The organism is Gelidibacter salicanalis (assembly GCF_007997285.1).
Lineage (GTDB): Bacteria > Bacteroidota > Bacteroidia > Flavobacteriales > Flavobacteriaceae > Gelidibacter > Gelidibacter salicanalis.
Genome location: NZ_VORX01000003.1, coordinates 403,701 through 461,371, shown reverse-complemented (window position 1 = coordinate 461,371; position 57,671 = coordinate 403,701). Strand labels below are relative to the sequence as shown.

Here is a 57,671-nt window from a genome sequence, read left to right as displayed (position 1 = left end):
TGTTATACGGAATGGGGTAATATTTTTGACCGTAGTAATATGAAGCAACCATCATACTCGCATAAGCCACCAAGGTCGCTATGGCTGAACCCCGATACTCCATAGTAGGAATTAACCAAAAGTTGAGCGCCAAGGTGATGAGGGCTCCAAACACTGAAATATAGGCTCCAAACTTTGTTCTATCCGTAACTTTATACCACACCGAAAGATTGTGGTAAATTCCCAAACACAAATTCGCGATTAAGATTAAGGGCACAATCCACATGGCTTCCCAATATTCTTCACTTCTGACAATATAAGGCTTTAACACATCCGCAAATACGACAATGCTCAACAACATCACGGACCCAAAAGCCACAAAAAACTCCAAGATTAAAGCATAATTTTTTTGGGGATTTTTTGTGTTGGCGTGACTGAAAAAATAGGGTTCAATACCCAAACGGTAAGCCGTAGCGAACAAGGTCATAAATACCGCTATTTTATAACAGGCGGAATACATGCCGATTTTTGTATCCGCAATGTCTTCGGGAAGTAAATAGTCTAATAAAATACGATCGAAGGTTTCATTTACTGAAAAAGCAATTCCAGCAATCAATACAGGCATTGCGTAGCGCATCATTCTTTTAAATAGCGGACTGTCAAAACGGTACTGAATATTAAAATAAAAACTCATCATTAACACCAAGGTCACAGCACTCGCCACTAAATTGGAGATAAAAATGTAGTTGATTTCGAAATTCGGAAGGTACATCGATTCAAAGAAGGCACTGTGATCTGCCCATTTCTTGAGATATAATAAAAAGAAAATATTCAATCCTAAATTAACGGCAACACTGGCAATTTTTAACACAGCAAACTTCATCGATTGACCTTTGGCGCGTAACCAGGCAAAAGGTATAATCACCAAAGCATCCAATAGTAAAATCCAAATGACTAAGGAAATATATTCCTGTTTGATATCCGTCAAGGCGGAAATTTGCGACTTGAAGACATATGCCAGAGCAAAGAAGCCTAACGAGGAAACGATTAATGAAATTGCTGAAGTGCCAACCACCTTATCTTGATCCTTTTCCTTATTAAAGAATCTGAAGAAAGCAGTTTCCATGCCGTAGGAAAGGATGACATTAAAAATAACAAACCAAGAAAATATAATGGAAACCTTCCCATATTCGCCAACAGATGGAAGTACTCCTTTGGTAGTGTATAAGGGCACCAACAGAAAACTCAACATCCTTGGTAACACTGTGGCTAACCCATAAATGAAGGTCTGTTTAAAAAGAGATTTGAATCCGCTCAAGGTGGTTTTATATTATTGGATAAAAGTAGGGATTCTAGCAGCGCTAAACAATTATAAGCGGAAAGTGTCCTCTTGAAATTTGTCGTTCACCATCTTATAGCCTGTAATTAATGACCTTGATTAGTTGTCAATAGTCCTATCCTGAATATTTTCTATCTTAAAATAGCGGATATCGCCTTTATATTTATAACTCACAATACCTTCCGATGCCTCTAACTCAAAAGGGATTCTCTTGGAAATATTTGGGGGTGTATTGGCCATTTCATCCATAGGATTACTGCTCATTATAATATCATTATTTGATTTTTGATGAGTTCTAAATTCTCCAGTATATAAGGTATTCGAACCTTCTGTGGTTCTATCCAATTTAACGGTCTGGTTTCTAAAATATACGGAGTCGAGCAGGATGTCCTTGGTTTCTTGAGAGTGCATCGGAATGTATAGTTTGTAACCAGTGTGACCCGAATTATCTTCCGAGGTATAAGATTCTACATAAACGTCACCAAGAATTGCCGGTGCTTTTTTATCCATCTTTTTGGCATCCGAGCATTTTGATGCAGTTAAGGACATAACTATAAGTGTTGAGAACATATATAAGAGTTTCATATGGCAGTGGTATTTATTACTGTAAGATAACAAATAACATTCCATAAAAATAATATAGCCACAAACGTAAGGTAACAGAAACCAAAAAGCCTGACTTTCAAGAAGTAAGGCTTTTTTATTTTTATGACCCTTCGACTGCGCTCAGGGTGACATTTATACTTAAATTATTCTAAACTCTCACTTATATGCAGAATTTGATTCATTCCGTTTCGCCTAATTATTTAGTGCTTCTGGCCCTAATTAATTTGGCTCGCTCTGCTTCGCCTAATTATTTAGTGCTTCCGACGCTAGCTAATTTGGCTCACTCCGTTTCGCCTAATTATTTAGTGCTTCCGCCGCTAATTAATTTGGCTCGCTCTGCTTCGCCTAATTATTTAGTGCTTCCGCCGCTAATTAATTTGGCTCGCTCTGCTTCGCCTAATTATTTAGTGCTTCCGCACCACCAACAATTTCTAAAATTTCGTTGGTAATAGATGCTTGACGGGCTTTGTTATAAGTTAATTTCAATTGATCTCTTAATTCTGTAGCGTTATCTGTAGCTTTATGCATCGCAGTCATACGTGCGCCATGTTCAGAAGCGAAAGAATCTCTAAGAGCTTTAAAAAGCTGTGTCTTTAAAGATTTTGGGATCAATTGTTTAACGATTTCTTCTTTTGAAGGCTCGAAAATATAATCTAAATCAGCATCCGCATCTTTTTCCATTGGAACAATTGGTAAAAATTGCTCGGTCATGATTTCTTGTGTCGCAGCGTTTTTAAACTTATTGTAAACCAATACAATTTTATCGGCTTCTTCATTAATGAATTTCTCCATTAATAACTCGGCAACTGCAGAAACATTATCAAAGGTTAAATCGTCATAGATCTCACTTTTGTTGGCGATAACACGATTCCCTTTCTTAAAGGCATCATTGGTCTTTTTTCCAATGGCCACTATGGAAACCTCTTTACCAGCATAATCTTGATTAATCAATCGGTTAGTCGCTTTGATGATGTTAGAGTTAAAAGCTCCTGCCAAACCTCTATTAGAGGTAATTGACACTAACAATACTTTATTGACATCACGTTGCTCGGCAAATTTACTTCCAGAATCAGCATCTAAAGTTGCACTTAAGCTTTGTAACAATTCCGTTAATTTATCAGAATACGGACGCAATGCAGTAATCGCATCTTGTGCCTTCTTCAGTTTTGCAGCCGATACCATTTTCATGGCACTGGTAATCTGCATAGTGGAAGATACCGATGTAATTCTGTTACGTATTTCTTTTAAGTTTGCCATTTTTTGTTAGTATTAAGTATTAAGATATCAGTATTAAGACTGAACAAAAAACACTTTTCAATATTTTGACTTTAAAATAACATTTTGAAAGCTTCCTCTCAATCTTAGTACTTTGTACTTAATACTCTGTACTTGATACTATTTTCTATATTTCGACGATAATTCCTTAGCCACTGCAGCTAGAGTATCCGTCGCTTCATCAGTAAGTTTTCCTGCTTTTAGAGAAGCAAGGACATCACTGTGTTTCGCTTTTAAGAATTCTAGGTAATCACGCTCAAATTCTTTTACTTTCTCTACAGGAACGTCTCTCAACAAGTTTTTAGAACCCGCATATATAATTGCCACTTGATCTTCAACTCTAAATGGATCGTTTTGAGCTTGTTTCAAGATTTCCACGTTACGCTTTCCTTTATTGATGACGTTTAAGGTAACTGCATCCAAATCAGATCCAAACTTAGCAAACGCCTCTAACTCACGGTATTGTGCTTGATCTAATTTTAAAGTACCAGATACTTTTTTCATTGATTTGATCTGAGCGTTACCACCAACACGAGATACAGAAATACCTACGTTAATTGCTGGACGAACACCAGAGTTAAACAAGTCACCATCCAAGAAAATCTGACCATCAGTAATAGAAATTACGTTGGTTGGAATATATGCAGAAACGTCTCCTGCTTGCGTTTCAATGATTGGTAATGCGGTTAATGAGCCGCCACCTTTTACGATTGGTTTCAAAACATCTGGCAAATCGTTCATTTCTCTTGCAATAGCATCATTATTGATGATTTTTGCAGAACGCTCCAATAATCTGGAGTGAAGGTAGAAAACGTCACCTGGATACGCCTCACGTCCTGGTGGACGACGTAACAATAACGAAATCTCCCGGTAGGCTACTGCTTGCTTTGATAAATCGTCAAAAACGATTAATGCAGGACGGCCAGTATCTCTAAAATACTCGCCAATTGCAGCACCAGCAAACGGTGCGTACACTTGCATTGCAGCAGGATCAGAGGCATTGGCCGCAACAATTGTTGTGTAAGCCATGGCGCCTTTTTCTTCTAATGTTTTTGCGATTAAAGCTACTGTTGAGGCTTTTTGCCCAATAGCGACATATATACAATATACAGGCTCACCTGCATCATAAAATTCTTTTTGATTGATAATGGTATCGATACAAACTGCTGTTTTACCAGTTTGACGGTCACCAATTACCAACTCACGCTGACCACGACCTACTGGAATCATTGCATCGATTGCTTTGATACCCGTTTGTAACGGTTCAGTTACTGGCTGACGGTAGATCACTCCCGGAGCTTTACGTTCTAATGGCATTTCATAAAGCGTTCCTTCAATTGGACCTTTACCGTCAATTGGAGTACCTAAAGTATCTACCACACGTCCAACGATGCCTTCACCCACTTTCAGGGAAGCAATACGTTTTGTACGTTTAACGATAGAGCCTTCGCTAACACCTACTGAAGGTCCTAACAATACAACACCTACGTTATCTTCTTCAAGATTTAGTACGATGCCTTCAAGCCCATCTGCAAATTCAACTAACTCACCGTATTGAACGTTGGCTAGGCCATACACACGTGCAATACCATCTCCAACTGTCAAAACCGTTCCTACTTCGTCTAATGAAGCGCTAGCTTCAAATCCTGACAATTGTTGCTTTAAGATTGCTGAAATTTCAGCTGGTTTTACTTCTGCCATTTTTATTAGATATTATTTCTATTGACTTTAAGGACTCACTTTGACTGTGCTCAGTGTGACCGATCAATAAAACTTTTAGTTTAATGTAAATTCTTTTTTTAATTGATTCAATTTGTTTGCAATACTTGCATCATATTGCATATCTCCTACGCGTAAGATGAAACCACCTAAAATAGATTCGTCAACCACGCTTAGAATCTCAGCCTCTTTACCCGTCAATTCTTTAACTTTGGCTAAAACTTTAGCATTGAGCTCATCCGTTAGTGAAACCGCAGTGGTTACCGTAGCAACTTGCTTTCCTTCACCTTCATTATACAACTCATTATATTGTTCAGCAACAGTTCCTAATATAGCGATACGTTTGTTGGTTATTAACGTGTCTATTAAGTTGATGCTTAGCGTATCCAAACCAGTAAAAACTGCTAATAAAGCCGATTTTTTTGTTGCAGAAGGCACAACAGCACTTAAAAGTATGTCTTTAAGATCCGTACTTGCTGCGACAGCATTTGCAATTGACTTCATATCAGCGTGTACAACCTCTGCCGTGTTTTGATCTTTTGCAAGATCTAAAACTGCTTTTGCGTAACGTATTGCTGTTCTTGTTTGTGCCATAGTAATGCCCACGTAGGTGGGGATCTCTTTTAATTATTCAACTTTACTATTGTCATGCTGAACGTACTTCGACTGCGCTCAGTGTGACAGTCCAATTAATTTAATTTCGCGTCACTCAACATAGACTCGACCAATTCTAATTGTCTGTCTTTGTTTCCTAATTCCTGACGCACTACTTTCTCCGCTATTTCAATTGATAAGCTTGCAACATGATTTTTAAGTTCAGCCATGGCTGATCTCTTTTCATGCTCGATAGCCTCTTGAGCTTGAGCAATGATTTTAGTGGCTTGCTCTTGCGCTTCTTCCTTAGCATCGCTCACCATTTTAGTTTTGATGTCACGTGCGTCTTTCAACATCGCTTCACGCTCAGCACGCGCTTCATTAAGGATACGCTCATTGTCTGCTTTAAGGTTTTCCATTTCCTTACGCGCTTTGTCCGCCGCTTCTAAAGCATTTTTAATGCCGCTTTCGCGCTCATCAACAGCTCCTAAAATTGGTTTCCATGCGAATTTTTTCAAGACTACAAGTAGAATGAAAAATGTGATGAGTGACCAAAAAACAAGTCCTAAGCCTGGTGTAATTAAATCCATTTATAATAGGTTTTAGTTTTTATAATTTAAATTTTGTGTCTCCGACTCTACAGCTTCGAAGTGTAATAAAGACACAGAAATAACCAACCGTTACTTCTGTGTCCGTCTTAAATGATTACTTAACGATGATAGCCGCAACAACACCAAAAAGTGCTACTGCCTCTACGAAAGCCGCTAAGATAAGCGCTGAAGTTTGTAATTTTCCTTGGATTTCCGGTTGACGAGCCATAGCGTTCATAGCTGACTCACCGATTTTACCAATTCCAATTGCTGCTCCAATAACTGCCATTCCAGCTCCTAATGCTGCGATTCCTGTAATAGTCATAATAATAAAATTTAAATTAATTAATGATGATCGTCTTCTGCGGTAGCCATACCAATATATAAGGCAGATAACACAGTAAATATATATGCTTGAATTGCAACTACTACAATTTCTATGATTAAAATGAATAATGAAAATCCGACAGAAACCGGTGCAATAGCAACGCTCTGGAAGGTAAAGATTAGAGACATTAACGACAGGATAATAATGTGTCCTGCAGTAATATTAGCAAACAAACGAATGGTTAATGAAAATGGTTTCACAAACATTCCGATAATCTCAATAGGCATCAGAAATATTTTCATTGGTACCGGAACGCCTGGCATCCAAAAAATATGCTTCCAGTAATTTTTATTTCCACTGAACATGACTATAAAGAATGTGAACAATGCTAAAGACAAAGTGAACGCAATGTTTCCACTCACGTTAGCGCCGTTTAAAATAGGAATTAATCCAAAAATATTGTTGATCCAGATAAAGAAAAACACCGTCAATAAGAAAGGCATATATTTTTTATACTTCTTTTCCCCAATCATAGGAATCGCAACCTCATCTCTAATAAAAACGATTAAAGGCTCAACATAAGAAGCGACACCTCTTGGAATATTATTGTTTGATTTGCTGTATTTACGCGCTGCAGAAATAAAGATGATGAATAATAAGATGACCGTTACCCACATCATAAAGACGTTTTTGGTAATGGAGAAGTCTAAAGGAGTGGTTGCATTGTTAGGATGTAATTCTTCATCAAAAGTCAGGCTGTTTACACCAGGAGCTAATTGATAGATTTTTTCGTGGTATTTTACAAAGCGCTCACCATTTTTTTCCACAATATGTGTTCCTGAATCATCATGATGAAATTCGCTAGACATGAAGGTCGTGAGACCGTTATCTGTAAAAAGAATGATTGGCAAAGCAATGCTGATAGGCTTGTTATCCCAATCAACAATATGAAACTCATGGGCATCTTTAACGTGATGCATGATCATCTCTGTGGCATTGAACCCTTTGTCTTGGTCTTCGTTATCTTGTGAAGCAAACCCTAAATTGGTGAATGCTACAGAAAAAACTAAAAATAATACGGCTCTTAAAGTGTTTAATGTCATTATGAATAGCTTAAAAATACCTTGCTCTAAATTCCGTGCAAATGTACACACATTAGTTTAATTGTCAAACACTTTTTTATCAATATTAAAGGCACACCAATTACGGGGTTTTCTCAAGGAACCTTGTGATGGTATACACTTCAAATGCCAAGTATAAAAAATAAGGAATAAAAAAGTTAAATATATCGGGTTGTTTATTATCAAAATCTGATAAAATCAGCGGTAACAAAAATAAAATAGCTAAGAGCATCTTTACAATTGTACCGCCCATAAAGAGCATCAAAACATCTGTTTTTCCCGTTGAAAATTTATAATTTACAATGGTGAATAACAATGTGGTGACCCCAAAAAGAAAGGCATAAATATGCCACACTGGAAAATACAAATTTAACTCCGTGCCAAAGTAAGAAAGCACGTAACTATGAATGCCGAAAAGCACCACCGTGAAAATAGTTATGAGGAGTAAAAAGTTAAGTTGTCTTTTCTTGAAGTCTGCAGTCATTAAAAATTTAAGTTATCTGTCTATTTATTTTGCTAAAACCCTTGTAAAGCGAGTCCTAATCTGGAAATTATTCGCCTTTTTTTAATCGGTAAAAACCACAGGATTTTAAAAATGTTGCACGTATTTTAATTTTCGTCTTTTGAATCTGCAATAATACGTCTTATTACAAAAACTATGGCAATAATTGTTGAGGTCAGCGCTAAGATAATGGTCCACCAGTTGCCATCGCCGCCGTTGTTCTCATCAAGTTTGACGCCTATAAAACTTCCTATGCCGATAATGGCAAACATCTGGATGCCTATTCCTGAATATTTTGCGTAGCTATTAAGCGAGCTGTCCCTTTTTGATTTCTTTGCCATCTAGTGCTTTTATACTATTATTGGTGTTCCGTTCTGTAATATTGCTTTTCATAACACAGGTAGCATTAAAAGTAGTTCCAGGTTCCACCGCAAATTTACCAACTTCTACTTCACCTTCTACTACTGCCGTTGCTCTTAAGGATAAAGTATCTGTCAGCATCAATTTTCCTGAGAATTTGCCTTCAATATCCGCATTGGCTGCCTTAACTGTGCCGTTAATGATACCTGTTTTTCCCAAGACTATTTTCCCTGGGGTTTTAATATTTCCTTGAACGTTACCTTCTATTCTAAAGTCGCTGTCACTTATAATGTCTCCGGTAATGGTGGTGCCTTTCGCAATGGTGTTTTGTTGGTTAAATGATTCTGAAGTGTTTCTGCTCTTCTTGTTTTCTGCAAACATCGTTCTGGTGGTTTATTGTAATTTGAGGTATTCGTTTAAATTTTTATGGCGTTGCACAATTTCATAGTTAGGTGATGAAATGGCAATGTAAGGTCGGGTGATATTTGCTTTGCGTTCTTCCAATAAATCTGCAAATCCGCTTGCGCCGTTGATGCTATTTAGACCATGGACCACGACAAATACGGTGTTTTTATCGTAAATATCTTTAGAAACACTCAAATCGTAATATCTGATTTGAGTAATTTCCTCATTCAATTTCTTTAAAAATTCCTCCACCTCTTCAGCGGTAGCATTTTCAAACTGGTAGATGACGTTGAATTTTTTGGTCAGCGCATTATCTTGAAATTCCTTCTGGGACAACACCGGGATAACATCCTTCATGATTTCTTGAGCCCGCTTGCCTTCATCAGAATTGCCATAGTTTAAAGCAATAAAATTGATGCTTTCCTTATACGCTTCAAAACCATAGAGTCGTCCTCTTGCCGACGCTTTTAAGATTTCAAATTTCGGCACAATGGGATCGCCTTCAAATTCTTCAATGTACACATCACTCTGGTCAATGACTTCTTGAAATTTCTGAGCTTCGTAACTGGCGTAAATGCGCTCATATACGCTTTCAGGACTATTTTCATCCCTAGACATCTCCGACTTCGGATTGAGCAAAATGGAAGCGTATCGCGATTCTGGACTATTGGTGATAATGTCATTTTTGAGGCGCTCTGCGGCAAGGTTATCTTCCAAAAGCACGTAAGTTTTATACAAATTGTATTTTGCTGGCAATACCAAGCGTTCTTCTGGCGCATTGCTCAACAAAGCTTCCAGCTTTTCCTTTGCCAAACCGTGTTCATTAAACTTCTCTTTATAAATAACGCCTAATTGATAATAAGCGTAATTACGATCTTTGATCAGACTGTCAATTACATTTTCATCGGTCGGGATTTTAGAGACGTAAAACTCAGGGTCATAAAGTTCTTCTTCGGTTGCCTCAGCAATCAGATCATTACTTTGTACTGAAAGTTCATTACTACGCGTATTTGAAAGTCGCCAATTGTCCTTTAAGGACCTATCGCCCCAATTTTTTAGAAACTCATTTTTACCGTATGCTACCGTAGTGGGGTTATAAAAATAAAATCCCTGTCCGCCACTTCCAGGCTGATCAATACCTACACCTCTATTGCCCGTTGCTGTATTCACGGCAATATTTGGGTTGACGATATTTGCATTAGCTTTGCGCAACGCCGCTTCCTCTTGCGCGTTTAGAAGTTCTGCCTTAGCTTTCAGTTGATCGATAAAGCCGGTAAAAAATGCGACGCGATCTGTATCAGACAAGTTGACCAACTTTAAGATGCTATCGTTTACTTGGGCAACATCTTCATAATAGATGACGTCCTGTAAATTCTCCCGCTTTCGCTTTATAATTCTAAAGGGTTTTGAATCGACTTCCATATTGGTCAAGGTGCTGTCGTAATAAGCTCCGGCCATTTTATACTCTGAGTTATCAAAACTCATATCGCCAAGCGTATTATAATCATATGCTCTTAATTGTCTGTCGGTTGAAGACGCTCTTAAAGATTTATTATAATACACAACAGCTAAAGAATCGCGATTAGCAGTCTTATGGAACTCCGCAATCCGGTAGTAAATTTTGTCTAAAAACGGACGATTCTCACGATCTTGTTCAAGCTCGGCCAGATAGTTTTCAAAGAGTATCACATCTCCTATGCTCATGTCAAAATTGGCCGCTTTGGCCAAATGAGCATTGATAAAATAAGCCCTAGGCACTTTACGATGCAAGTCCATAACTTTTTGAAAAGCTATGTTTGCACTATCTTTATGTCCAAATTCATTATAAAGTTGCCCTCTTATATAATTGTAACGGGCTTTTTCATTATTTTTCTTGGTCAATTCCGCCGCAGTCGCCAACTGAATTAAGGCGCTGTCTTTAGCCTTTATGTTGATATACGCTTGTGCCAATGTAGCACTAGCGTCCGCCAAATCTTGATCTTTTAGAGTTTCCTGACGCAACAAACGTTTCAGGTTTTTGATGGCGAGCTCATTGTTTTCAAGTCGCATATTGGTTTTTTCGCGCCAAATTTTCGCCTCGTTAATTTTATCGCTGGCGGGGTATTTATAAAGAATATAGTTAAACGCTTCTACTGCAGGAATTAAGCGTTGGTCAAAATAACGGGCTTTCCCAAGCAACAGATAGGCTTCATCAATTTGCGGATTGTGTTCTTTGCCTTTTATATTCATCCCATGTTTTTGAACTGCCTTGATCGCTTTTTCTTCAGCACGTTCAAAATCGGAATTTTTAGACTGACCAGGCAGCATAAAATCGTCCATATTTTCCATGCGCTCTACTGGAAGCAATTCCCAGTAATTATCTGTAAAGGCATCATCAACAGCCTCCCTTCCATTTTCTAAGGCAATAGTTCCATTGTACAGAATGTTATACTTTGTACCCATGGCGTGGAAATTCCTGTTGATGAACGTATCATTTTTACGCGAGCAACTGGTCACGATACACGCCGTAAGAAACAGCAAAAAGATGGATTTTAAAAGAGTACGCACGTGGGTTTGGTTTGAGTATCAGATAACTTGAAAAATGCTGTAAATATTATGCAACGCGGTAAAAATAAGCATCTTTTTGAATTTTCGAGATAAAAGAGAAGGACTTTTCCGGTGGAGAATTTGCGTTGGAACCGCTACAAACCTTTACCTCTTTATATTAAGAAGATCTTTCAGGTTTTATGAACGTGAAAAGTCTTCTGAGATTTGTAGGTGATCTGAATATTTTACTCTTATAAAAATTTTAATATTTACAATACCTCAGTACCGGCAAAATGCACTTCCAATTCTTTAAGTGTTGCAGCGCTTGTAGCTAAATCTTTAATCACCTGACCTTTCTCTAACACTACAATCCGTTCACACACTTCAGTAACGTGCATTAAATCATGACTCGATACCAACACCGTGACGCCTTGCTGTTCCGCCAAATTTTTAATGATCTGCTTAAGTCTGATTTGGGTGGTGGGATCTAAATTGGCAAAAGGCTCATCTAATATGATGATTTCCGGGTTTCCGATAAGCGCCGCTACAATGCCTACTTTCTTTTGATTACCCTTACTTAAATCGCGCAAATACTTTTTCTGATTGAGAATTTCACCATGGAAAAAATCAGAGAATTGGAGTAAAAGTGCATCGACATCCGCTTTATTGCGTCCGCGCAACTCGCCGATAAAATAGAAGTATTCCTCTGGGGTTAAATAACCTATTAAAAACGACTCGTCAATATAAGCTGACGTGTAGGGCTTCCAGTCTTCACTTTCATTGACTTGTATATCCTTGCTTTTGATATATCCTGTAGTGGGTTGAATCAAATCGAGCAACAAACTAAAAAAGGTTGTTTTTCCGGCGCCGTTATTGCCCACGAGTCCAAAACTTTGACCTTTCGATATGTCTAGAGATTCGATATTTAAAACCGGATCAGCGTTGTATTTTTTTGAGAGATTGGATACTGTTATCATGACTAATTGTTTTGTTTGTAAGCGGCTAATGTTTTATATTTTTCTGATTTATAGATTTTTTCTATAAGAGAAAATACTTTGTTTTTAAATAATAATCCGGCCAATCCGAAAATAGCGACCAAGGCAAAACCAAATCCTTCTCCTAAGGTGAAATGTCCGGCAGCGTAGATCCCCATTGGTAACAGCAACTTTGGAATGGTCAATAGCATGGTTTTTGCATTAAAGGCCTGCTTGTCTCCGAAGGCTTTTTTACTTGTGGTTAAATCGATTGGTGTTTTTATATAGGCGCCTCCCAAAAGCACCAAATGACTGTTGACGCCAATATTATAAGCAGCGCCTACCACAACAGCGGCATACGCCTGCCAGCCCCAATACAGATAAAATACAGCCACCACAGTTGAGATGAGCGTGGCAAAAACCATCAAATACCATTTGGACTCCAAGTATGCCTTATAGCGAATGTTCTGACTCATCATTAAAGGGTAGTACGCGCTATCCCAGCTCGGCACAAATTGTCCGAAGGTGAATAGAAATCCGCCAGAAACAAAAATACCCGCAAATATGCGCCAGAATGGTCCGTCATAAGCTTCCACCGCATTAGTAAAGAATAGTAAGCCGTAAAAAATGAAAACCACACTCATAAACATGGTCATTTTAGAACGTTTGTTACGTTTTAACAATTTGATATCGTTTTTGAGAAATGTTGATAAACTGCCAAATCTATCCAACCAAGAATAATCTTCTGTAGCGGCAGTATCATGTTTGGAAGAAAGTCCCGCATCTAAATACAAGTTCTTTTTGAAATAGGTAAAGGCCAGTTTATAGAATACAACAGCTAAAATAATGGGGATGATGGCGAGATACGGAATGGCATAAAAGGCTTTAAATACTGGTGCGGTATAAGATGTGAGATCAAAAACACCAAAATATTGCAAGCCTATCAGCACCACAACGACTCCTACCACCGCATAAAATACCGTGTCTTTATTATTGATGAAAATGTTAATGAAATTGTTGCAGAACACCAACCCTAAAATGGCCAAATACCAAGCGATCACTTGGATGGCCGGAAACCCTTGCATTATGAGTACGATGGAAAACGGTATAAAGAAAAAGGCATGAAGCAGGTTAAAAAATGAAATCATAGTTTTCCCAATAGCAAAATTCACGATGGCATTTCTTTTAATGGGTAGATACATCAATGGTTTAATATTCATAACCGGCATTTTTTGTAGAAAATACCGAAACGCCGAATCAAAAACTATATAATAAAGCAGGGCCTTATTAACCACTTCAAAAGGCTCCATTTTTAAATGCTCTTCAATTATAAAATACGCACCAAACCCGAGTAACAGGAAGGAACCAATAAGCCATAGCGCTCCTATGACCATCATGATTTTTAAAAATAGATTGGTCTTAAAAGACGCCGATCTGATAAAGGATTTCCACTCGAGGCTAATAAAATATTTGAGCATACACTTTAAGTTGTGGTTTAAATATTGGTAATAGTACTACACTTTTTGTTACAAATAAATGTGAAAAACTGAAAATATTTGATGCAAAGTCCTTTTTATAGGCGCTTTCATTTCTTATTATTTTGTTACAGAAGTGGCATTTATTATAAGCATTCGTTACTTTTGAAAAAAATTTAGAACATGGCAGAATTTCATACACTCACCATAAAAAATATTGAGCAAATTACTTCAAAGGCGATTACCATTAGCTTTGAAGTTCCAGACCAATTAAAGGAAACTTACACCTTTAAGGCAGGGCAATACATCACTTTAAAAACCAAGCTTGATGGCGTAGAAGTAAGACGCGATTATTCGTTGTGTTCTTCCCCTAAAAGTGGCGAACTAAAAATTGCCGTAAAAGAAGTCGTAGGCGGCACATTTTCGGCCTTTGCCAACACCCAGTTAAAAGTTGGAGATCCTATGGAAGTGGCACCTCCAAGAGGGCATTTCACTTTTCAACCTAATGATGCCATGGTAAAACACATTGCGTTGTTTGCTGCAGGAAGTGGAATCACGCCAATTTTAAGCATTATTAAATGCGCTTTGGAAGAGGAAGTATTGAGTAATGTTGTGTTGGTCTATGGTAACAAAACTACGGACGATACCATGTTTTTAAAGGAATTGCTAGAACTGCAACACCAATACAGCAAACGCTTATCCATTCAATTTGTGTTTAGTCAAGCGCAAGAAGGGGATTCTATTTTTGGACGGATTGAAAAAAGCACGGTCAACCTCATCTTAAAGAATAAGCATAAAGATTTGACTATTGATGCCTTCTATTTATGCGGCCCTGAAGCCATGATCCATACGGTTAAAGACGTCCTTGCAGAGCACCATACCCCAAGAGAGCGTGTTTATTTTGAATTGTTTAAAGCCGCTAAACCTACAGAACGCGACACCGCAACTCTTCCGGAAGGTCAGACGAAAATCACGGTGGTGTTAGATGATGAAACCACGACTTTTGAGATGTCTCAAAAACAAACTATTCTTGAAGCTGCTTTAGATAAAGACTTAGATGCTCCTTATTCATGCCAAGGTGGTATTTGTAGTAGTTGTTTAGCTAGAGTCACTGAAGGTGAAGTTAAAATGCGTCAAAATAATATTTTAACCGATGGTGAAGTGGCTGATGGCTTAATCCTGACCTGTCAAGCCCATCCATTGACCCCTAACGTCAGTATTGATTATGATGATATTTAAATCTAGACCGCTGCGCTTCTAGTCCCGATAGCTATCGAGAATCAAGACTTGCTAGCCACTAACGGATAAACAACGATCATTTTAATTGAAATCACCCATATAATCTCGGTTATTAAAAAACTGTTTGAAAGCCAGGTATGAGATCGAGAATCTCATATTGACTTTCGCTTTAAATGGATTTGTCTATTTCCAGTTTAGATTTTATGATCATCAAAAAATTATTTTGAAATCGAGAAAGAACAGAACCCTTTAACCCTGAAAAATTTTAATTCGTCGAAAAATTAAAATTATTTTCATTTGAGCACCGAATAATTGCTATAAACTGATATTTTTATAAACGATTTAAATGTTGCTATAAGGATATCTATTAATAAGGCATTAAAATCAGCCCTACTTTTTTAGTAGGGTTTTTTTATGACTTGTTTTACCTTCTCTACAACTTCTTCAGGACGAATGCTGGCCATAGAATTTTCGTACCCTTCAGGAAATTTATTACCGTAAACGGACGTGGGAATCTTAGGAAATTTTGATCGATCTGCCAATAATGCAAAATCAAGATCTTGATGAAAAGGATAAAAACCGGCATACGGATGTGTAACGCCCCAGAGCGTCACCACTTTAATGCCCATCATGGCCGCCATGTGCGCATTTCCTGAATCCATGGAGAGCATAACGTCTAAATTAGAGATGACGTCTAATTCTGCATCTAAACTTAATTTTCCGGCAATGACATGCACCTGTGATCCTTGTAGGGTATTTAAATACTCAGCATCCTCTTTACCTCCAAATAACAGCACGGTGTACTCGTGGGAAAGCGCTTTCACAACTTCCGCCATTAAAGGCAAGGGATACATTTTACTTTTATGGGCGGCAAATGGCGCAATGCCAATCCATTTTTTAATATCGCTGCCAACCATATCGCGTATGTTGCTGCTCAATATAGAGCGCTTCGGAAACTGGGGTTGTGCCTCTATAATCGGGACGCCCAACTTTTCAAACACTTCCATATAACGTTGGTGCGTGGTTTTTAGCTGTTCAAAAATTTCACCTTTCACCAAAGCTTTCTTTTCAGAACGACCCTTGTCTATTTGGATGGGTTTTAAATCTAGGAGAAAAACTTTAAGGATTTTAGTTCTGAGTACATTGTGCAAATCGGCTACGGCATCAATGCCTAAAAGGCGCAGTTCTTTTGACAGATCCAAGAGTCCGAAAAAACCGCTGTGTTTGTTCTTCAAATCCGCCTCAAAGACATTCACATTCTCCAAATCACGAAAAAAAGGTTTGTAAAACCCTCTGGTCAAAACGGTGATTTTTATCTCCGGGTATAGTGCCCTAAAAGCTCTTAAAACAGGAACGGTCATCGCCACGTCTCCCATAGCTGAGAGTCGGATGACGAGGATGTGTTTTGGTGGTTGTGACATAATGTTGCCCTTCAGACTGACATCGAAATTCAGCGTGCCTATAATAATTAAAAATGACCTTTAAATGAACCTTATTTCTGACCTCTTAAGACTGGGTTGAGTTCATCATCATTGTACATTTTCATTTGCTTGTACACCTTCATGTATTTAGCGCCTTGTTTAATATCTACCAATAAATCATCAATAGCTTGACTCAAATCTTTACGTTGCTCAAGAAGCACGTTTAGTTTTGTTTCACAGTTGAGTTTATGTGACGAAGAAGCGTCACGGCGCTCAACTTCTTCATTCATGTGGTAAATTTTTAAGGCCAAAATAGACAGTCTATCAATGGCCCATGCAGGGCTTTCAGTATTAATTGTGGCATCAGATTTTGGTTGAACCTCGCTGTAGGTATTCAAAAAATAACTGTCAATATATTCTACCATATCCGTTCTATCCTGATTGGAAGCGTCAATTTGGCGTTTCAATTTTAAGGCAGCAACCGGATCAATATTCGGATCTCTGATAATGTCTTCATAATGCCATTGCACCGTATCAATCCAACATTTTCTGAATAATAAATGCTCTATTAACTGTTTATCTTCTTCATAAATATTTTCAAAAGGCTGATCTACCGTGTTTTTTAAGTGATAGGTGTCGATGACTTTTTGGAAAATTTCATTGGCTTTTGCAGTAAACATAGTCTGATAATTTTAAGACGTAAATATACTTCTATTTTAGTTAACTTTACGACTCAAAATACAGTTTAAGCCTTATGCACATTCACAACTTAACAGAAAGCAATTCGATTTTAAACACGTTTATTTCAGAAATGAGAGACGTCACCGTTCAAAAAGACAGCATGCGCTTTAGACGAAATATTGAACGGATTGGGGAAATTTTAGGCTATGAAATCAGTAAGGTTTTAAATTATAAACCTTCGCAAATACAAACACCTTTAGGCATGTGCGAAATGAACGTCATGGATAATGAAATTGTGCTGTGCTCCATTTTAAGGGCTGGCGTTCCTTTGCATAACGGATTATTGACTTATTTTGACAATGCCCAAAATGCCTTTATTTCTGCCTACAGACAACATCAAAAAAAGCCCGATAGTTTTGAAATCATCGTAGAATATCTAGCCTGTCCTAATTTAGAAAATAAAACCCTGATTTTAGCCGATCCTATGTTGGCCACCGGACAGTCTTTAGTAGCCACTTTTGAGGCCTTAAAGCCTTTTGGCAAGCCTAAAGATGTTCATTTAGCCTGTGTGATTGGTGCTCAGGAAGGCATCGCATACATCAGTAAGCATTTTGACCAGGACACGCATTTATGGATAGCAACTATAGATCCTAATCTGAATGAAAAAGGCTATATCATGCCAGGGTTGGGTGATGCTGGCGATTTGGCCTTTGGTGAAAAATTACAACATTAAATTCACGATTGACACCACTATTAAACCCATAATCAAGCTTTCCTTGAACCAACGTTCTGGAATGATTTCAAGATAATTGGACATAATAATGGCGAGTGGCGCAAATAAGAAGATAAATTCACTTCCGTCCTTAAATGGCGACACCAAGATGATTAACAAAGCAATCAGCGAGGAGATAATGACGATGATAAACGATGGTCGGTTACTTTTTAATTGGTATTTTAAATTCCTCAAATAGTAAAATGACGCCCAAGCACCATAGGACAATAAAAGCGTTGCCGCAATAATTATCCGTTTGGAATTTAATGGTGTAAAATCAAAACTAAAGTCAAAAAACCCGTTGAGAGAAGCTTCAAAATCGTTGTCCATAACTATCATATAGGACGCTGCGATAATTGAGATACACAGAATCCCCATGATTGGAATGATCCAATTTTTTACGTCAATTATAGAAAAAAGCAGCAAGGCCATCAAAATCAGAATATAGAATAAAGAGGCCCAAAAAAACAAAAGCGTGGCTATACTGATCCAAAATGCGCCATCAAAAAGTTTCTTCTTTATTTCTTTCCGCGTTCTAATACTTAACAAGCGCCTCAATGCTAATAAAATAAATAAGTTGGCGAGCAGCAATTTGGAGTTGAGCAAAGTTTCTGGCAGCACTGCCACGAATAGCCCAAACATTAAAATTTTATAACTGTTCTTTTTAGTCAAATTGTTTTTGCTGACAAAAAAATCGAGTACAAAAAGTGAGGCCAGAGACACTCCAAATAGAAACGTTTGCTTAAAAATAAGCTCTAGAGATAGAGGCTGACTGAGGGCTGAGAATTTGGCAATGGTAAATACAACCAGAAGCAGTGCGCTCACTACAAGCAAATGAATAGGTTTTGCTTTGCTAAAAAAACTTGAAATCATTTTGAGCTCTGTTCTGGGTTCATTGCTGGATCTTAAACTTGAATGAAAATAAAATTCGTCAGGAATTTATGAATCTTTTCAAATAAAAAAAGTGTAATTTTGTGGGGTAAATATAATATTTATTATCATGAAAGATTTTTTTAATGGCATTGGAGACTTGTTTGTAAACGTTCTTTTTTTGCCTTTTGATGCTTTAAGAGAATTAGAGCTTAGCAGTTGGTGGTTGGCCAACATCTTTTCTTGGCTATTTATCATTATAGGCATTGTGGCATTTGTATATTGGATGTTGCAATTAAAAGGCTACAATGACAATAACGAAGAGGACAAGAGCATCTCATCACATTCGTATTTATAAATCAAAACCGATATCCTTACGGTAATACATCTTATCAAAATGTAGTTTTTCTATATTTTGATAAGATTTTTTTATGGCCTCTTGGTACGTATTTCCAAAGGAAGTAATCGCCATGACGCGACCACCAAAAGTCACGATCTTGCCTTCTTGTATCACAGCGCCAGCATGAAAAGGGATCACGTCAGTTAAGTGCTCTAAACCAGTAATTTCCATGCCTTTTTCATAGGCTTCAGGGTAACCTCCAGAAACTAACATGACCGTGGTAGCCGCGCGCTCATCAATATCTATAGTGATAGTATCTAAAGTTTGGTTGGCAATGGCCTGAAATATTTCAACAAGATCATTTTTAAGTCGCGGCAAGACCACTTCCGTCTCCGGGTCTCCCATCCGCACATTATATTCAATCACTTTTGGGTCATCCCCCACTTTGATAATTCCGATAAAAATAAATCCTTTATAATCCAATCCATCCTTTTGAAGTCCCGCAACCGTTGGTTTTACAACCTGTTCTTCAATTTTATTTAAAAACGATGCCGTGGCAAAAGGCACAGGCGACACAGCTCCCATTCCTCCTGTATTTAAACCGGTATCACCTTCGCCAATACGTTTGTAATCTTTTGCCGTTGGTAATATTTGATAGTTTTTTCCATCCGTCAACACAAAACAGCTCAACTCTATGCCGTCTAAAAATTCTTCCACCACCACTTTGGTACTCGCGGCACCAAATTTGGCATCTACCAACATACTTTTAAGTTCCGCTTTAGCCTCATCAAGATTATTTAATATCAATACGCCTTTTCCGGCCGCTAACCCGTCGGCTTTTAAAACATACGGGGGATTTAACGTTTCCAAAAAGGCGTATCCAGCTTCTAATGAGCCGGCATCAAAACTTTGGTATGCAGCGGTTGGTATGTTATGACGAAACAAGAATTCTTTGGCGAACTCTTTACTGCCTTCCAATTGTGCAGCAGCTTTTTGAGGGCCAATCACCGAAACATGTTTAAGTTCGGGATCGTTTAAAAAGAAATCGTGCATACCTAAAACTAATGGATCTTCTGGTCCAACAACCACCATATCGATTTGCTTTTCTAAAACCAAGGATTTAATCCCAGCAAAATCAGTCACGTTAAGGTTGATATTTTCAGCGATTTCCGCCGTTCCAGAGTTTCCTGGAGCTACGTATAATTTTTGACATAATGGACTTTGGACAAGTTTCCAAGCAAAGGTATGTTCCCTTCCACCGGAACCGAGAATTAAAATGGTCATGTTCGTGTTGTTTGCTGCAAAAATATAGTTTATGCCATGAAAACTATAATTTTTCAAGTATAAAATATAGATGCTTCTGAAAAGTATAAAGCACTCGAGGATCTTCAAAAAATTTAAAATCACCTCGGGCAACTACACGCATCAAATTAGAAACCCAAAAATTGTTGTAAACGAAATGTCAGGCAGAGTGTAATTATTTTCTTTACTTTACAGGTGAGCAATACGCACAGCAAGGTGAAAATATTTGATCTTTCCTTAAAAATGAATGGGTTTCCACTAAAGGAAGCGCAAGACGTGTTGTTGACTATCCAAGGTCTCGATGAACTGGCGTATCAAAAGTATTTGGAGCAACAACGAGAACAGATTGTTACCTATCATCTTAAGTATAATCCGTATTATAAAACTATTTTTAAGCAAGACCACTATCGAGCGTGGGATGCGGTTCCAATCATGACCAAAACCGATTTGCAACAGCCTTTGGTCAACAGATTATCAACCGGGTTCATTGAAAAAAATGTTTACGTCAACAATACATCAGGTTCTTCTGGAGATCCTTTTGTGTTTGCTAAAGATAAGTTTTGCCATGCTCTGACCTGGAGCGTGATTCAAGACCGATTTGGGTGGCATGAGCTCGATTTTAACACCTCAATTCAAGCGCGTTTTTACGGGATTCCTCTAGACACCAAAGGATATTACAAAGAACGCTTTAAGGATGTGTTGAGCAAAAGACACCGATTTTCAGTTTTTGATTTAAGCGACACTGCATTCGCAAAGCATTTGGAAAAATTTAAAACCACGGCTTTTGATTATATCAATGGCTATACCAGTGCCATTGTTCAATTTGCAAAATTCCTCCGCCAAAAAAACATCATTTTAACTAACTACTGCCCTACTCTAAAAGCTTGTGTGGTAACTTCGGAAATGCTGTTTGCAGAAGATCAACGCTTGATGGAATACCAATTTGGTGTGCCGATCATCAATGAGTACGGCGCATCGGAATTGGATGTGATTGCTTTCCAAAATAAAAAGAAAGAATGGATTGTGAATAGCGAAACCCTTTATGTGGAAATTGTTGACCCTCAGGGGCAGGTGTTGCCCTATGGTGAAGAAGGTCGAATAGTGATTACCTCACTATACAATAAGGCGCATCCCTTTGTCCGCTACGATATTGGAGATATTGGGGTGTTATCTAAAGAAAGCACACTAAAAACACCTCAACTTCAAAAATTAATCGGGCGTTCTAATGATCTTGCTATATTACCAAGCGGAAAAAAAGCCGCGGGACTCACTTTTTATTATATTACCAAGAGTATCATTGAAGATGACGGCCATGTTAAGGAATTTATTATTGAACAATTAGACTTGCAAACCTTTAAGATTATTTATGTTAGCAGGGAAACACTATCAAACCAACACATTAATCTGATCACAAAAGAAATGGAACATTATCTTGAAAAAGGTTTACGGCTTCTTTTTGAACGTCAAGATCAGTTGAAAAGGTCAACATCAGGAAAATTGAAACAATTTTCGTCTTTATTACAACACACATGATTATAACTATCGTCGCCGGTGCAAGGCCAAATTTCATGAAGATAGCGCCCATTATTGAGGCTATTCAAAAGAAACAATTAGCGGGTGTAAATCTCCACTACCAATTGGTACATACGGGTCAGCATTATGATCAAAATTTAAGCGCTACGTTTTTTGAAGACTTAAACATTCCGTTACCAGATATCAATCTAAACGTCAAAAGCGGCACCCAAGCGGAGCAAACGGCCGCCATAATGATTGGGTTTGAAAAGGTTTTAGCTGAGCACCCGACAGATTTGGTTATGGTTGTGGGCGATGTCACCTCAACAATGGCTTGCAGCATCGTGGCTAAGAAAGCGGGTATTAAAGTTGCCCATGTTGAAGCGGGCATTCGCTCAGGAGACCTTACAATGCCTGAAGAAATCAATCGCATCGTGACCGACAGTTTAACCGACTATTTTTTTACCACATCACGCCAAGCCTCAAAAACATTAGAACATCTTGGCGCGTCAACAGCTCAGATCTTTTTTGTTGGGAATGTGATGATTGATACGCTTCTAAAACATGAGGACCGATTTAAGCAACCCGAAATTTGGAAAACGCTTCAATTAAAACCTCAAAAATACATGGTGATGACCTTGCACCGGCCCAGTAATGTGGATGAGGAAGATCAACTCAAGGCTTTACTTACTCAAATTTCTGAATTAGCTACCACCTATCCCATCATTTTCCCGGTACACCCGAGAACTAAAAAAATGTTGGAAGCGCTCCATTTAAAATTTGAGAATCTGCACTATGTAACGCCTTTAGGATATCTGGAATTTAATTATTTGATCAAAAACGCGTTTGCAGTCCTCACCGATTCTGGAGGCATTACCGAAGAAACAACGGTGATGCACGTGCCTTGTATCACCTTCAGAGCGAACACGGAACGCCCTGAAACCTGTACTATTGGCACCAATGTTTTAGTTGGAAATGATCCTGAGAAAATAACCGCTGCTTTTCAAAAATTAGCATCCGGCGCTTGGCAAGAAGGTACAATCCCTGAATTATGGGACGGACAAGCTGCAGCACGTATAATCGATCATCTGATGGAAATTTATAGGGTGCGATGAAGGATATTCTGATTATTACAAGTTATTATCCCCCTGAAACTGGCGCGGCATCCAACCGGATTTACCATTTGGCGGAAGGCTTACGCGACCGTCAATTCAAGGTCTCGGTCGTCACGCCGCTTCCCAATTACCCTACTGGTAAAATTTTTAAATCCTATCGCGGCAAATTTAAGGAAACCACCGACGAAGGTGGGGTTAAGGTGCATCGACTTTGGATTTACGCTTCCAACTCAACAAATAAATTTCTACGGTTATTGGCGATGCTATCTTATAGTTTGAGTCTCATTTGGTATTTCTTGTTCAACGACATTTCTAAAACGGTTATCGTGCAATCGCCCCCACTGTTGGTAGCATTTACCTGTTGCACATTTCTTCGCTCCAAAAAACGACGTCTCATTTTAAATGTTAGCGATTTATGGCCTTCAGCGGGTCTGGAATTAGGAGCGTTAAAAAAGAATTTTAGTTACTCGCTTTTAGAACGTATGGAGCAGGCAAATTATAAGAAGGCCGATGTCTTTTTAGGGCAAAGCGAGGAAATATTAACTCATGTCTCATTCATAGTCCCCAACAAACCCAAGTTTCTATATAGAAACTTTCCGGATTTTGATGCTCCAAAATCCAATTCAATCACTGCACCCTCTACTAAAATCAGAATGGTTTATGCGGGATTGCTTGGGGTAGCTCAGGGCGTTTTAAAACTTTGTCAGGAATTGGACTATAAAACGGTCGAATTTCATATTTACGGTGCCGGTGCAGAACGCGGACAGATTGAAGCTTACCTCAAAGCCCATCCTAAACTCCCCGTTACCTATCACGGCGAACTGTCACGTGATGCTTTACACAACGCGCTTTTAAACTACGATTTAGGCGTCATTCCGCTCCTAAATCGTATTTACGGGTCAGTGCCCTCCAAACTGTTTGAATACGCAAAATTGGGGCTTCCTATGCTTTATTTTGGAGGTGGCGAAGGTGAAACCCTTATGACAGACCACCAACTGGGCTGGGTGGCGCGTGCAGGAGATTACAATCATCTCAATTCGATACTTTCGGAATTAGCTCCGTCAGATTTGGACGCAAGCTTGAAAGCAAAAATTCAAGAGACGGCAACACTCCATTTTGATTTTAATACACAATTAGACGTCCTAGCACCTCAACTTTAATAAGCCTTGTCTTCACCCTTAACGGCATTCAGCAAGGTTTTAATGATGATTTTTAGATCTAATAGTAAAGACCAATTTTCAATGTAGAAGATGTCGTATTTCACACGGCCTATGATATCTTTATCCGTTTCTATTTCACCTCTAAAGCCGCTGATTTGCGCTAATCCCGTAATTCCGGGCTTTACAAAATGACGGACCATAAATTTGTCAATGCGCTTTGCGAATGCACTGGTATGGCTGACCATGTGCGGACGCGGACCAACCACGGACATGTCTCCAAACAGTACATTAAAAAACTGAGGCAATTCGTCAATACTGGTTTTTCTTAAAAAACTTCCAATTTTCGTGATGCGAAGATCACCTTTGGTGGCCTGATTGGAATGCGCATCAGAATTTGGCATCATAGATCTGAATTTATAACAGTCAAATTCTTTATAATTAAAGCCGTTACGTGGTTGTTTGAAAAACACTGGACCTTTGGATTCTAACTTGATTAAAATCGCCAAGATTGGCGTTAGCCAAGAGAGGATAAATACAATTATAAATACTGAAAATAGAATATCAAACAAGCGTTTCAGAAATGTATTGATCGGTTCTTTTAAAGGGATGGATCGTATGGACAGAATGGGCGTATAATCGTAATATTCGTATTTTAATTTTTTAGAAAAAACGTCTCTATTATCGGGAATAAATTTTAGCTCTCTTAAGTTATTGTCAGCAAAATCTATCAATAGATTAATTTGATGGTTGGACAATTCGGCTACCGAAAAATAGATTTCATCAATATCATTATCAATGACGTAAGCAAAGCATTTCTCGAGGGTAAAATCAGGATCTGAAACATTGAATTGTGCTTTTAAACGGTATCCAAAATCTAAATTGGCTTTAAAGGTATTGACCAATTGTCTTGTTTTATAGTTCATTCCTATAATGATGACCTGTCTCGTGTTACCACTTAAAATAGAGCGGTATTTTTTTAATAAGTAAAAATTAAGGATTTTAAAGATTAAAATTAGGAGAGAAACCGTTAGGAAATACTGCCCTAAGGCCAACCTGCTTACAATGGGCTGTTTAAAGAATCCGATAAAAGCGTAGAGCACAAAGGCAAAAAGGATAATTTGCCTGAATACTAGAGGTATGATTTGTATGAGTTTAGAGTGCCTCTGAACTTCATAAAAATTATTTTTAAGAGATAAGATGATCCAGAGTATCGAAATATAGATGCCAAAGAAATAGGTATTGGTAATGTTTGTGGAGAAAAATGCAACCGTAACATTGAGCAAAATTAAATCGACCAACACAAATAAGGGCCTAATTAAACCTGAATATCTTCCTTTTTTATAGTTCAATGTTAGTATGCATAAGGTTTAACTAAAGTAATGGTATGCCAATCTATACCGCGTAATTTGGTTCAATTATAATACATCAATTGAGCTTTACATCCCGAAAGTAATAGATTTTTTACAAAGAGTCGTCCGATTATAACATAATAGCACTACCACAAATCAGCTAAAAATCTACTTGGCTCGTGCTAAACGTGTAAAATTTAAAATTATCTCATCAAAATTATCATCATGAGCTAACTTATAAGCGATCTTCCTTAAAATTTGCATATTTAGTTAAAATGAAATCCTTTATTTCCGTCTCAAACCGTTCTTTTGAAAATCTGAGGGCATTTTGTCGGATTGCGCCGTGGTTAAAGGTCATTTTTTCAAATTCATCAACCGCCGCAATTATAGCTTCTGGCACTTGCTTATAAAAAAATACACCCGTTTCATTTTTAATAACGGTTTCTAAAATTCCACCCCGCCCAAAAGCTATCACAGGCGTGCCACACGCTTGAGCCTCTACGGGAATAATGCCAAAATCTTCTTCAGCTGCAAAGACGAAGGCCTTAGCTTTTTCCAAGTACTGTTTCAATTGCTCATGTTCAACAAAGCCCAGTAATTCTATATTGTAATGGGCGGTTTTCTTAATTTTTTGAAATTCAGGTCCATCTCCAGAAACAATTAATTTTTTACTGGGCATTTGATTAAAAGCCCTGACTATCAGTTCGATTTTTTTATAGGGCACCATCCTTGAGGCGGTAAAATAATACTCCTCTTTTTCCTCGACTAATCTGAAATTTTCAACATCTACGGGAGGATAGATGACCGTGCTCTCTCTATTGTAAATTTTCTGTATGCGTTTAGCGATGAAGTTTGAATTGGCAATAAAAACATCGACTCTATTTGAAGACACTACATCCCAAGTTCTCATGTTATGCAATACGTATTTTGCGTAAAGACCCTTCAAACCTGTTAAATTGGCTTCTTTTAAATAGTGGTGATACAAATCCCATGCATAACGCATAGGCGAATGACAATAGCAAATATGAAGCTGATTTTGATGGGTTAGAACACCTTTGGCAATGGACGCAGATGAACTTAACACTATATCGTAAGCACTTAAATCAAATTGCTCAATAGCATGAGGAAAAAGTTGAAGAAACTTCCTATGATTTGATTTAGCAGAGGGTAATTTTTGAATGAAAGACGTGTTTACATTTTTGTTATTACCTGTAAATATCTTGTTCCGTTCTTTGTCATCCAAAAAGTCGATTAAGGCATAATGTTCAAAATCTGGCCAAACATTATTTAACGATTGAATCACCTTTTCTGCGCCACCGTTTACATAATACCAATCGTGAATTAATGCTTTTTTCATTCCAGGGCTTTTTTAGGATCACCAAAATTATAGAATGTCCCATACAATAAAGCGAAAAAGACGAAAAAAGTTAAACCGATCTGCCTCATTAAATAAGATTCTGTGATTGAAGAGACAGTAAATACTAATATAAAGGAGCAAAAGATAATATCTCTTGATTTCAGTGCCTTAACTGAAAGGCAATAGATCATTAAAAGAAATACGATCAATCCAATTATTCCATGTCTTAAGAGCGTTTCTAGGTATTGGTTATGCGCGTTGTGTTCATTTATAAAGGACTCGCTGGTCTTACTCCTCTGTTCTTGTAAATAATTTAATCCGCCATAAGTACCTACGCCTATAAAAGGATTATCCTTTACCACGACTAAGACACTTCTCCAATTTTCAGGTCTAGAGGTATCTCCCTTTCCTTTAATGAAGCTCCACTCAATTCTTCCGAGCAAACTCTCACCAGGGAATTTATTAACAAGTGAGGTGTTAATAAAGCTTCCAGCAATAATTAATAATAGTAAAATTGGCAAAATAATGGACACCACCACCTTCCATCTTTTAGATACTACCAAGAAAAAAATATAAAGGAGAAATAATAACACCACTAAAATTATAGACATAAAAGAAGAAATTCCATAGAGTGCAGCAATTAAATAGGCTGAAATAAAATATTTTAAGACGCCATTTAAAAGAATGTTTTTATGAAAGGTGGTTTTTAGTACGACAACTAAAGCGAACACTACCATAAGTCCAAAATATGGTGGATGGATATGCACCAAACCTTCTTGGACAAAATTTTCTCGCACAAAATGTACGAGTAACTCTTTAAAATCCAACTGCTGAGAAACCATTTTAACAAAAATGTTAATATAGATACTCGTTATAATAACTAAAACACCTAGAGCAAAGCCGTAAATACCCAATTTAACTTTTTTATAATTTAAAACCTTCGATAAATTGATGAAAGTTATAGGCACCAATAAAAACACAATATTTTGTATTAAATAGTTGAATCCTAAGTTTACATCATCTGAGTAAAAGACGCCAAAAAATTGAATTAAAAAATAAATCAAGAACAGCACATGAACTTGAAATCCATTTTTGAGTAGAGAGGTATAATTGCTTTTTTCAAACCATATAAAAGAACATAGAAACAATGCACCTATGGCGATACTATTAAAGGCGTAAGAAAATGGGATGCTTAATGCCGAAAAAAATAAAATTATCTCTAAGAACTTATTAGCGCTATTGCTTTGAGTAAAAGTAACCTTCATACCTTCCTTTAAATCCATTTTTAAAATATTCGAACATTTTTTGGTTAAAAAATACTATGCCTTTAGCCATGCCCAGGCTATATAGGAACAAATAATATCCTATTTGAGGAATGCCGAAATTGTTAATTTTCAAAAAATAACCTCTCCCTTTACCGTAATTGTAGGCTCTTAGTGAAGTTTTATCATTATACACTTTAACTGGGTTGGGATGATACATTTTGAAATCAGGGTAAAATTTCATTTTAGCTCCTTTTTGTAATAGTTTTAGAACAAAATCGGGACCTTCATCAGACCAATACCCAGAGGGGGAACCAACCCCCAGATCTTCATTAAAAAAAACTCCCTGAGATAGTTTTGATTTTATAAAAATGCCAGCTTCAATCACCGTTTTTAAAACATTGTCTCTTTCAATAGCAATTTCTTTTGAAGCTAGATTCGCAATGGCTTTACCATCATTTTTATCCATAGTATTAATAACTATACCGTCTTCTGAATTGGCAATAAAATGATCATTAATTAGAAACAATAAATCGCTAGGATATTCACAATCATCATCAGGAAAAGTGATGATTTCTCCTTTTGCAGCCTTTAAACCTATATTTCGAGCATATGAAACACCCTTGGCCAGAGTTCTTATATGATGTATTGTCATATATGGCCTAAATTCAAGAACAGTTGTTTCAAGAAAGTTCTCTTTATTTTGATCAACAACAATAACCTCAAAATCATTAAACTGCTGCTGCTTTAAAGATTTTAACATCACCAGAAGTTCTTCTGCTCTATTTAAAGTAGCAATTATTATTGAAAATCTCATTTTACAGCTAATTTGTCAGATGATATACTTGAAATACTTATTGCGAGACCTAGATACATCCAAAAATATTGTGAATGGTAAATAAACCCAGATAATTGGGATACTACAAGGATTAAAATAAAACTCTCCAATCCTGCTTTATAGATATGCTTATTTTTATCATTTAATTTAATTAACTTAAGAAATCGATAATAAATATTTCTTAATAGTATTAAAAAAGGTATTGTTCCCAATAGACCAAAATTAGCAAGTAAATTTATTAATAAATCATAGGTAGGAAAAACTCCCCATCCCAATCCTAAAAGTGGATAATCTAAAAAGTACTTAAACCCAAGAGTCACTGTTTTTAACCTTTCAATTCCTGAATATTCATTTGATTTCTCCAACACTATTATAATAGCAAAAAACAAAGCTATTACGCATAGGATGATGAATAATAAAACCAATAAAATTCGGATTCTTTTTGAAAATCGTTGCATTCTATTTTTTAATAGCAAGCCTGTAGTAATTAGAAAACCTAAAATTCCGGTTGATGTTTGGGCAACGATAAGTGTCAAAGTTGAAATGATATAAAAAATTTTATTAAAAAGTGTTGAAAACACAATTTTTTGATGTTCTTGAGCTGACCAATAAAAGAAAGGTATTGCCGGAATTAATAATTGTGCCAGATAGGATGCCTCAAAAGTCACGCTTATCATTCTTGGAAAACCATAGTCGCCAATCAAAGATCCTTGTTTTGACATGCCGATATGATCAAATATATAATAAGGATAATCTACATCAATAAAAAAACAAAAGATCTCAAACCAACCCCAACATATCATAAAAATAATTCCTGAAATAAAGAATTTAAGAAATGTTTTTATTTCCAGCATCGTCTTATAACTGACTGTAATTAAAAAAACAACTAATAACCCAATTATGAAATACAACATTTGTGTTATCCATTGAATGTTTGGAACCAAAGGTATTTCCTTAGCATAAAAGACTAAAGAATTATATCGGTCTAAAACTTTATAACTCCCATTGATAATGAATGGCATTATTTCGGACAATACTACCACCAAACCGATTACAAGCAACCACCTAATGCTTATTCTTGAGGCTTTAGGATAACTGATTCTAGAGTTCAGTATAGATTTCAGTAAGAAAGAAGAAAACGCAAAACAAAATAAAACTAATGGAAGACTGACTGGAGTGCCTTTAATGTATAATACTGCGGTTGAATTGAACGGTATAAAGAATACAAATAATTCTACAAAACGTACTTTTTTATATAAGCCTACCCATATTAAAGAACATATAACTAAAGAAAATCCATACCAATTTATATCCATAATTAATTACTCCATCTCTTTTCTTTACCTAAAATTCGCCTATATAAATCAGCTAGATTAGTAGCAAAGGAATGTCCGAAAACTTTATAGAAAAATGTTATGACCAATACTCTAATTTCCCAAACTGTCAATTCTTTAGAAAAAGAAGTGATTCCATTTAATTTTCTAGCTTTTTTTGATTCCCTTACAACCTTAATTCTATTTTTTAAGTTGGCACTAATTCCTCCCTCTCTCATAACCAATACAATTTCATCAACGAATAGAGCATTGTTTTCTGCATTTTTAAATTCTCTTAACAAAAATTCATAATCTCCCGTAATTTGAAACGTGTCATTAAAATTGCCATTCTTCTTAAACAATAATTTACTATGAAAGGAACCGCTATGACCGATGTTCATAATATAGCTAAATCTTTCTTTTTGAAGTTCCCATGGTTTTCCAGATATTTCCACTAACCTACCATCATCCTTAATATGTTCTATTTTTCCATATACAAAATTGATTTCATTTCTTTCCGCATTGTTTAAATAGGGAAGCATTGTTTCTAAAGTCTTAGGTCCTTTAAAGTAATCGTCTGATCCTATAAAAACCACCCAATCTCCATCACATCGTTTCAAGGCCTTATTCCATGCATTATATATTCCTGTATCTGACTCAGACAACCATTGATATTTTATTCCATTTAACTGAAATTCATCTTCGTAGGATTGTATGATATTAACAGTATTATCAGTAGAATTTCCATCTATAATAACATACTCGAAGTTTTTAATCGTTTGATTTAAAACCGATTCAATGGTGTTTTTTAAAGTTTTTTCAGAATTAAATGTAGACGTTATTATAGAGAATTTCATAGTCTTGTAATAAATAATTTTTTATCTAACAATTAATATAAGCTTAAAAAATATTTACATTATATCTTTTTTATACTTTTAACAACTAACCGTTTATACTAATTGGTTTATCATAAAACTCCTTAATCCTATCTACAATCTTAAGAATAGCATCTTCTGACAACTCATAATACATAGGCAATCTCAAAAGATGATTTGAATAATAATCACTTAAAGGGAGTTCTCTTTGTCCATGAATACTCTGATAATAAGGGCTGTTATGTAAACTTAGGTAATGAAATACCGCATAAATTTGTTCTTCTTTTAAATGTTCAATTAGTTGCGCTCTTTCATTCTCTGAATTGCAAACTATGTAGAACATATGCCCGTTATTTGTAGCATTCTCCGTTACTACAGGCAACCTTAGTTTATGGTCTTGTTCTAAACCCTTCAAACCGTTATAATACTGATGCCAGTTAGAGATTCGTTTCCTTTGTATTGCTTCTATGTTTTCAAGTTGAGCAAACAAAAATGCTGCGGTTAGCTCTGAAGGCAGAAAAGATGATCCAGTATCTACCCAGCCATATTTATTAATTTCACCTCTAAAAAAGGATGCTCTATTGGTACCTTTTTCCCATAAGATCTCGGCTCTTTCTACAAATTTGTCATCATTGATTATTAGTAGCCCCCCTTCTCCCGCAATCACATTTTTAGTTTCATGAAACGAAAATGTTCCCAGATGACCAATGCCACCCAAGGGCTTATTTTTATAATAAGAATCAATTCCTTGGGCTGCATCTTCTACTACGTATAAATTGTATTTATTTGCCAATTGCATAATCTTATCCATATCTACAGAAACACCGGCGTAATGAACGGGAACAATAGCTTTGGTTTTGCTGGTAATGAGAGCCTCTATGGCGTCAGCATCCATATTTGGTTGTGATTTACAGGAGTCTACAAATACAATTTTTGCGCCTTGTCTGACAAATGCTAAGGCCGTAGAAACAAACGTATATGATGGCATAATCACCTCATCGCCCTCTTTAATGTCTAGCAACATGGCGCACATTTCTAAGGCATCTGTACAGGACGTAGTTAGTAATGCTTTCTTAAACCCGTATTTTTCTTCAAAAAATTTTTGACACTTCTTTGTGTACTTTCCATTGCCAGATAAATGACCTGAATACACAGCATCTTGAATGTAAAAGGTTTCTTTACCAGTGAGGTATGGTTTGTTAAAGGGAATTTTCAATGTTGTCAGTGTTTATTAAAAAATGATAAATATTGGATACTGTCTTAACCCCATACTCTAACCTCCTATAAAAATTAAGTGCATTTTCGTTGCTTCTCTGGGTTGCTACCAAAATAGTATCTATTCCTAACCCTACCAAATGATTTTCAGCTTTACGCATCAGCTCATAGCCTATGCCTTTGCCGTGCATACTATCGTGTACAGCAATAAGGCCAATTGTTCCTGAATTGCTCCCTATTTCCAAGGTAATAAATCCAACTATTCTTTGATCTTGTCTGCAAATATAAATTATACAGTCATCATTCTTACACGAATTCTCAATCCATAAATTATACATTCTATCAAAAGTATAACTAGGCAACCTGTCATCTGTTTTGTATCTGGAATACTCACCACTTATTTTTGCCAACTGATATAAATCATCATTTGGAGTGTGCTCACGGTACTCTTCTATTGGATTTTTGAATGTATCTTTAAATTGGAGCCCCGTTTTATTCAGTATCACTTTTTCATCGACCAATTTGCCATTGTACTTACTTAAAATGTTATCATTAGTGATGATGCTATCACTGAAAACATAATATAAAACCTGGCTGTCCTCAGTTTGGGAAAGTGTTTTCTCAAAATCAAGTCCATTAGTGACAGTTATTTTATATACCGGAAAATTAAAAAACCGGCTATCCCATTCTAAATACTTAACTGGTGAGCTCATGGTTGTTTATAATTTTCAAAATAGCATTAGCGGATACTTCGCGCGCATATGTTTCTTGTGCCAATACCACGCAACTTTCTCTCACAATCTTCATGTCTTCCACTTCCAATTCGTAAAAATAGTTTATTCCTTCTGCTATTTGTTGTGCGTTATACAATTCGGCTCTAAATCCGGTTTTTCCATTAATTACAATATCTCTAGCTACCCCAATATCAAAACAAACTACGGGTGTGCCACAACCAATAGATTGGTTGACCATCATGGGTCCTGAATCTTGTATGGTGGTTGTAACAAATACATCTGCCAGATTATATATCTCCGATAGTTTCCCATAATCAGCAATGTAACCTAAGTTAACCATATTGAATTTGGTATCGGGCAAAACATCTTCAAGTTTACCATTTCCAATGGAAACGATGGTAATCTCACCGTCTTTTATAGTTTGACTTAACTGATTAATGGCTTCAATAAAGAATTTGACCCCTTTTCTTTTTTCTCCTAAGGTTACTGCACCAAATAAGATGACAAAATCATTAATGGGGATACCATGCTGTTTTTTTAACTGGAGCTGAGCGTTTTTATAGTTGAACACATTAAGGTTAATACCGCCAAGAACAAAAAAAACGTTTTTATTCTTAAATAGGGTGATTTGCTGTGCGTAATTATAATCTTGAGATGAAAGAGCAATTAAATTAATGTCCATCTGGTCAATCAACTCTTTGTTTAATGTCAAATTATCTTGCGCATAATGTTTGTGCTTTTCTTCTATAATTGCCGGACAACCTGAACAATCATACTTATAGCCTGAGCAATCCCACGCATAATGACACCCTCCGGTAATATGTACCATATCTGCCATGACGAGATAAACGGGAACTCTATTGTATTTAAGTTGTAAATTGTATAAATCTTTAAGCGTGAAAAAACCGCCCATAAAATAGGCAATTATGATATCTGGTTTTTTTATTTTTCTGACCACCTTATCTAAATCGACAAGGCTTTTGTTTTGGTCTACATCAAAAAAATAGTAATTAGGATCCGTTTTTATCTTGTTTTTATTGAAAAAAGTCCGAATCACTTTGTTTTTTACACCTTTCAATATCCATTCGAGAAGTGAATCGTAGGAGACTATTCCCTGCTCTTTAATTTTTGTATGTCGGGTTAGAATTTCAGAATGATGCTCTTCTGATAACGGCTTATGCAAGTCATATGTTAGGATACCAGAAGCCGTATTGATATCTGAAGAAGAGATGATTAATATATTATATTTACTCAAAGCCTAGTTTTCTGATTGTTTTTTTATAATAAATTGGGTACACAACCAATGCCATAACATTTGCAACAATAGTGGCCAAAATGACTCCTGAAACACCTAAATTTAGGTTTCTGGCAAAATATATTGAAAGCGGAATATTGATAATTGCCGTAAATAAACCTAAAACTAGTTGGATGTTAACTTTACCCGTTCCGTTTATAAAAAACACAAAAGGTTGAGTTAATAAAGTCGTCACTACAAATATCGCCATAAATATAGAAAGGCGTTGTGAGATTATAATTTCCTCCCCTACCCATAACACATATATCCATTGCGCTAAAAACACCATAATAACTGCTACAATTGAAAATAGGAAGGATATTTTAATGAGATTGGACATCGAATTTCTGATCCATAGAATATCATTTTTGGCGTATGCATCAGTAATTGCAGACCAAAAGGGCGTCACGATGATAGAAAACCCCATGGTAACGATACTAAAGTATTTAAAAGCCACATTATAGGGGATGATATCTGCCGGTGTAAACAATTGGGTGATGATTAAATTATCCGTGGTATATAATACGATGGCGGCAATTTGAATGACAAAAAACTTCATGCCCAAGCCCATGATGTCTTTGACGTAAGTTAATTTAAAGAGTCTAAAATTGGGCTTTAAATCCTTATATATGGTGTTGAAAGCGTAGAGGTTAAATACCACAAGCAATAACAAAGGAATAATTGAGAACACCGTTGAAAATATCAGCAGCGATGAACTAAAAATGTAGTCAAGACAAAAACAGAAGTTACCAATAAAACTTGCGTCAACAGGTCAATGAGTCCCTGCATAGCCGGTCGTTGATCCGCTATATAAATTGTAGTTATCAGCTTTACCACAAATTGAATTGAAAAACATCCAAACACAATCAGCATTATTACAGATAAATTAGATGCTAAACCCGGATCTGTATTGAAAACTTTTGACCAATCTATAAAGTGGTTCGTAATATAAAATACTATAAATAGAAAAGCGCTAATAATGGTAATGGAAAAGTATGTAGTACTTATATAGGCCTTGGCCAATTGCATATTATGATTTGCCTTAGCTTCTGTAAATTTATTTCTCAACCCATGGCCCAATCCAATATCAAAAAAGGTAAACCATGAGATAAACGAGGTAATTATGAGCCAGATTCCATAATTTGTAGTATCTAAATAATTGATGGTGAGTGGCACTAATAATAAATTAGCAAGAATACTACCGCCTTTGTAGAAAAACGAAATTGAAACATTTTCAACTATGGTTTTTGTACGGGCGCTTTTAACACCAAGTCTATTTAATATTTTAAGTATACTTTCTTTCAACAGCTTTTCTATTAATCATTCAATGCTAGGTTTTATAAACGCTTCATATATAATCTTATGCTTCCAATCAATGTATTGTGGATATTATGCCATTTAATATTAATTCCTTAAAAAAATAAATTTCTGCTGTTGCAAAGCTTCCTATTTTTTGCTTAAATGGACCAGGTAAACAAAACTATTTTGTAGATGGAGTATAGTGGAAGGAAGAATCAGCATAGTATGTAAGTCCTTAATTTTTGGTTTATTCCTCTTATTATCAATTATGCATTAAAGAAACTTTAGTGGGAAAGTATATAGAACTTTATATCTACACGCCATAATAAAACGTCTTATCCCAATTCAATTCTAAGTTTGACATTGCTATACCCATGCCCCGTTCCAAAAAGCCAAATCCTTATAAATTGCGACTTATTTCCTGCGACTTTCTTAATAAATTAAGGTCTTTTGGAATGGTATTTAAGATATCTATTTAAGGATAACATAAGTAATACAAGCACTGCCAAAATAAGAAACAAACTGGGCACCAAAAATTTATAGCTTTTTAAAAGTCCCTTTTCACGAACTCCTTTTCTAGGGAAATCAGAAATTACATTTAAAATGCTCGATTTGTTTCCGCGTTCTTCATTGAGTTCTACCAATCCTAGTTTCAATTCTTCCATTTTATTGATCAATGAAAGTTCTTTATTATTCTGTGTCCCCTGTTCTCCTAAGCTAATATTTGTCCCTTGTACAGCGCGCTCAGCCTCCTTAAGCATTACACGTTTGTATAATAATTGTAAGGAATCTATCTCCGCAATTTGCTTTTTATAAAGACTATCCTGCAATTTAATATTGCTGTCACTAATATCTTTTCTTAAATTAAAATAGCTATTATTTGATATGGAGGAGATAATGGCGGGTTGAATTTTTTTAGCCACCGTATTATCACTTGCAATAACTGATATGGTATGAAAACGCGCATCGAGTGAATTGAAGTTTTCGAGATAAGCCTTCATATCTATCGCCTTTTGAGTTGTAGTATCTAAACTGCGTACAAATTGATCAAACAATAGAATTTTTTGATTTTCATCAGAGTAGGATTCCACATCAAATTTTTTAATAGACAAGGCCTCTTCATCAGTGATATTTAAGGCATCAGAAAGCGATGAAAAATCTTTTGCTTTTGCAAGATCATTGTAAAAAGCAATGTTATTGTAAAGTTGTTGAACGCTATTAAAGTTAGGTTCAATGACCATAGTAGAAATATACTCAGGTTCTTTCTTTATATCTATAATAGCTCCTATAATGACGCCCGTTACAACAACAATAACAAATTTTAAAAAATGCTTTTGGATAAAAAATAGAAATAAGAGGATAACCCCAAATATGCCTGTAAAAATACGGCCTATAAATCGGAAGAAACGATCAAAGACTTTACCAATCAGTTTAAATAAATGTCCTAAATCGACTTCCTCAGAGGGTTGTTGTTGGGGCAAATTTTTATTCATAAATGCTATTGTTAACTAAATATTTGCTGTAAAATCTTTCTCGTAATAAGATAGGTTGGTTTCACGCCGGATGTTCCCAATCCGCCTGAAGCCAAGGTGCTTCCTGTTTCTAATGGGTTGTCACTCGCGTAATACGCATATCTCACTTTTACATTAGGGTTGATGCTCCCTCTAACTTTTGATGCCGCCTGAATTGCCTTTTGATAGTGTGCGCCTTCCATCTCCAATCCAATCACATTCCAGGTAGAATTGAAGAAGAATTTTAAAATCTCCTTGTTTTGAAGTGAGGTTCCTAAAACGGTAATCATTGATCCTTCGTAAACGGCAATTCCATGACCATCAAAGTCTGATTTTGATAACTCATTTTCTAACGGATAATTATCTGCCGTCCCTTCAAAGATATGCGCTGAAGGAATCATAATATCGCCCTTCCCCCCTTCTAAAATCCCGGCCTTACCCATGATGGAAATAGAATCTACGTTAAGAAGGATTTGCTTGCCATCAATCTTGAGAGGTTTTAACAATTCGTCAATGGTTTCGTAGGCTTGTTCTCCAAAGGCATAATCCATCACAAAAATGACCGGTTTTTCCGAATCGTCAAGCTTTTTAACCTCTTCCAAATCAGTTTTGGAAAAATCGATTTGTGCGGTGTCAAAAATTTGCACATCAATGTTGGTTCCTGAAGTATCAGGAATATAAATCATTCCGCGCTGCAAAGCTTCCTTGGTCACTTTATTGCGCAACTCCTGATTTTCTTTCTGGCTCAGCGCTTCATAAACTTCAAACATATTTTTCTTAGAAGCCAATGATTTTAAAGCCTGTGGCGCAAATAATGAATTCATAACACTGTGCATGTTGGCGCTGATCACATGAATAGGGCGCTCAATGAGTCCATTTTTAATTAAGGCATCCTTTATGGTGTTCGCCCAAATTTCGCCGTGTATATGGTGCCCTAAACGCTCTCTAAGCACAGGGCTGAAGGTTACTGTACGTCTGTTATTGTTAACCACCTCTTCAATGGCAAGTTTCCCCAGCCAATACACTAAATGTAACAGGCGCTCTGGTTGATTAGGCAGTGCAAAAGCACTGTACATTTGAGTCAGTTCATTAAAAGTACGTCCTAGAATATTTGCGGTATGTGTGATGGCAATCTCCCGTGCCTCCTGAGTCAATTCTTCGTTGGACAAGACTGCCCTCTCTAATTTAATCCAATCTCTAGTGGTGGTGCCTTGCTCATCTACAAGTACGCGTTTGCTGATTTTATGCGACTCCACAAACATAAAGGTCAGGTGGGTCAGAATATCATAAATTTCAGAACGTCCACGCGTAATCTCGATGTTCATTTGCTCGTCATCAATCCGGAAACAATTTCGTCTTCTTTTTGGCGGAATAATCGCTTTAAAATGAGAATTTGTATAGCCTTCATCGCTGGTAAGATTGATAAACGTACACTCTTCAATACCATAAGGCAAACGATCTACAACATATAATAAGCCTTCCAATTCTGCCTTTTCCTCACCAATAGAACCGTAAATTTCAGGTCGTAACAGCAATAACGATTCCCGAAGTGTCTCACCAGAAATCCCCATAGGCTTGTAAAATCCACGATTAAACAAATGCCGCATCGTAATATACATTCGTTCAATAGCATTTGAACTCTCTTGAGCCCGAGTTCTGGCGTGTATTTTTTTGGTATTCATAATTCGTCTTTAGCCTGTAAAGATAGGATTAATTAGTTAAATTTTTTTCGATCAAAACCTCTGCAATCTTACGATCATTGGCCAACCGGGGGATCTTATTCTGGCCTCCCAACTTCCCGATAGATTTCATATAATCCTGAAAACCGTTTTTCTTAACTATCGTAATCTTTAAGGGTTGAAGGACTTTGCCCACAATTAAATCCAGATAATAACTATTTTGGTTCTTTAAAGATTTTTCAATTGTATTCGCCAAATGTTGCACATCTTGAGGCGCGTTTTCAAATTCTATAAACCATTCGTGATACGGTAAACCTTCCGTTGGATTGATTTGGGGGGCCACTGTAAATTCTGAAATCTGAACGGTAGTGCCCTCAACGGCTTCCTTTAAAGCCTGTTCCACTTCTTTGCCAATCACGTGTTCGCCAAAAGCAGAAATGAAATGTTTGATGCGCCCCGAAACAACAACGCGATAAGGCGCCAAAGAGGTAAATTCAATCGTGTCTCCAATATTATAGGCCCACAGTCCCGCTGTAGAGGATACAATCATCACGTAATTGGTGTGCAATGCCACATCTTTAATTGTGATTCGTTTGGGAAGTTCACTAAAAAAGTCGTCTGCTTTTATAAATTCGTAGAACATGCCTGAATTTAACTGAAGGAGCATACCTTTAATGTTTTGTTGATCTTGATAGGCAAAAAAGCCTTCGCTAGCAGGATACAGTTCAATACTATCCACTTTTCTGCCAATCAGGCTTTCAAATTTGGCTCGATACGGTTCATAATTAACGCCTCCAAAAATAAAGAGGTTGAAATTTTTAAAGACCTCCCCCACTTTTTTACCCGTTTTCTGATTGATTTTTTCAAAATACATCTGTACCCAAGACGGAATTCCAGAAATGACGGTCATATTTTCAGGCAAGGTTTCGTCGACAATGGCTGATACCTTGGTTTCCCAATCTTCAATACAATTGGTTTCCCACGATGGCATTCTGTTTTTCTGAAGATAGCTAGGCACAAAATGCGCCACAATACCCGACAAGCGTCCCAACTGAATCCCATTTTGTTCCTTTAAAATAGGACTGCCCTGAAGGAAAATCATCTTACCATCCACAAAATCGGCATTGCCAGTTTCGGCGATATACATGAGGATGGCATTTCTAGCCGCCTCAATGTGTGTAGGCATACTTTCTTTAGTAATTGGGATATATTTGGCCCCTGAAGTGGTGCCAGATGTTTTAGCGAAATACAGTGGCTTGCCTTTCCATAAAATATCTGGTTCGCCCGCCACAACGCGTTCAACATATGGTTTTAAAGCTTCATAATCACGGACGGGCACCCGAGCAACAAAATCGGCATGCGATTTTATATGGGCAAAATTATGATCTTTTCCAAATTGGGTATGTTTAGCTTTCGCCATCAGACTTTCGAACACCTTATTTTGGGTTTCCACAGGGTTATTCGCCCATTTTAAAACTGATTTTTTAATGAAGTAGGCATACGGTTTTGCAAGTGCTGATTTTATTGAAAACATTATTTAAAATCGATAAAATTGGTTGGATTGATTGGGTAACCTTTACTCCATAATTCAAAATGCAAATGTGGGCCCGTTGTAAATTCGCCACTGTTGCCAGCCATCGCAATAACTTCCCCGGCTTTAACAATATCACCTTGTTCCTTGGTTAATGAGGCATTGTGTTTATAAACAGAAATCATCTCATAACTGTGTTCTATAATCACCACATAGCCGGTTTCTGAAGTCCATTCCGCAAAAATTACTGTGCCGTCAGCGGTCGCTTTAACAGGGGTGTTTTTAGCAACAATGATATCTACGGCATAATGTTTTTCCTTAACGTTATACCCTTCTGAAATGTTACCATTAACGGGGGGAAACAATACAAAATTGGAGGCATAGATGGCAGATTCAAAGAGGTTGTATTTGTCTTCCTTATCAACCTTTTCCCGTAGTAAGGAGTCTTGCTTGGTTGGTTTTACAGAGATTTGACCAATTTCTTCGTTAACGGCATTTAAGATGGAGTCCTTATTAAAATCAAGTGTTTTGACATCGCCTGTTAGCACACGTTTAATTGAGCCAAAGTACTGATCATTGATAGCGATAATCTGTTGTAAGGAATCTGTTTTAAAACTGAGCTCAGTGGCCTGTTTTTTTAATTTGGCAGATGAATAGCCTGGTATAAATTCCCTAAGTGGTGTAAATGCAATTAAAAAGGTGGTAGCTGCAACTAAAAGAATCATAGACAAAGACACAATAACAAACACGTTTAAACGGGTTAATTTTATGGCGAATCGCTCTTCAAACGTATCTTCATTAAGCACCACCAAGCGGTACTTATGCAGCAATTTTCTCGCGAATTTCTTGTCTTTTTTTCTAGGTGTCATGCTCCACAAAATTAAATAAAATTAAGGCAAACTTTTAGGTCTTTCATCTAAAGTTTGTTTTTAACGTTTAAATTGAAGTTTAATTATTAAATTTGTAATTCAAATTAAATGTTATGATAGCATCAAGTATTTTTTTAGCAATTGGAGTATGGCAAATAGTAATTGTCGTTGTACTAGTATTATTATTGTTTGGAGGAAAGAAAATTCCAGAACTCATGAGAGGTTTGGGAAGCGGTATCAAAGAATTTAAAGATGCCAGTAAGGAAGATGGTGATGAGGCAAATACGACTGCCGATAAAAATCGCTAATTACCTTTTTTGAATTATAGAGAAAATAACAAGAGCCAACTTTAACAGTTGGCTCTTATTGTTTAAAGAATTTTGACGGATTTTATAATGGCTTCCATTTCAAAGATGTTATTGCGCTTTTCTACAGACGGCGCAAACACATAGCCTTCAATGACAAGGTATCTGTCATTAGCTCTATCTTCTATGGCATAGTTGATAAATGGTCCCGACATAAAGGCGTTTTTCACGTCCCAAATGCCTTTGGTTTCATAGGCAGGTTTCCCATCCAGTTTAGTCTCCTTTAAATATGGCGTATAGGCCTCTTCAGTAATCATATACGATCCTTCTACAGGGCCTGGAATATGAACCTTACCAATAGAGTCTCTCATTCTTACGATATCCACAATTGCGCTATCGCCTTTTTTAATGGTATTTAAAGGGACTTCATAAATAATAAAATCCATGGTTCCGGTAGGAATATCCTTTCTGATCCAAAAGAAATCGTCTTCTTGCTTGGCAATTCTATAAGCTGTCTGAAAGTTCAGTTTGATGCCCAACTTATCCTGAAGGGGCTGATCATCCATTAAGGAGATTTTAATACGGCGTTGGTTTTCCTTTAATTCTTCCTTTTTAAAAGCGGCAATAATTTCATCGCCATGTTCCTCAAGCTGATCTTTTATTTCCTGATCTGTTTTTCCTGAAACCACGGCTACAGTTTGCGGTCTAGCGTACACATCATTTTTTATGACCATCCCTGCTGGGTTGCCTTTTTCTATTTTAAGGATAATTCTACTTTTTGTAGCAAAACCGTCAAACACTAAGGGTGGCATCTGATTTATAGAAAATAAGGGTTCTTCTTGATTTAAGGCCTGCACTGGTGCTGCGACCACATCCCTAATCGTCTCACCAACACCATCTTCCCATGATAAATTATCAACGACCACTAAAAGGTTGTTGATATTTCCGTTGGATCCTGAAATAATTCGTTGGTCTTTACCATTGTTACAAGAGGTGAACAATAGTAAGGAAAAGGCAAAAGCATAAATGAGTTTCATGGGTTTGGTTTTAAAATTGAAAACACTTAACGCGAAACCTTAAGTGTTGTACCTACTTTTAAATTAATACCACTAATATCGTTCCATTCTTTGATATTTTGGATGGAAACCCCAGGAAACTTTTTAGAAATGCTCCAAAGCGAATCTCCTGATCTCACTTTATAGGTTTTTGACGCGTTGGAAGTACTGCTTTTTGCAGTTGAATTGCTCGCAACTGATTTAGCTACAGTAGTAGATGATTTGGTATTATAGACGTTAAGGCGTTGCCCTATTTTAAGGTTATTACTCCGCAAACCATTCCAAGCCTTCAAATCCGAAACGCGAACGCCGTACTGTCTGGCAATTTTACCTAAATTGTCTCCCGATCTCACCTTGTAGGTCGATTTTGAGTTTGATTCTAAAATTTGGGCAATCGGTTTTTCACGTTTGTTCAACTCATTGGTTACAAACTCGTAGATGCTAGCTTCATTATTTACAAATCGACCCACAGCATGTTTTGGTAGTCTTAGCGTATAATTTTCGCCTTCCACAAACGGGATGACATCCAGCTTATACGAGGGGTTTAGAAATTGCAATTCTTCCATAGGTAACTCCAACAGCTCAGAAACCTGATCTAAAGTGATCATTTGTTTCACGTGGATAGTATCCGTTTCCATATACCTAAAGTTAGGCTTATGCTTTTTAAACCCGTGCTCCTCAGCATATTCAAAGATATACATCGTGGCTAAAAATGCTGGCAAATAGCCCGCTGTTTCCCGTGGTAAATGCGGTCTGATATTCCAATAGTTTTCATAACCACCAGACCGACGGATAGCTTTGCTCACATTACCAGGCCCGGAATTATAGGCGGCTAGCGCCAAATCCCAATCCCCAAAAATCTCATAGAGCTTGGCCAAATATTTACTGGCCGCCTCCGTTGATTTGATAGGATCACTACGCTCATCCACATAACTGCTCACATCCAACCCGTACATCTTACCGGTACCATACATAAATTGCCAGAGGCCAGTAGCGCCTACACGTGACTTGGCACGAGGCTTTAAAGCGGATTCTACAATGGCTAAATATTTAATTTCCAAAGGAATGTTGTAATTATCCAATTCCTTTTCAAATAACGGAAAGTAATAGTCGCTTAAGGACATCAATCGCTCCATGGAGTGACGACGGTGTTTTAAATAAGATTTAATAACACTTTCTAAAGATTCGTTATACTCAATATTAAAAGGAGTCTTTGCGTTTAATATTTTAAGACGGGCCTTTAGAGTATCGGTGGGTAACTCAGGGTAATCAACAGCATCATATTTTAAATCGGTAACGGATTCATAGATACTATCAAACAATGAATTTCCATATAGCTCATCGAGCCATTTTTGATCAATTTCAGACGCAAATTCTAAATCTTCAATCTTTGTTGCGTTCAAAGAATCAGCGACCGGTTGTATCTCCTTCACTGCCAAATTTTTTCCATCGGGAATGGAATCGACTTGAACTGAAACAGTTTTGTCTGGTGCTTGAGTTGTGTTCTTTTTTGGAGTTTTAACTTGAGAAAAACTAAGACCACAGACACATAAGGCACCAAAGGTTAAAGAAACTATTTTTTGGTTCATTAGTATGATATTTTAATAATCAACGATTTATAGATTAAAATCGTACAATAATATTTAAAATGACGGGATAAAACAACAATTTAACACAATTGAATGCGTTTCGTCGAACTTATCCTACGTGTTGTCTATTCCGTCATTTTAATAGCTATGTGGCTATTCTAATATGGCAGCAATTCCGGGAAGTGTTTTTCCTTCCAAACTTTCAAGCATCGCACCACCGCCAGTACTGACGTAGCTCACTTTATCCTCAAAACCAAATTGTTTCACGGCAGCAACTGAATCGCCTCCACCTACAAGAGAAAAGGCGCCTTTCTTAGTAGCTTCTGCAATAGAATTACCGAGCTCAATGGTGCCTTTGGCAAAGTTTTCCATTTCAAAAACGCCCAGAGGTCCGTTCCATAAGATGGTTTTACATTGAAGAACAACCTCATGAAATATTTTGATTGTTTCAGGACCGGCATCCAAACCTTGCCATCCGTCAGGAATTTCCTTTACATTCACTATTTGGGTGTTGGCATCATTGCTAAACGCATCTGCCGCAACCACATCTACAGGAATATGGATCTTCACATTCTTTTCTTTGGCTTTCTTCAATATTTCCAATGCCAATTCCATTTTGTCATCCTCACAAATCGAATCGCCAATAGAACCGCCTTGGGCTTTCACAAACGTAAAGGTCATACCGCCTCCAATGATCAAATGATCCACCTTATCCAAAATATTTTCAATAATGGTAATTTTTGAAGACACCTTAGCGCCACCAAGGATTGCTAATACCGGTTTTTCACCAGTTTCCATTACTTTTTTTATACTTTCAATTTCCTGTTCCAGCAAATAGCCGAAACATTTCTTCTCAGGAAAAAAATCCGCAATTACCGCAGTAGAAGCGTGAGCTCTATGTGCTGTACCGAAGGCATCATTCACATAAATATCTCCCAATTTGGATAACTTTTCAGCAAAATCTTTATCGCCTGCCTCTTCTTCATTATAGAACCTTAAATTTTCCAATAACAGGATTTGACCTGGTTCTAAATTATCTGCTGCAGTTTTAGCCGCTTCGCCGACACAGTCCGAAACAAAGATGGCTTCTACCCCAATCAAGTTTTCTACATCCTTTAGAATATGTTGCAAGGAAAATTCTTCTTGAACTCCTTTGGGACGTCCTAAGTGCGACATCAAAATACAACTGCCACCATCTTCCAATATTTTAATTATGGTAGGTTTTGCAGCGGCAATTCTCGTGTCATCTGTCACATTATTTTCATCGTCTAAAGGCACATTAAAATCTACTCTAACAAGCGCTTTTTTATCTTTAAAATTGAAGTCGTTTAAGGTTTTCATTGGTGTTTCTTTTTATAAAATAGTAACAAATGTAACCATTTCTAAAACGATAAAAAACGCATTTTTTTAGGAATTGGAATTCTGACAGTGTTAATGAAAAAAAATACATAGTTTTGTGCCATGCAATTCAGTACTGTATTAGGACAAGAACATCTAAAAAACCATTTGACCCAAAGTGTGGATAACGGACGCATCCCACATGCGCAGTTGTTTGTTGGGCCGGAAGGTTCAGGCACTTTAGCCATGGCTATTGCCTACGCACAATATATTCTTTGCGGCAATACGCAATCAGAAAACAGCGGCGGCAATGCGAGTTGCAACCTTAAATTTAAAAATTTCGGGCATCCTGATTTACATTTTGCGTTTCCGGTAGCCACCACCGATAAGGTAAAAAAACACCCAGTTTCCAATCATTTTATGGAAGAGTGGCGTAAGCTGTTGAAAGAGCAACCTTACGGAAATCTTTTTGATTGGTATCGTTTATTAGGCGTCGAAAATAAACAAGGTCAGATTGGCGTGGATGAAGCTTTAAATATTGTTAAGGCGTTGTCTCTAAAATCGTATGAAGGCGGCTATAAAATCATGCTAATCTGGATGGCCGAGAAGATGAATACCTCGGCTGCTAATAAGCTTTTAAAATTAATAGAGGAACCGCCGGCAAAAACAGTCTTTATTTTGATAGCGGAAGACGAAGCCCAAATTATCAATACCATCAGGTCTAGATGTCAAGTGCTACACTTTCCGCCGTTGGCTGAAGCCGTCATTATTGAGGCCTTGCAACGCAATTACCAACTGGATGAGGCGACAGCTACCAAGATTGCCCATCAATCCAACGGCAATTACAACAAAGCGTGTGATTTAGTTTACCATGATTCTGAAGATCTCCAATTTGAAGAGTGGTTTATCTTTTGGATCCGCAGTGCATTTAAAGCAAAGGGTAATAAAACAGCCATTCACGATTTGATCAGTTGGAGTGAACAAATTGCCAAAACAGGCCGTGAAACACAGAAACAATTTCTGCATTACTGCCTCGACTTTTTCAGGCAAGCGCTGATGATGAACTACAACGCGGAAGCTTTAGTATTTATAGAAACAAAAGCGAAGAATTTTAAACTGGAAAATTTTGCGCCGTTCATTCATGAAGGCAATATTATGGACATTAGCACTGAGCTGGAAGATGCCATTTATCACATTGAGCGCAACGGAAACTCTAAAATCGTGTTAACCGATTTATCGATAAAACTCACAAGATTACTACATAAAAAAGCCAGTTAAAAACTGGCTTTTAATATATTTTGCAAGAACTGAATTCTTAGTTCTTTTTGCCTTCAGCGTTTAATGCTTCAAGGATTTCTTTAGTTAGGTCATTACTGTCATCACCATACATTACACTTCCTGCTTCATTACTACCTAAAATGTAAGAGTAACCATTCTTTTCGCCATATGATTTTACAAACGTTCTAACATTTTTTATTAGGGTATCTATTTGTGCTTGGCTTTTAGATTGAATTTGTTGCTCCTCCATTTGGAACTGCTGTTGGAAACGTTGGTATTGTTGTGCCAAAGCTTGATATTTTTCTTGAGAGCTTTTTTGAACCATTTTAGGATCTTGTTCCTGCATCTCTGCCGCTTGCGCTTGGAACGATTGACCAATACTGTCAACTTTTTTATTGAAAGCATCTATTTCAACTTGAAACTTAGCTTCGATATCTTTTTTCTGTTGATAGTCATTAATCAATTTGCTGTTATCCACAAATCCAATTTTTGTTTGCTCTTGACATGATGACAACACCACTAAAGTTAATAGAGCGATAAAACCTTTTTTCATTTTTTAAGTATATTATAAATTTTGTGCAAATGTAACAAAGTCAGCGGGAAATCAATAAAAATATATTGTATTGGAAATTTAAATAGAAGATTTAATTGCTATTTAAAAAATCAATCAAAAATGACTTTACTAGAGCGCGTTTAATGGGGTTTCGTGAATTTGGAAGGATTATTCCTTTACAGAACCTTGAAATCGCCTATAAACGCTTCTAATCAATTTTTAGCCTTCTTTAAAACGTAGATTAAGGAGGAATACTCGCCATTTGAAGTTGCTTTCAGATTTGAACGCCATCCGTTCCAAAAACCTATAAAGTAATTCATTTTGCCTGTTTTATATTTTTCAGAAAGCAAACTAACATAAAAAGCGTCAAATTTCATTGGAAGAATTTTAACAACATTCATTCCCGCTCCTGCCCCAAGTTTTTTTATTGCTTTTTGACTGAAATGCCAAAGATGTCTTGGCGTGTCATAAGCCGCCCAAAATTCTTGATAGATTTGCGCGTCGTAACTTTTATAATTGGGCACCGCAATAATTAAAGTTCCGTTGGCTTTCAATAAAGAAGCATAGCGTGCTAATTGTTGTTCAAGATCGGGCAAATGCTCCAAGACATGCCATAGCGTAATTATATCAAAACTTCCTATCTCCAACTCCTGAATAATATCGGTGGAAAACACTTTATTATTCGTTTTTCTATTCGCAATCTCTCGTGCTTGCGCATTAGGTTCAATTCCAAAAATGTTCCAGCCATCGTTAGCAGCAACTTGTAAAAAATCGCCAGTGCCACATCCTACATCCAATATTTTTTTGGAGTTCTGAGTGATAGAATTGATGAGTTTTAACTTACGCTTTAAAGCAATACCCTTAATGAAATGGTAGACCTGTTCAAACAAATTTCGTTTGGCATCCGTATGCGAAATATAATCTTCACTCTGATAATATCCGGGCAATTTTGCTTCAGAAGGTCTTGGATATGTTTCGAGCATTTCCAAGCGATCATTCAGGATCAAGTCAAATTCCTCACCGGAAACGGAATGGTCTTTCACTTTAATATAGACGTTGTTCTGATTTAAATGTGCCACCTTATAACTGTTGTAATTGCTGAAGTAAGCGAAAGTAAGAAATTCATTGTATCTGACAGGCGAATTTTTCCAAATAAGAGCCATCTTCTTTACCAATCAGAATACCTCGATTATTTTACAAAACGATATATCTGTTAAGAATCGACAAGTCAACAGTGCCGAAAAAGTAAATAAAAAACATCCCGAGGTTTAGGCAATTCTCTAAAAATCTGACATTATCTAAATCTCAATAAAAATCAAAAACAGTGCGATGACGTCTCATAATTTAAAAAACAATAAACACGTTCCACGTGGAACATCATGCTTTGATTTGAATTTTAGCGACCCATATAGACCAATAATACAGAAACGTCACTTGGCGAAACACCACTCACCCGAGACGCTTGAGAGATGGTTCTTGGCTGAATCTTTTCTAATTTTTGACGCGCTTCAATACTCATTGACTTCAATTGTGAATAATCAAAATCAACAGGGATTTTTAAATCTTCCAGACGATTTAGTTTATCTGCATTGTTCTTTTCTTTATCTATATACCCTGAATATTTGACTTGTATTTCGGTCTGTTCCAGAATTTCTTTATCTAAATCCTCTTCTTTTATATAAGCTTCTACGCTATCAATTTTCCGCATGTCGTCCATAGAAATATTTGGACGCGCAAAGATCTTGAACAACTTGCCGGATTGATTTACGGCTGCAGAATCATTGGCTTCCAAAATAGGATTAATAGCCTCAGACGTCACACTAGTGTTCTTAAAAAATTCTACAAAATTTGTCGCTTTGGAGTGCTTTTCTTCCATACGCTGCAAACGCTTCTCTCCAACCAAACCGAGCTCATAACCTTTAGGCGTCAGTCGCAAATCGGCATTATCTTGGCGCAATAATGTTCTATACTCTGCACGCGAGGTAAACATACGATACGGCTCTTCCGTACCTTTTGTAATAAGATCATCTACCAAAACCCCAATATAGGCTTCATTGCGTTTCAAGATAAATTCATCTTTTTCCTGTACTTGTAATGTTGCATTAATACCAGCCATTAAACCTTGCGAAGCAGCTTCTTCATACCCTGTTGTACCGTTAATCTGACCTGCAAAAAACAATCCTTTCACCAACTTTGTCTCTAAGGTGTGCTTTAATTGTGTTGGCGGAAAATAATCGTATTCAATAGCGTAACCAGGTCTGAAAAATTTGACTTTTTCAAAACCAACTACAGAACGTAAAGCTTTAAATTGGACATCTTCGGGCAGAGAAGTTGAGAAACCATTCACATAGACCTCCACCGTATTCCAACCTTCCGGTTCTACAAATAACTGATGACGTTCTTTAGTCGCAAACCGATTGATCTTATCCTCTATAGATGGACAATATCTCGGCCCCGTACTTTGAATCCGACCGTTAAACATTGGCGATCTATCAAAACCTTCGCGCAATAAATCATGCACTAACGGACTTGTATAACTCATATGACAATCCCGTTGCTGCGTTAATGGTTTAGTGACATCTGAAAAAGAAAACTTCTCTGGCACCTCATCCCCGGGCTGAACCTCCATTTTAGAATAATCTAAAGAACGTCCATCCACCCTTGGAGGAGTTCCGGTTTTCATTCTTCCCGATTCAAAACCCAACTGCACCAATTGTTCTGTAATTCCGGTAGCAGCACGTTCGCCAGCTCTCCCTCCTCCAAAATTTTTATCACCAATATGAATGAGACCATTCAAAAAAGTGCCATTGGTCAACACTACAGTTTTTGCTTTGATCTCCAATCCTAAGGAAGTTTTAACTCCAACCACCTGATCCTTTTCCACAAGTAGCCCGGACACCATGTCTTGATAAAAATCGAGATTAGGTGTGCCTTCCAACATCAACCTCCAGTCTTCTGCAAACCGCATCCGGTCGCTTTGCACCCTTGGACTCCACATAGCTGGACCTTTTGATTTGTTGAGCATTTTAAACTGGATAGCCGAAGTATCACTCACAATCCCACTGTAACCTCCCAGCGCGTCAATTTCACGCACAATCTGTCCTTTAGCAATACCACCCATTGCAGGATTGCAGGACATTTGCGCAATATTTTGAAGGTTCATGGTAATTAGCAGAGTTGAACTCCCCATATTGGCAGCAGCAGCCGCCGCTTCACTACCCGCATGGCCACCACCAACAACAATCACATCATATTCGTTTTCAAACATCGTTTGTAAATTTTAATTCCTTAATGTTCCACGTGGAACATTAACCGTTTTAATTTTGAAATCAACTTTAAATCCAGAAACCCGAATTACTGGCTTTATTAAAAAGGTCAAAATAAAAGTTTGCAAATATACGTTGATTTACTGAAACTTAGCCCAATTGGGACATGTAGAAATTTTCCTTAGAGCGCATCTGTGCCTCCTCTTCTTCCGTCTTATCCTTATAGCCACAATAATGAAGTACCCCGTGAATCATCACCCGGTGGAGCTCATCATCAAAACTGACCTGAAACTCCTCTGCATTCTCCTTAACACGCTCGATAGAGATATACACATCGCCGTTAATTTGTTTGCCCATCGTGTAATCAAAACTGATGATATCAGTTAAGGTATCATGCTCTAAAAACTGAATATTCAATTCCAAAAGATAGGCATCATCACAAAAAATATAGTTGATTTCACCTTTAGTAAAGCCTTCATTCGTAATGGCACCTGCAATCCAATCAGACAAGGCAAGTTCATTTTCTAATTGAAATTCTGTTTCGTAGTTAAAGCTGATCATTCTCCTTTTTAAAATAGTCTTGAACCTTTTTCTTATAAAGTTGCTGCAAAGGTAAGGCTTGCCTATTTAATATCTCAGTAGTATTAAAATATTCTTTGGCCCTAGGGATCTGATTATTTGTGCTATTATCAAACTGTTTCTGATTGGTATTTGACTCACGCTTCTCCTCGTCACCTTGTAAAAATGTAGCATTTTCCAACTTCAGCAACTGGTGCTGTAAATTCATCATGCGCTGCAAAGTTTGATTGGTAAACCCTTTATTGATCAAATCAGATTCCACCTGTTCCATTTGCTTTAATAACTGAGCGCCTTGCGCATTTTTTCCAAGTTCTTGCAGCTTATTTTCCAAGGCTTGACGTAGCTTTTGCTGCTCTTGATAAATACGATACAACTCGCCATTTAAGCTTTCAGAGGAGCCTTCTCCATCCTCCTTCCCTTCACCCGATTTACCATCAGCACCCCCTTGTTCTGATTCGCCTTTACCGTCTTTTCCTTTACTCCCTTCACCATCTTCACCATCTTCACCTCCTTCAGATTTTCCGAACTCCGACTTTTTAAGGCCTTGTTCCATCTGCTTATTTAATTCGTCTTGACTCATGATGATATCTGGCAATTGCATTCCGCCACCACCACCCTGTTTGCCCTGACCCTCTCCAGAACCCTCTCCTTGACTTGCGTTCATCTGAGATTCCATATTGTCTAAAATATCACTTAAAAAACTGGACAGATCATTAGTGGCGGTAATTGTGTACTGCTGCGTTGCAACGCCCGGATAAAGTTGGTTTTCTGACAACTGAGCCATCGATTTATCGATATTAAAAAAAACTTCCGTGATTTTACCGTTAACCTGTTCTGATAACTTTGGTTGACGCAAGGACAAAGCAAATAGACTATCATCAATATGCTCAAAATGCTCCCTTAAATTGCTTTGTTTACGCAAGAATTTACCATATTGATTATTATTGATTTGAATGCTTTTAAATTGCTTCATCAAATCTTCCTGGTCAAATGAAAACAGTACCAAATTATCCAATATCTGTCGCAACATAGCCGTATCTTCCTGTAATTGTTCTTGCCCACCACCCATCATAGATTGGGAAAGCTTAGCACTCATCTCCTTCATTTTTTTTGAAGCATCACGTTGCTTTTGCTGGGCATCTTTTTGTTTCTGATTGGCATCTTGTTGATCATTCTTTTGTTCAGATTCCCTTTTCTTTTCTAACTGCTCTGAAGCGGCTTGCTGATCTTGCTTAATTTCATTTTCCGCTGCAGGATCTTGAGGCACGTCCATGGGTTTCTTCAAGGCATTATTCTCCTTTTGGAGTTCCTCCATTTCTTTTTGAAATTCCTCAAACTGCTCATTCAAATTGCCCTGTTTCTCTTTGGTGTTTGTTTTTGAATCTTCCTTAGACAATTCATCTTGCGCCTTTGCCAGTTTCTCGAGTTCCCGCTGCAACTTCTCCGTTTTTTTGGCCACGTAATAACGCTTGGTCAATTCCAATAATTGTTGCAAACTTTTTTGCTTGTTCTTATTTTGTTTAGCCAATTGCTCTAATTTTTCAGAAAGTTCTTCCTTCTGGATTTTGTCCTGTAGTTTTTCTAATTCCTTTAAAAGTTGTTCGTCTTTTTTTAATTGTGTTTCATTGTCTTTTAGACGCTCCTTTAGCGCTTCTTTAAACGGATCCTTTTCATTATTTTCCTTTTGAAAATCCTCCAAGTTCTCCTTAAGCCGCTGGTTGAAGTTTTGCATGATTTCCTCTTGTTGCTGCTGACGTTTGATGAAATTCTCCAACTTCTTCTTATCACTAAAATTAAGCTGTTCCTTTTCCTTTTGGGTTTTGGATAATTCTTCCAACTGCTTATCCTGAAGTTTTAATTTTTCAAAGGAATTGTCTAAATTTTTAATGGTCTCGCTTTGTTCTTGCAATTGCTTCCGTACTTGCTCATCTTGGGTGAGTTTTCTATACGAAAACACTGTACTTATCACACTTTTATACTTATGAATAGCATCATTGTCAAACACTTGAAAGTACAACTCGTAGTTAACGCCCTCATCCAAATTAAGTGTATTAGGAAAGGCACTGATAAATTCAGTAAAATTGGAACTGTTGATCGGAATGGTTTCTGTCCGTTTATCGTCTTCATTTTCAACATCATAATATACCAATTGCAACTTACTTAATCCGTAATCATCACTGGCTTGGCCATAAAAATATAGGGATTGCTGATCAATGCTATCCCGCTCCACTTTAATATTTAATTCAGGATAGCCATCCTTAACCACTTGAATACTGTACACAAGATTTTCATAATCCTTCAATCCCTGATTACTCGTAGCTATACTATAGTCTAACTTGGAAAATACCTGTTTGGAGGTTTCAAATTCATTCGCACTTTTCTTTTCAAAGCTTAGCGTATCATAAGCATACATCACCACTTGGTCTGTGGAACGCGTTTTTATTTTCCAAGTAACAAAAGTTCCTTCAGGGATGGTGGTATTGCCAGTACTTTTCAGCACTTCGTCCACCCGATTGGTATACGACGGATAATCCAAAACCATTTCAAAATTCACCAGAGTAGGTACCAACATTAAATGTAGCTGGTAAGATCTGGAGACCACCTCATTTGCGGACAAGGTAAAACGGAGATTTTCTTTTACCTGTGGGAACACATATTCAAAAGTTCCGGGGGCCGTTTGTCTTAAAAAATAAGTTTCACCCGCATAATGGATCTGGGCATTTTCAGGTATTAGTAACCCTGACGTCTTAACCAATAATTTAAATTCTTTATGTTCGAGCGCTTGAAGGTTTTCATTAATCACAAAAAACTGAAAGGGTGCCGGTGGTTCATAAGCAGTTTTATAATTCACCACACGTTCATAGCTATCGCTAAACCAATTAAAATGTCCGGTAATTAAAGTCACCCCGATAATGGCAATAGGAATGGCCGCGTATTTTAAATACCTGATATTTTTACGAAAATTTACCGCACTTTTAAATGGGATTGGCTGTAATTCCGCTGATTTTTGTTCAATGCTTGCCAATAACAGTTCAGACTGCTCGGAACTTCGTTGCAGCTGAAGCACATTTAATAACTTATCATTGACTTCTGGAAAATGCTTGCCAATTATTTTAGACGCCTCATCATAATGGATGCCTTTTTGAAGTTTGAATAGTTTGGATAAGGGCCAAAGGATAAATCGGACAAACAAACTGACCTCTACCACTATAAAAAACCAAAATAAGATGGTCCTAGCTGTTGGGTTTAGCCACAAAATGTATTCGATAACCAAGGTGAACAATAAGTACAATAACCCAATTGCAAAAAACAAAATACTCCCTTTAAGCAACGCATTGGTATAGTACCGTCTGATAAATTGCTCGAGCTTACGTTGTATAGTTTTAAAATGGTTCATATCTGAAATGATCGTCCTGGCCGTTAAACCTACTAAATTACGATTTTATTTCAAGCTAAAATCATCTCAATAAGTGCGCTTATGTTAATTTAGAGCCATTTCTGATGTTTTCAGGATGATAACGGAAACTCACCATTCCCATATGTCGATACATACAGCAGACAACCTTTAATATGCTTAATCGTATTCGCGACAACAGCAACATAAGATTTGAACTCTAAACCTTGACCTAAACTTCCGGATTGCCTCGGAAAAATCTATCTTTGTAGTCTTAAATCAAACAAAATGACTGATCAAGTTCGAGTGCGTTTTGCACCAAGTCCGACAGGGCCACTTCATATTGGAGGTGTTCGTACGGCTTTATTCAACTATTTATTCGCCAAAAAACACAATGGTACTTTTATTTTAAGAATAGAGGATACTGACCAAAATCGTTATGTTGAAGGTGCTGAACAATATATTATTGACGCCTTAAATTGGTGTAACATTCCGTATGACGAAGGCCCCGGAAAGAATGAAAAATTTGCGCCTTACAGACAGAGTGAGCGTAAACATTTATATAAAGATTATGCCGAGCAATTGGTGGCTTCAGGCAATGCGTACTATGCATTTGACACTGCTGACAGTTTAGAACACCATAGAAAGGACCACGACTCTAAAGGAAAAACCTTTATTTATAATTGGCACAATAGAAAGTTATTGCTGAACTCCATCTCTTTATCTGCTGAAGAAACGCAAAAGAAATTGGATGATGGCGAAGATTTTGTGATCAGATTTAAATCGCCACAAGACCAAACCTTGCAATTGACTGATATGGTTAGAGGCGAGATCAGCATTGATACCAATATTTTAGACGACAAAGTATTGTTTAAGAGTGATGGGATGCCAACTTACCATTTAGCAAATATTGTAGATGATCATTTAATGGACATCACACACGTTATTCGTGGCGAAGAATGGCTTCCTTCCCTAGCCTTGCATTATCAATTATACGAAGCATTTGGTTGGGATAGACCTCAATTTGCACATTTACCATTGCTCCTAAAACCTACAGGAAAAGGAAAATTAAGCAAACGCGACGGTGACAAACTAGGATTTCCTGTATTTCCATTAGAATGGCAAGATCCTGCAACCTCTGACGTTTCACGTGGATACCGAGAAGATGGTTACTTCAATGATGCTTTAGTCAACTTTCTAGCCTTTTTAGGTTGGAATCCTGGTACGGAACAAGAATTATTTTCTATGGATGAGCTCGTCCAAGCCTTCGAATTGGAACGCGTTCATAAATCAGGTGCACGCTTTGATCCGGATAAAATTAGATGGTTTAACCATCAATACATGCAGATGCAAAATGACGATGAATTAGCGGAAGCTTTTAAAAACTGCACCCCGCAACTAGCGTTAATTGATGTAAATTTTGTGGCTTTAGTCGTAGGTATGATTAAAGAACGCGCTACATTTATTTCGGATTTGTGGGAGTTATCTTCCTTCTTTTTTGAAGCGCCGCAAGCTTATGATGAAAAATCTTTTAATAAAATCATGACTGATGATACCCGTAATCTCATGACGGAATTAGCAGATATTATCAATCACAGTTCAGATTTTACGGTTGATAATATCCAAGCCGATGTGAAGTCTTGGATTGCCGAAAAAGGCGTCGGATTTGGTAAAGTGATGCAACCTTTACGTTTAGCTTTGGTAGGTGCCATGCAAGGACCTGATGTTTTTGAAATTATATTTATGATTGGAAAAGCAGAGACCATAAACCGTCTTAATAAATTGGTAGAGACCACCTAAATTCTAACAGTATGACATCAAAAAGGCTTAGTCACGCACTTGCGGAACTAAGCCTTTTTTAGTTTAAATAAGTTTCAGAGGGCTCTTATTAAAATTTAATAAGTGCTGTAAGGGCAAACATACTTTGATTTCCTTTAAATTTACTGGTATTTGTTTCTCCCACAAAATTTTCATCATTGAGTTGGTTCAGGATATTTGTAAAGCCATATATGTATTGGCCTCTCAGTTTAAATGACTTGAAACCGGCAGAAACACCTACTGCCCCATTCACATTGAAGGGCGAAATTTTATAAAGATCCTTAGCGGTCACGCGACTATAATTTTCGATTATATAATTTTTTTGACTGTTATTTTTGACTTCTAAATCGCCCGTATATTGAATCATCGGCCCGATATCAATGGTAAGATAGTCCTGAATTATTTTAACATGCACCAAAAAAGCGACTTGAGCGGTTATCATGGTAAAGTCGATTTCTTCAGAAGGACTCGCAAGCGTCGGTTTGGCATTAATGCCTAGTGTATTTTCTGATAACTGAATCGTATAACTCACGTTGTACAATTTGTGCGGAAGATCTACACTCGCAGAAAGTCCACCAATCCAGCCTTGACCAGATGTGGTAATAAAATTATCCGTTTTAATATCAAATTGGGTTAAACCACCGTAAAGTCCAATCCTATTTCTAGTTTGAATATTTTGTTGTGCAAAACTTTCTGTAACAGAACCGATACTAAGTGCGACTAACAGAATAAGAAGATTGATTTTCATTGACATATGAAGTTTTGTGCTGCAAATTTCGATATTTTTTTTATAAAATTCCGTAATTCGTTGAAAAACAATTATTCTGCACCCTTGCCAATTGAAGAAACTATAGTTTTCAGCAGTTATAAACATTAAATTAGTATTTTACGTATTCTAACCTTTAAAATCCAAGTTATGTTCATTATTCCCATCATCGCCGTCATTCTTTTTGTCATTATTATCTCATCCTTTTTTACCGTGAAGCAGCAGTCTGCAGCCATTATTGAACGCTTTGGAAAGTTTCAGAGTATTCGTCATTCTGGACTTCAGATGAAGATCCCTATTGTTGACCGTGTTGCCGGCAGAATGAGTCTCAAAATTCAACAATTAGATGTTATTGTAGAAACAAAAACTTTAGATGATGTTTTTGTAAGATTAAAAATC

Annotated in this window: 52 protein-coding genes (2 of these 52 cut by a window edge); 10 read left to right on the top strand and 42 right to left on the bottom strand. The window is 37.0% G+C overall.

Annotated elements, in window-relative coordinates; genetic code table 11:
- The 14 genes from ES711_RS08235 to ES711_RS08170 form a co-directional block, all read right to left on the bottom strand.
- Positions 1–1,297: the 5' portion of an oligosaccharide flippase family protein gene (locus ES711_RS08235; protein ID WP_146892485.1), read on the bottom strand. 167 nt of this gene lie to the left of the window's left edge; the window shows 1,297 of its 1,464 coding nt (coding positions 1–1,297); it begins with the start codon at positions 1,295–1,297; the stop codon falls past the left edge of the window.
- Positions 1,298–1,417: 120 nt separating this feature from the next.
- Complete coding sequence (locus ES711_RS08230) at positions 1,418–1,903, bottom strand: hypothetical protein (RefSeq protein WP_146892484.1); 486 nt, start codon at positions 1,901–1,903, stop codon at positions 1,418–1,420.
- Positions 1,904–2,320: 417 nt separating this feature from the next.
- Positions 2,321–3,181 carry an ATP synthase F1 subunit gamma gene (gene atpG, locus ES711_RS08225; RefSeq protein WP_146892482.1) on the bottom strand — a complete coding sequence of 287 codons (861 nt, stop codon included), beginning with the start codon at positions 3,179–3,181 and terminating at the stop codon, positions 2,321–2,323.
- A gap of 138 nt (positions 3,182–3,319) precedes the next feature.
- Positions 3,320–4,900, bottom strand: a complete 1,581-nt coding sequence (gene atpA / locus ES711_RS08220) for a F0F1 ATP synthase subunit alpha (protein ID WP_146892481.1) — start codon at positions 4,898–4,900, stop codon at positions 3,320–3,322.
- Between the two features lie 75 nt (positions 4,901–4,975).
- A complete protein-coding gene (atpH, locus tag ES711_RS08215; protein ID WP_146892479.1) occupies positions 4,976–5,512 on the bottom strand; it encodes an ATP synthase F1 subunit delta in 537 nt (178 codons plus the stop codon).
- A gap of 95 nt (positions 5,513–5,607) precedes the next feature.
- Positions 5,608–6,102 carry a F0F1 ATP synthase subunit B gene (locus tag ES711_RS08210; protein WP_146892478.1) on the bottom strand — a complete coding sequence of 165 codons (495 nt, stop codon included), beginning with the start codon at positions 6,100–6,102 and terminating at the stop codon, positions 5,608–5,610.
- 115 nt (positions 6,103–6,217) lie between these two features.
- Positions 6,218–6,427: an ATP synthase F0 subunit C gene (gene atpE, locus ES711_RS08205; RefSeq protein ID WP_146892476.1), complete on the bottom strand. Its 210-nt coding sequence runs from the start codon at positions 6,425–6,427 to the stop codon at positions 6,218–6,220.
- A gap of 20 nt (positions 6,428–6,447) precedes the next feature.
- Positions 6,448–7,533 (bottom strand): F0F1 ATP synthase subunit A, encoded by a 1,086-nt coding sequence (gene atpB, locus ES711_RS08200; RefSeq protein ID WP_146892474.1) that lies wholly within the window; start codon positions 7,531–7,533, stop codon positions 6,448–6,450.
- 100 nt (positions 7,534–7,633) lie between these two features.
- On the bottom strand, positions 7,634–8,035 hold the full coding sequence (locus ES711_RS08195) for a hypothetical protein (RefSeq protein WP_146892472.1): 402 nt from the start codon (positions 8,033–8,035) through the stop codon (positions 7,634–7,636).
- A 125-nt stretch (positions 8,036–8,160) separates the two neighbouring features.
- Positions 8,161–8,394, bottom strand: coding sequence for an AtpZ/AtpI family protein (locus tag ES711_RS08190; RefSeq protein WP_146892470.1), 234 nt, complete (start codon positions 8,392–8,394; stop codon positions 8,161–8,163).
- A complete protein-coding gene (locus tag ES711_RS08185; RefSeq protein ID WP_146892468.1) occupies positions 8,360–8,794 on the bottom strand; it encodes a bactofilin family protein in 435 nt (144 codons plus the stop codon). The genes ES711_RS08190 and ES711_RS08185 overlap by 35 nt, the downstream gene beginning before the upstream one ends.
- 12 nt (positions 8,795–8,806) lie before the next feature.
- Complete coding sequence (gene porW / locus ES711_RS08180) at positions 8,807–11,365, bottom strand: type IX secretion system periplasmic lipoprotein PorW/SprE (protein ID WP_146892466.1); 2,559 nt, start codon at positions 11,363–11,365, stop codon at positions 8,807–8,809.
- Positions 11,366–11,613: 248 nt separating this feature from the next.
- Positions 11,614–12,321, bottom strand: coding sequence for an ABC transporter ATP-binding protein (locus tag ES711_RS08175; protein ID WP_146892464.1), 708 nt, complete (start codon positions 12,319–12,321; stop codon positions 11,614–11,616).
- 2 nt (positions 12,322–12,323) lie between these two features.
- A complete protein-coding gene (locus ES711_RS08170; RefSeq protein WP_146892462.1) occupies positions 12,324–13,796 on the bottom strand; it encodes a DUF5687 family protein in 1,473 nt (490 codons plus the stop codon).
- A gap of 180 nt (positions 13,797–13,976) precedes the next feature.
- Between ES711_RS08170 and ES711_RS08165 the strand changes: the two genes are divergently transcribed.
- Positions 13,977–15,032 carry a ferredoxin--NADP reductase gene (locus ES711_RS08165; RefSeq protein WP_146892460.1) on the top strand — a complete coding sequence of 352 codons (1,056 nt, stop codon included), beginning with the start codon at positions 13,977–13,979 and terminating at the stop codon, positions 15,030–15,032.
- Between the two features lie 398 nt (positions 15,033–15,430).
- Here ES711_RS08165 and ES711_RS08160 read toward each other — a convergent pair whose 3' ends face one another.
- Positions 15,431–16,453 (bottom strand): glycosyltransferase family 9 protein, encoded by a 1,023-nt coding sequence (locus tag ES711_RS08160; protein WP_246139148.1) that lies wholly within the window; start codon positions 16,451–16,453, stop codon positions 15,431–15,433.
- Positions 16,454–16,524: 71 nt separating this feature from the next.
- Positions 16,525–17,133, bottom strand: a complete 609-nt coding sequence (locus ES711_RS08155) for a DUF4254 domain-containing protein (protein ID WP_146892459.1) — start codon at positions 17,131–17,133, stop codon at positions 16,525–16,527.
- Between the two features lie 74 nt (positions 17,134–17,207).
- Here ES711_RS08155 and upp point away from each other — a divergent pair, with 74 nt between their 5' ends.
- The gene (upp, locus tag ES711_RS08150) at positions 17,208–17,867 is read left to right on the top strand and encodes a uracil phosphoribosyltransferase (protein ID WP_146892457.1); all 660 of its coding nucleotides are present in this window, start codon (positions 17,208–17,210) and stop codon (positions 17,865–17,867) included.
- Here the strand turns inward: upp and ES711_RS08145 are convergent.
- Positions 17,856–18,779 carry a DUF6427 family protein gene (locus ES711_RS08145; RefSeq protein ID WP_146892455.1) on the bottom strand — a complete coding sequence of 308 codons (924 nt, stop codon included), beginning with the start codon at positions 18,777–18,779 and terminating at the stop codon, positions 17,856–17,858. The genes upp and ES711_RS08145 overlap by 12 nt on opposite strands.
- A gap of 127 nt (positions 18,780–18,906) precedes the next feature.
- Between ES711_RS08145 and ES711_RS08140 the strand changes: the two genes are divergently transcribed.
- A complete protein-coding gene (locus ES711_RS08140; RefSeq protein ID WP_146892453.1) occupies positions 18,907–19,134 on the top strand; it encodes a DUF6341 family protein in 228 nt (75 codons plus the stop codon).
- Here the strand turns inward: ES711_RS08140 and purD are convergent.
- Positions 19,129–20,400 carry a phosphoribosylamine--glycine ligase gene (purD, locus tag ES711_RS08135; RefSeq protein WP_146892451.1) on the bottom strand — a complete coding sequence of 424 codons (1,272 nt, stop codon included), beginning with the start codon at positions 20,398–20,400 and terminating at the stop codon, positions 19,129–19,131. The genes ES711_RS08140 and purD overlap by 6 nt on opposite strands.
- Positions 20,401–20,634: 234 nt before the next feature.
- Here purD and ES711_RS08130 point away from each other — a divergent pair, with 234 nt between their 5' ends.
- The 3 genes from ES711_RS08130 to ES711_RS08120 are packed head-to-tail and all read left to right on the top strand — an operon-like array spanning position 20,635 to position 24,205.
- Complete coding sequence (locus tag ES711_RS08130) at positions 20,635–21,951, top strand: phenylacetate--CoA ligase family protein (protein ID WP_146892449.1); 1,317 nt, start codon at positions 20,635–20,637, stop codon at positions 21,949–21,951.
- Complete coding sequence (gene wecB, locus ES711_RS08125) at positions 21,948–23,045, top strand: non-hydrolyzing UDP-N-acetylglucosamine 2-epimerase (protein ID WP_146892447.1); 1,098 nt, start codon at positions 21,948–21,950, stop codon at positions 23,043–23,045. Before ES711_RS08130 ends, wecB begins: the two co-directional genes overlap by 4 nt.
- Complete coding sequence (locus tag ES711_RS08120; RefSeq protein WP_146892445.1) at positions 23,042–24,205, top strand: glycosyltransferase family 4 protein; 1,164 nt, start codon at positions 23,042–23,044, stop codon at positions 24,203–24,205. The genes wecB and ES711_RS08120 overlap by 4 nt, the downstream gene beginning before the upstream one ends.
- Here the strand turns inward: ES711_RS08120 and ES711_RS08115 are convergent.
- From ES711_RS08115 to ES711_RS08045, 15 genes are all read right to left on the bottom strand, one after another.
- Entirely contained in the window at positions 24,202–25,554 is a 1,353-nt protein-coding gene (locus tag ES711_RS08115) for an undecaprenyl-phosphate glucose phosphotransferase (protein WP_146892443.1), read from the bottom strand. The two genes, ES711_RS08120 and ES711_RS08115, sit on opposite strands and share 4 nt — an antisense overlap.
- Before the next feature lie 235 nt (positions 25,555–25,789).
- Positions 25,790–26,911, bottom strand: a complete 1,122-nt coding sequence (locus ES711_RS08110) for a glycosyltransferase family 4 protein (protein WP_146892441.1) — start codon at positions 26,909–26,911, stop codon at positions 25,790–25,792.
- On the bottom strand, positions 26,908–28,194 hold the full coding sequence (locus ES711_RS08105) for an O-antigen ligase family protein (RefSeq protein WP_146892439.1): 1,287 nt from the start codon (positions 28,192–28,194) through the stop codon (positions 26,908–26,910). Before ES711_RS08105 ends, ES711_RS08110 begins: the two co-directional genes overlap by 4 nt.
- Positions 28,148–28,990: a glycosyltransferase family 2 protein gene (locus tag ES711_RS08100; RefSeq protein WP_146892437.1), complete on the bottom strand. Its 843-nt coding sequence runs from the start codon at positions 28,988–28,990 to the stop codon at positions 28,148–28,150. The genes ES711_RS08105 and ES711_RS08100 overlap by 47 nt, the downstream gene beginning before the upstream one ends.
- Positions 28,987–30,327 carry an O-antigen ligase family protein gene (locus ES711_RS08095; protein WP_146892435.1) on the bottom strand — a complete coding sequence of 447 codons (1,341 nt, stop codon included), beginning with the start codon at positions 30,325–30,327 and terminating at the stop codon, positions 28,987–28,989. Before ES711_RS08095 ends, ES711_RS08100 begins: the two co-directional genes overlap by 4 nt.
- Positions 30,328–30,329: 2 nt before the next feature.
- On the bottom strand, positions 30,330–31,181 hold the full coding sequence (locus tag ES711_RS08090; RefSeq protein ID WP_146892433.1) for a glycosyltransferase family 2 protein: 852 nt from the start codon (positions 31,179–31,181) through the stop codon (positions 30,330–30,332).
- A gap of 85 nt (positions 31,182–31,266) precedes the next feature.
- A complete protein-coding gene (rffA, locus tag ES711_RS08085) occupies positions 31,267–32,415 on the bottom strand; it encodes a dTDP-4-amino-4,6-dideoxygalactose transaminase (RefSeq protein WP_146892431.1) in 1,149 nt (382 codons plus the stop codon).
- Positions 32,399–33,127, bottom strand: coding sequence for a GNAT family N-acetyltransferase (locus tag ES711_RS08080; protein WP_146892429.1), 729 nt, complete (start codon positions 33,125–33,127; stop codon positions 32,399–32,401). Before ES711_RS08080 ends, rffA begins: the two co-directional genes overlap by 17 nt.
- Positions 33,111–34,403 carry a glycosyltransferase gene (locus tag ES711_RS08075; RefSeq protein WP_146892427.1) on the bottom strand — a complete coding sequence of 431 codons (1,293 nt, stop codon included), beginning with the start codon at positions 34,401–34,403 and terminating at the stop codon, positions 33,111–33,113. The genes ES711_RS08080 and ES711_RS08075 overlap by 17 nt, the downstream gene beginning before the upstream one ends.
- On the bottom strand, positions 34,396–35,133 hold the full coding sequence (locus ES711_RS08070; RefSeq protein WP_146892425.1) for a lipopolysaccharide biosynthesis protein: 738 nt from the start codon (positions 35,131–35,133) through the stop codon (positions 34,396–34,398). The genes ES711_RS08075 and ES711_RS08070 overlap by 8 nt, the downstream gene beginning before the upstream one ends.
- A gap of 11 nt (positions 35,134–35,144) precedes the next feature.
- A complete protein-coding gene (locus ES711_RS08065) occupies positions 35,145–35,747 on the bottom strand; it encodes a lipopolysaccharide biosynthesis protein (protein ID WP_146892423.1) in 603 nt (200 codons plus the stop codon).
- Positions 35,748–36,181: 434 nt separating this feature from the next.
- On the bottom strand, positions 36,182–37,234 hold the full coding sequence (locus ES711_RS08060) for a hypothetical protein (RefSeq protein ID WP_146892421.1): 1,053 nt from the start codon (positions 37,232–37,234) through the stop codon (positions 36,182–36,184).
- An 11-nt stretch (positions 37,235–37,245) separates the two neighbouring features.
- Positions 37,246–38,934 carry a DUF6909 family protein gene (locus tag ES711_RS08055; protein WP_146892420.1) on the bottom strand — a complete coding sequence of 563 codons (1,689 nt, stop codon included), beginning with the start codon at positions 38,932–38,934 and terminating at the stop codon, positions 37,246–37,248.
- Between the two features lie 28 nt (positions 38,935–38,962).
- Positions 38,963–40,465, bottom strand: coding sequence for a GH3 auxin-responsive promoter family protein (locus tag ES711_RS08050; RefSeq protein WP_146892418.1), 1,503 nt, complete (start codon positions 40,463–40,465; stop codon positions 38,963–38,965).
- Complete coding sequence (locus ES711_RS08045) at positions 40,465–41,331, bottom strand: M23 family metallopeptidase (RefSeq protein ID WP_146892416.1); 867 nt, start codon at positions 41,329–41,331, stop codon at positions 40,465–40,467. The genes ES711_RS08050 and ES711_RS08045 overlap by 1 nt, the downstream gene beginning before the upstream one ends.
- 113 nt (positions 41,332–41,444) lie before the next feature.
- On the opposite strand from ES711_RS08045, the gene ES711_RS08040 reads away from it, so the two are divergent.
- Positions 41,445–41,639 carry a twin-arginine translocase TatA/TatE family subunit gene (locus ES711_RS08040; RefSeq protein ID WP_146892415.1) on the top strand — a complete coding sequence of 65 codons (195 nt, stop codon included), beginning with the start codon at positions 41,445–41,447 and terminating at the stop codon, positions 41,637–41,639.
- Between the two features lie 62 nt (positions 41,640–41,701).
- Here the strand turns inward: ES711_RS08040 and ES711_RS08035 are convergent, their stop codons facing one another.
- From ES711_RS08035 to ES711_RS08025, 3 genes are all read right to left on the bottom strand, one after another.
- Positions 41,702–42,673, bottom strand: a complete 972-nt coding sequence (locus ES711_RS08035; RefSeq protein ID WP_146892413.1) for a DUF4837 family protein — start codon at positions 42,671–42,673, stop codon at positions 41,702–41,704.
- Positions 42,674–42,699: 26 nt separating this feature from the next.
- Positions 42,700–44,280, bottom strand: coding sequence for a LysM peptidoglycan-binding domain-containing protein (locus ES711_RS08030; protein WP_146892411.1), 1,581 nt, complete (start codon positions 44,278–44,280; stop codon positions 42,700–42,702).
- A gap of 153 nt (positions 44,281–44,433) precedes the next feature.
- Positions 44,434–45,621 (bottom strand): phosphoglycerate kinase, encoded by a 1,188-nt coding sequence (locus ES711_RS08025; RefSeq protein WP_146892410.1) that lies wholly within the window; start codon positions 45,619–45,621, stop codon positions 44,434–44,436.
- A 120-nt stretch (positions 45,622–45,741) separates the two neighbouring features.
- On the opposite strand from ES711_RS08025, the gene ES711_RS08020 reads away from it, so the two are divergent.
- Positions 45,742–46,896 carry a DNA polymerase III subunit gene (locus ES711_RS08020; RefSeq protein ID WP_146892408.1) on the top strand — a complete coding sequence of 385 codons (1,155 nt, stop codon included), beginning with the start codon at positions 45,742–45,744 and terminating at the stop codon, positions 46,894–46,896.
- A 37-nt stretch (positions 46,897–46,933) separates the two neighbouring features.
- On the opposite strand, the gene ES711_RS08015 is transcribed toward ES711_RS08020, so the two are convergent.
- The 5 genes from ES711_RS08015 to ES711_RS07995 form a co-directional block, all read right to left on the bottom strand.
- Positions 46,934–47,449 carry an OmpH family outer membrane protein gene (locus tag ES711_RS08015; protein ID WP_146892407.1) on the bottom strand — a complete coding sequence of 172 codons (516 nt, stop codon included), beginning with the start codon at positions 47,447–47,449 and terminating at the stop codon, positions 46,934–46,936.
- Positions 47,450–47,661: 212 nt separating this feature from the next.
- The gene (locus ES711_RS08010; RefSeq protein WP_146892405.1) at positions 47,662–48,612 is read right to left on the bottom strand and encodes a class I SAM-dependent methyltransferase; all 951 of its coding nucleotides are present in this window, start codon (positions 48,610–48,612) and stop codon (positions 47,662–47,664) included.
- Positions 48,613–48,845: 233 nt separating this feature from the next.
- Positions 48,846–50,717 carry a tRNA uridine-5-carboxymethylaminomethyl(34) synthesis enzyme MnmG gene (gene mnmG, locus ES711_RS08005; protein ID WP_146892404.1) on the bottom strand — a complete coding sequence of 624 codons (1,872 nt, stop codon included), beginning with the start codon at positions 50,715–50,717 and terminating at the stop codon, positions 48,846–48,848.
- Positions 50,718–50,865: 148 nt separating this feature from the next.
- Positions 50,866–51,276, bottom strand: coding sequence for an rRNA maturation RNase YbeY (gene ybeY, locus ES711_RS08000; protein WP_146892402.1), 411 nt, complete (start codon positions 51,274–51,276; stop codon positions 50,866–50,868).
- Complete coding sequence (locus tag ES711_RS07995; RefSeq protein WP_146892400.1) at positions 51,263–54,691, bottom strand: DUF4175 family protein; 3,429 nt, start codon at positions 54,689–54,691, stop codon at positions 51,263–51,265. Before ES711_RS07995 ends, ybeY begins: the two co-directional genes overlap by 14 nt.
- Before the next feature lie 285 nt (positions 54,692–54,976).
- On the opposite strand from ES711_RS07995, the gene gltX reads away from it, so the two are divergent.
- On the top strand, positions 54,977–56,488 hold the full coding sequence (gltX, locus tag ES711_RS07990; protein ID WP_146892398.1) for a glutamate--tRNA ligase: 1,512 nt from the start codon (positions 54,977–54,979) through the stop codon (positions 56,486–56,488).
- Positions 56,489–56,576: 88 nt separating this feature from the next.
- On the opposite strand, the gene ES711_RS07985 is transcribed toward gltX, so the two are convergent.
- A complete protein-coding gene (locus tag ES711_RS07985; RefSeq protein ID WP_146892396.1) occupies positions 56,577–57,254 on the bottom strand; it encodes a PorT family protein in 678 nt (225 codons plus the stop codon).
- A gap of 168 nt (positions 57,255–57,422) precedes the next feature.
- Between ES711_RS07985 and ES711_RS07980 the strand changes: the two genes are divergently transcribed.
- A protein-coding gene (locus ES711_RS07980; protein ID WP_146892394.1) for an SPFH domain-containing protein crosses the window boundary here: on the top strand, positions 57,423–57,671 show its 5' portion. 687 nt of this gene lie beyond the right edge of the window; only the first 249 of its 936 coding nucleotides appear in the window; it begins with the start codon at positions 57,423–57,425; its stop codon lies off the right edge, out of view.

What these genes read in the sequence shown, in the direction of transcription:
- ES711_RS08230 (WP_146892484.1), bottom strand. Translation starts at nt 1,903, where the DNA reads ATGAAACTCTTATATATGTTCTCAACACTTATAGTTATGTCCTTAACT.
- atpG (WP_146892482.1), bottom strand. Translation starts at nt 3,181, where the DNA reads ATGGCAAACTTAAAAGAAATACGTAACAGAATTACATCGGTATCTTCC.
- atpA (WP_146892481.1), bottom strand. Translation starts at nt 4,900, where the DNA reads ATGGCAGAAGTAAAACCAGCTGAAATTTCAGCAATCTTAAAGCAACAA.
- atpH (WP_146892479.1), bottom strand. Translation starts at nt 5,512, where the DNA reads ATGGCACAAACAAGAACAGCAATACGTTACGCAAAAGCAGTTTTAGAT.
- ES711_RS08210 (WP_146892478.1), bottom strand. Translation starts at nt 6,102, where the DNA reads ATGGATTTAATTACACCAGGCTTAGGACTTGTTTTTTGGTCACTCATC.
- atpE (WP_146892476.1), bottom strand. Translation starts at nt 6,427, where the DNA reads ATGACTATTACAGGAATCGCAGCATTAGGAGCTGGAATGGCAGTTATT.
- atpB (WP_146892474.1), bottom strand. Translation starts at nt 7,533, where the DNA reads ATGACATTAAACACTTTAAGAGCCGTATTATTTTTAGTTTTTTCTGTA.
- ES711_RS08195 (WP_146892472.1), bottom strand. Translation starts at nt 8,035, where the DNA reads ATGACTGCAGACTTCAAGAAAAGACAACTTAACTTTTTACTCCTCATA.
- ES711_RS08190 (WP_146892470.1), bottom strand. Translation starts at nt 8,394, where the DNA reads ATGGCAAAGAAATCAAAAAGGGACAGCTCGCTTAATAGCTACGCAAAA.
- ES711_RS08185 (WP_146892468.1), bottom strand. Translation starts at nt 8,794, where the DNA reads ATGTTTGCAGAAAACAAGAAGAGCAGAAACACTTCAGAATCATTTAAC.
- ES711_RS08175 (WP_146892464.1), bottom strand. Translation starts at nt 12,321, where the DNA reads ATGATAACAGTATCCAATCTCTCAAAAAAATACAACGCTGATCCGGTT.
- ES711_RS08170 (WP_146892462.1), bottom strand. Translation starts at nt 13,796, where the DNA reads ATGCTCAAATATTTTATTAGCCTCGAGTGGAAATCCTTTATCAGATCG.
- ES711_RS08165 (WP_146892460.1), top strand. Translation starts at nt 13,977, where the DNA reads ATGGCAGAATTTCATACACTCACCATAAAAAATATTGAGCAAATTACT.
- ES711_RS08160 (WP_246139148.1), bottom strand. Translation starts at nt 16,453, where the DNA reads ATGTCACAACCACCAAAACACATCCTCGTCATCCGACTCTCAGCTATG.
- ES711_RS08155 (WP_146892459.1), bottom strand. Translation starts at nt 17,133, where the DNA reads ATGTTTACTGCAAAAGCCAATGAAATTTTCCAAAAAGTCATCGACACC.
- upp (WP_146892457.1), top strand. Translation starts at nt 17,208, where the DNA reads ATGCACATTCACAACTTAACAGAAAGCAATTCGATTTTAAACACGTTT.
- ES711_RS08145 (WP_146892455.1), bottom strand. Translation starts at nt 18,779, where the DNA reads ATGATTTCAAGTTTTTTTAGCAAAGCAAAACCTATTCATTTGCTTGTA.
- ES711_RS08140 (WP_146892453.1), top strand. Translation starts at nt 18,907, where the DNA reads ATGAAAGATTTTTTTAATGGCATTGGAGACTTGTTTGTAAACGTTCTT.
- purD (WP_146892451.1), bottom strand. Translation starts at nt 20,400, where the DNA reads ATGACCATTTTAATTCTCGGTTCCGGTGGAAGGGAACATACCTTTGCT.
- wecB (WP_146892447.1), top strand. Translation starts at nt 21,948, where the DNA reads ATGATTATAACTATCGTCGCCGGTGCAAGGCCAAATTTCATGAAGATA.
- ES711_RS08120 (WP_146892445.1), top strand. Translation starts at nt 23,042, where the DNA reads ATGAAGGATATTCTGATTATTACAAGTTATTATCCCCCTGAAACTGGC.
- ES711_RS08110 (WP_146892441.1), bottom strand. Translation starts at nt 26,911, where the DNA reads ATGAAAAAAGCATTAATTCACGATTGGTATTATGTAAACGGTGGCGCA.
- ES711_RS08105 (WP_146892439.1), bottom strand. Translation starts at nt 28,194, where the DNA reads ATGGATTTAAAGGAAGGTATGAAGGTTACTTTTACTCAAAGCAATAGC.
- ES711_RS08100 (WP_146892437.1), bottom strand. Translation starts at nt 28,990, where the DNA reads ATGAGATTTTCAATAATAATTGCTACTTTAAATAGAGCAGAAGAACTT.
- ES711_RS08095 (WP_146892435.1), bottom strand. Translation starts at nt 30,327, where the DNA reads ATGGATATAAATTGGTATGGATTTTCTTTAGTTATATGTTCTTTAATA.
- ES711_RS08090 (WP_146892433.1), bottom strand. Translation starts at nt 31,181, where the DNA reads ATGAAATTCTCTATAATAACGTCTACATTTAATTCTGAAAAAACTTTA.
- ES711_RS08080 (WP_146892429.1), bottom strand. Translation starts at nt 33,127, where the DNA reads ATGAGCTCACCAGTTAAGTATTTAGAATGGGATAGCCGGTTTTTTAAT.
- ES711_RS08060 (WP_146892421.1), bottom strand. Translation starts at nt 37,234, where the DNA reads ATGAATAAAAATTTGCCCCAACAACAACCCTCTGAGGAAGTCGATTTA.
- ES711_RS08055 (WP_146892420.1), bottom strand. Translation starts at nt 38,934, where the DNA reads ATGAATACCAAAAAAATACACGCCAGAACTCGGGCTCAAGAGAGTTCA.
- ES711_RS08050 (WP_146892418.1), bottom strand. Translation starts at nt 40,465, where the DNA reads ATGTTTTCAATAAAATCAGCACTTGCAAAACCGTATGCCTACTTCATT.
- ES711_RS08045 (WP_146892416.1), bottom strand. Translation starts at nt 41,331, where the DNA reads ATGACACCTAGAAAAAAAGACAAGAAATTCGCGAGAAAATTGCTGCAT.
- ES711_RS08040 (WP_146892415.1), top strand. Translation starts at nt 41,445, where the DNA reads ATGATAGCATCAAGTATTTTTTTAGCAATTGGAGTATGGCAAATAGTA.
- ES711_RS08035 (WP_146892413.1), bottom strand. Translation starts at nt 42,673, where the DNA reads ATGAAACTCATTTATGCTTTTGCCTTTTCCTTACTATTGTTCACCTCT.
- ES711_RS08030 (WP_146892411.1), bottom strand. Translation starts at nt 44,280, where the DNA reads ATGAACCAAAAAATAGTTTCTTTAACCTTTGGTGCCTTATGTGTCTGT.
- ES711_RS08025 (WP_146892410.1), bottom strand. Translation starts at nt 45,621, where the DNA reads ATGAAAACCTTAAACGACTTCAATTTTAAAGATAAAAAAGCGCTTGTT.
- ES711_RS08020 (WP_146892408.1), top strand. Translation starts at nt 45,742, where the DNA reads ATGCAATTCAGTACTGTATTAGGACAAGAACATCTAAAAAACCATTTG.
- ES711_RS08015 (WP_146892407.1), bottom strand. Translation starts at nt 47,449, where the DNA reads ATGAAAAAAGGTTTTATCGCTCTATTAACTTTAGTGGTGTTGTCATCA.
- ES711_RS08010 (WP_146892405.1), bottom strand. Translation starts at nt 48,612, where the DNA reads ATGGCTCTTATTTGGAAAAATTCGCCTGTCAGATACAATGAATTTCTT.
- mnmG (WP_146892404.1), bottom strand. Translation starts at nt 50,717, where the DNA reads ATGTTTGAAAACGAATATGATGTGATTGTTGTTGGTGGTGGCCATGCG.
- ybeY (WP_146892402.1), bottom strand. Translation starts at nt 51,276, where the DNA reads ATGATCAGCTTTAACTACGAAACAGAATTTCAATTAGAAAATGAACTT.
- ES711_RS07995 (WP_146892400.1), bottom strand. Translation starts at nt 54,691, where the DNA reads ATGAACCATTTTAAAACTATACAACGTAAGCTCGAGCAATTTATCAGA.
- gltX (WP_146892398.1), top strand. Translation starts at nt 54,977, where the DNA reads ATGACTGATCAAGTTCGAGTGCGTTTTGCACCAAGTCCGACAGGGCCA.
- ES711_RS07985 (WP_146892396.1), bottom strand. Translation starts at nt 57,254, where the DNA reads ATGAAAATCAATCTTCTTATTCTGTTAGTCGCACTTAGTATCGGTTCT.